We start from the raw sequence: 57,671 nt of genomic DNA, 5'->3' as shown, positions 1-57,671 counted from the left end.
CCACCGGGTACAGAACATACGGGAGTTATAAACCGTGTGCTGATCGGTCATGAGTTTTCCGGCATTGGTCAGGAGTCCATTTTTATCAGTCAAACCAAAGGAAACATAATCGGATGGCTCAAAGCGGAGACCGGTCCGTTCCAGATAGGTTGCTTCCAGAAGTGTAAAGCTGTAATCCTTTTTTACCGCGTCTGTTGTTAGGGTATCAAAGGACTGATTGGTTCCCTTTAAGATCAGTTCATTCACAATGTAATCAGGGGCAATTACGCTTTCATTTCCAACACGGATATATGCTTCCATCACGCCGTCTGCCTTGTAATAATATGGGGTGCTGCGGCCAGGAGAAACATCCAGAGCCAACAGATTTTTACCATCTTCCTGCAATGGCTTTAAGATAAACTGTGGTAATGGTGTGATACGTTCTTTGATTAAGCGGCTGATCGCTTCGGCATCCTTTTGAACATCGGACAAGCCGATAGGCTCCCGGTCATCAGAGACTCCGAAAAACAGAGTGCCGCCGATTCCATTGGAAAAGGCACTGACACTTTTTAACCAGCTTTTTGGCTTTTTTGTTTCGAGAGCAACTTTGAAATCACATTCTGTTGCTTCAGCAATGAGCTGTTCTATCATAGAAATCCCTCCTTTGAGGTTGTAGAATGTTCTTTTTTATTATACCCAGCGGAGAAAGTTATTGCAACGATAGAAGCAGAGAGTTCAGCTAAAACAAAAATATTTATGAGAGGAGGGCCTTCTATTATGGCAACTACAAGAATCATGCCGCTTCATGTTGGCAAGGGGCGCACAGAAAGTCGGGCAATCAGTGACATCATCGACTATGTAGCAAATCCACAGAAAACAGATAACGGCAAACTTATTACCGGTTATGCGTGTGACAGCCGGACTGCGGATGCGGAGTTCCTTCTGGCAAAGCGGCAGTACATTGCCGCTACCGGACGGGTGCGCGGCGCAGATGATGTGATCGCCTATCATGTGCGCCAGTCCTTCCGCCCTGGTGAGATTACCCCGGAAGAAGCAAACCGGCTGGGCGTAGAATTTGCAAAGCGTTTTACTAAAGGCAATCATGCCTTTGTGGTCTGCACTCACATAGACAAGTCGCACATTCATAATCACATTATCTGGTCATCGGTCAGCTTAGAATATGACCGGAAATTCCGAAACTTTTGGGGCAGCACCAAGGCGGTTCGCCGGTTAAGTGATACAATCTGCATTGAAAACGGACTGTCCATTGTAGAGAATCCGAAACCTCACGGAAAAAGCTATAACAAGTGGCTGGGAGATCAGGCAAAGCCCTCTCATCGAGAGCTGCTGCGTGTGGCGATTGACAACGCATTATCACAAAGTCCTGCTGACTTTGAAGAACTGCTGAAGCTGTTGCAAGAGTATGGTTGTGAAGTCTCAAAGTGCGGAAAATCGTATCGACTGAAACTCTCTGGTTGGGAGAAAGCCGCCCGCATGGACAGTCTGGGCGAAGGATATGGATTGGAAGATTTGCGGGCAGTTCTCTTAGGGAAGAAAGCACATACCCCGCGAAAGAAAACAGTCACACAGGCAGAGCCGCCGAAGGTCAATCTGCTGGTGGACATTCAGGCAAAATTGCAGGCTGGAAAAGGCGCTGGCTATGCTCGATGGGCTAAGGTGTTCAACCTCAAGCAGATGGCGCAGACCATGAATTACCTGTCAGAGCACAACCTGCTGGAGTATGCGGTTTTGGAAGAAAAGGCTGCGGCTGCCACGGCACATCACAATGAGCTTTCGGCGCAGATCAAAGCGGCTGAAAAGCGCATGGCAGAGATCGCTGTTCTGCGTACTCACATCGTAAATTATGCCAAGACCCGTGAGGTCTATGTGGCATACCGCAAGGCGGGTTACTCTAAGAAATTCAGGGAAGAACATGAGAAAGAAATTCTGCTCCACCAGGCTGCTAAGAATGCCTTTGATGAGATGGGCGTCAAGAAGCTGCCCAAGGTCAAAGAGTTGCAGACAGAGTATGCGAAATTGCTGGAAGAAAAGAAAAAGACCTATGCCGAGTACCGGCGTTCCCGTGAAGAAATGCGAGAGCTTTTAACGGCAAAGGCCAATGTGGATCGGGTCCTGAAAATGGAGGTAGAACAGGATGTTGAAAAAGAAAAAGACCACGGCCAGCGGTAAGCTGGTCCTGGTCAAAAGCGTTCGCAGAACGCGTAGCCACAGAATGAAATTCTGTGTTCAAAGGGGCTTGGGGGCGCTGCCCTCAACAAGCAAGCGGAGAGGAAAATCACGGAGGGATTTTCTTCTCTGCGGGCCTGTGTGTATTAACACAGGCATTGCTTGCCTCTTTTCTCCGAAAATGAAAAGAACCAGTGAGAGAATCGTTAAATTTCACTCACTGGCTCAATTCGTTTCAAATTTCTCGGACAACTCTGTCAGTTCTTTCACCGTTTCCTGTGTGTGATGTAACAGGGTGTCACGCATTTCTGGCGGACAGCTGGAATAAAGCATTTTCATCTGATTGACACCCTCATCCTCCAGAGAAACATCTGGATTTATAAGCGTATCTAAAGAGATGTGCAGGACCTTTGCCAATGCTCTCAAAATCAAATAGGACGGGTTCATTTTCCCTTTTTCGATATTGGCAATTTGCTTTACAGAAACATGGCTTAGATCGGAAAGTTCCTGTTGTGTCAGTTCTTTATTCTTTCGGGCTTCCCGCATTTTTTGCCCTAAAGCAGTTAAATCATCAATCGGCATAATCGTTCACCTCAAATATATTTTATCGTTCCGATTTGCACAAAGGAATAACCTTATTGTGCTTGAGAACAGGACTGATTATGCTGATTCTTTTTTGATAACATGGTTGCTCCATGATTATGGCGTTTCCGGCTACTAATTGAACTATGAGGATGAATTGCAGATTTCAGCTTTTAGTTCGTTGCCAAACGAGAATGATATTGAATGCGGTAAGAGGACAATAATCCTGTGTGTCCAAATGCGTAAGAATCGAGAATCAACACGCATACTTCAAAATTCAAAAAATATCTATGGACTGCGGCCATGAAAAGATGCTATACTAACCGTGGTTTGCCTATGCTAACCCCAGGAGGAAATACAAATGAGCGAACAGCAATTTACAGACTTTTTTGACCCGGAAATTCAAAAAATTGTCAGCGAAGATGGCTGCTCCATTTACAGAATGAAAAATGTAACTGGAGAGGGTGTTATCACTCGCTATGAAATTCTTCCGGGTATTGAATTATTCTATAATGATTTTCACATGAGCGATGGACAGAATCAAAACAAGCTTCCGCACTCTGATGTACTTGAAATCAATCATTGCCGGGAGGGACGTTTTGAATGCGAATTTGCTAATGGAGATTATCAGTATGTCGGTGCTGGCGATCTTGCAATTAACCGCCTGACAAACGAAACTACATCAACTTACTTTCCGTTGTCGCATTATCACGGCATTTCTATTACCATTGATCTGCCTACGGCAGATCAAACTATGAAGCGGATAGAAAGTGTGATTGGAGGTCTGAATATAGATGTCTTTTCGATTGCAGATAAGTTTTGCAAGAATGATACCTGCATTGTATTAAGAACTCAAAGCGAAATTGAACATATTTTTTCGGAACTTTATCGGGTGGAGCCTCGGATGATCGCTTACTATTTAAAAGTGAAAGTGTTGGAATTGCTGATGTTTCTGAATCAGGTTTCGCTTCAGGATTACCAGGAAGAACGAAGATATTTTGCAAGAAATCAAGTACAAACAATAAAGAAAATGCAGGAATATATGACAGCTGATCTTCGCAACCATTATACTTTGCAGGAGTTATCAGAAAAATTTGAAATTCCTCTTACCTCAATGAAGGTTTGCTTCAAGGGCGTTTATGGGTGTTCTATTTATGCTTATATGAAATCCTATCGTATGCAGGCTGCCACGATCTTGCTTCGGGATACTTCTGACAGCATAACAGAAATTGCGGCTAAAATGGGATACGATAATCCAAGTAAATTTTCCGAAGTATTCAAAAAGGAATTTGGAGAACTGCCTTCCGAGTTCCGAAAAAAGTTGTCCAAATAGAGGATGTTTGGTCTTTTTAGAGTGGCGGCAAAATACCAGATACAATATACTATCATCTGTACTAGCAGATGATTTAAGAGCGTCGTGCAGACGCTCTTTTTTTTGAATAGAGGTTAGACTGTTCTAACCCGCGAAGGAGTCGGTATTATGAAACGGGATATGAGAAAATATATCCTACGGAAACTGGTTGAGCTGATATTTACTTTATTGTTTGTAACTCTACTGTCTTTCTTGCTGATGAGACTGTCATCCGTTGATCCAGCCACAGCTTATGCAAAGAGGATGATCGGAAACCCCACAGCGGAACAGATTGAAAAGATTCGGATTCAGTTGGGGTTTGATAAACCATTGCTTGTCCAGTATGGCCGTTGGGTATGGGACTTACTGCATTTTGATTTAGGCGTTTCTTTGGCAAATGGACATGATGTTTGGACGGATATTGCCACAGCCTTTCCGAAAACGCTTGGAATTGTAGCTCTGGCATCTATCTTTCAGGTTGTTTTCATTGTAATCGTTAGTTGTATTGCCTTTTTACTTCCCTGGAAACTTCCGAAAAAGGCAGTCAGGCTTTTGTGCATTTTGGGTGTGTCCATACCCTCTTTCTATTTGGCAACCGTTTATCTGGATTATTTTGCTGTTCAAAAGTCCTTAATTTCTGTGGCAGGAAATACAACCCTACTCAGCTACATATCTCCGGCAATCTGCATTGGCGTATTCGGGGCTTCTTTCTATACGCCGCTTCTGATGGATGCTCTGGAGCATGAAAGCAACGAGGATTACGCATTTTATGCCCGTTGCCGTGGGCTTTCGGAAAAAAGGCTTTTGCTGTGCCATTTTTTTCCGCGGGCAGCGATGGGTTTAGTTCCAAACTTTTTACAAAGCATTGGTTTGGCACTGGCTAACGCAACGGTGATTGAATCCATTTTTTCAATTCCGGGATTTGGTTATCTGATTGTAAACCATGTGCTTGATCGCGATACTCCCATGATACACGCCGAGGTGTTTTTTCTGGCGCTGGCGATTGCTCTTTGCAACATTGCCGCTGACTTGGTGCAGTGGGCAATCGGGCGTAAAAAGGGGGTGGCGTAAATGAAAACGAAGCGTTTTCGGAAATGGTGTGCGATTTTCATTCCAACCCTTGTGATTATTTTCTTTTTTGCCGGATTTTTATTTGCACCCAACGATCCAATGAAATCAAACTTGTTGGAGAGATATGCTGATCCCAGCGCAGAATATCCGTTTGGTACGGATGCTTTAGGGCGCTGCATTCTGTCACGGATTCTTTATGGTGGCTGGACAACGCTGGGGATTGTATTAGGAGGCTCTCTTATTGTTTTTCTGCTTGGCACTGTTATCGGAATGGTGACAAGCCGGGCCGTTATGAAAGAAAATGCACTTATTGATGGCCTGATTAACGCTGTTACAGCCATCCCCCCGATTGCGTATTTAATTGTGTTTATTGGAGCCTGGGGCAGCGGAGCGAAAACTACTCTTGTCGCGCTCACTGTGTCTTACATTTTGAGATACATAAAACTGGTTCGTACCCGTACCGACATGGAAATGGGAAAAGCCTATGTCATGTGTGCAATCGCTTCCGGCGCTTCAAAGCTCAGAATCATGCTGATTCATATTTTCCCGAATTTGATTGCCGAAATGATTCGCTTTCTGTGCCTTTCCTGTGCGGATATGATTCTGGCTATTACCGGATTTTCCTTTATTGGATTAGGGCTTGGTGATAATGTAGTAGATTGGGGAAGTATGATTTTAGACGCAAGGGGTGCTTTGGTTCTTCACCCGACCATGATTCTCTATCCAATAGGGGCGGTAATTTTATCGACACTCTGCTTTAACGTCATTGGCAGGCAGTTGACAACGAAGGAGGCAGAGTGATGTTAAAAATTGAACAGTTAGATGTCAAGGAACGGTCAGGCCGCTACCTTCTGAAAGACATATCTATGGAAATTCCTGCAGGCCATGTGATTGGACTTACAGGTAAAAGCGGCTCTGGAAAAACAACTTTGCTGCGGAGCATTTTGGGGATGCTTCACACAAGCTGTCATATTGATGCCGGGAAAATTTTGTTGGACGATATAGATTTATCACATCTTTCCCGCAAGTCACATCGTGAGCTTTGTGGGAAGAAGCTTGGATTTATCCCCCAGAACCCCATGACGGCTTTTGACAGCCGATTAAAAATCGGTTATCAGATGCGGGAAACCTTTGTCAATCGTTTGCATTTGAATACAAGTGAAGCAACTGACCTGGCGAAAGAGAAACTGGTTTCCGTAAATCTAAAAGACACGGATCGGATTTTGGGTGCGTATCCGTCTGAACTATCAGGCGGAATGCTACAACGAGTAGCTGCGGCAATCTTATTGGGAATGTCGCCGGATTATGTTTTAGCCGATGAACCAACCGCTGCATTGGATGAAGAAAACAGGGATTTATTGCTTCTCATCATGCAGGAGCAAATGAAGGACAAAGGCATATTATTTGTATCCCATGATGTGGCCGCACTTAAAAACTTATGTCAGAACGTTTATGTTCTGGGAGCCGGAAAAATTATTGAGCATGGAACGATGGATAAACTCTTGTCAAGTCCGCAGACAGACTGGATGAAACAATTTTCCGCGTTGAGCCATAGGGAAAGTCGGGGTGAATGGAAATGGGAGAAATTGTAATCCAGAATGTAAATCAGGTATATCATAATGTGAACCAGGGAGATTTTAATGCGCTTTCGGACATCAACCTCCACCTTTGTAAAGGTGAAAGTCTTGCTATTGAGGGAGAAAGCGGATCGGGAAAAAGCACGCTGGCAAGACTTCTGATCGGCATTGAGAAACCAACTTCTGGCAAAATATTACTGGATGGTGAAGATATAACCTGTTGGAATTATCGAACATGGAAACGGCACCGTAAAAAAATACAGGCTGTTTTTCAGGATTCTTCCGGCACTTTAAATCCTGCCAGGTCTGCATACGCAAATGTAGAAGAAGCACTGGTGAACTTAACTGATAAGAAAAGAGCCGAAAGAAAAAAACATATTTTAGATTTGATGGATGCCGTACACATGGATTATGGGCTTTTGGAAACGCCTGTCCGTCAGCTTTCGGGCGGCGAACAGAGGCGGCTCTCTTTGCTTCGGGCGATTGCCGTGGAACCTGATTACTTAATCATGGATGAAGTAACCAGCGGGCTTGACCTGATTTCGGCAGACGCCGTACTTACTTTAGTAGAGAACTTTGTGAAGCTATCCGACAGCTCCTGCATTTTCATTACGCATAGCAGAAAGGATGCAATGCGTATTGCGAATCGGATTATCATCATGCAGGAGGGACGGATCGCCGAGCAAGGTTATCTAATAGATCAATTATCAAACCAGAAAGGACAAGGATAACATGAAACAGATTTACAAGAAACTTCTCGCCGCTGCATTGGGCGTGAGTATGCTTCTGTCCATGGTTGGCTGCGGTCAGAGCGATACCTCCGAGCAGACGCAAGCGGCTAATGAAAACGAAGCGAAGGTGCTGACAATCGTCACAGCAAAGGAACTGGACAGCCTTACGACACTGACCATGAACAAGGAGAATAATATCGCCTGCGGCCTGGTCTATGAGACTTTGGTTGCCTACGAGGACGGGGAAATTGTTCCCAAACTGGCCGAGGAATGGGGATGGGATGAGACAAATACTGTCCTTACCTTTAAGCTCCGTCAGGATGTTGCTTTTACAGATGGAGCCGCTTTTAATGCGGAAAGCGTAAAGGAAATTCTGGACTTTGACCGTTCCAACCCTAATTTTAGCGGTATCAAGGGCATTTACAACATTGAAAGCGTAGAGGTTGTTGACGAATACACGGTGGCCGTTCATTATGCTGCCCCTTGCTTCTCTTATATCAATGACTTCTGCTTCCAGAATGTTGCTGGTATGATGTCCCCGAATGTGTTTGAAGCTGAAAACTTCCAGACATTCACAGATGTTGTCGGCACTGGTCCATACATCCGCGAAGAAATGATTTCCGGTGACTGCACCCGTTTTGTCAGAAATGAAAACTATTGGGGCGAAGCTCCTTACTATGATGAAGTTGTCATAAAGTATATCCCGGAGGCATCTTCCAGACTTCAGGCATTACAGACTGGTGAGGTTGACCTGATTTACGGTGCTGACCTTCTCAGCTATGATGACTATAATCAGGCTCTTTCTCTGGATGGGATCGAGGGCGCAATCAATGATGGAAATACCCTGACCCGGAACCTGGTTCTGAATGCGTCCAGCGAAATTTTGAGCGATCTTAAGGTTCGCCAGGCGATTGCATACGCTGTCAATAAGGAAGAAATCACCAAGGGCCTGACCTATGGATACGAAACTCCGGCCACCAGCCTGTTTGCACCCGGAGCGCCCTACACAGACATTACTTATAACAGCACATGGAGCTATGATCTGGATAAAGCAAATGCACTTCTGGATGAAGCTGGATGGGTGATGAATGAAAGCACTGGTATCCGTGAAAAAGATGGACAGCAGCTTTCCCTGAATTACACCTATTGGACTGATCTTTCTCTTGCACAGGACATGGCTCTTGCAATTAAGACCCAGCTTGCAGAGGTTGGTATTGACGTAACCACTACCGGCCAGGATCAGATGACCTGGTGGACCGAAGGCGTTGCAGGAAATTATGACATTACAACATGGAATACAGAAGGGTCTTATACTGAACCGCACAAGTTCCTGCAGGAATCCCTCGGTGCTGATCCTCATGCTATTTCCTTGCAGGCACTTGAGGATTTCCAGAGCTATTCGGATGCGGTAAATGCGTTCTCCACCTCTGCTGATCCCGAAGTGGTTCAGAGTGCGATTGCTACTGCACTGAATGTTTCCAACGACAATGTGATTGACCTTCCGATCTCCTATTCTAAGGATCTGGTTGTATATAATTCCTCCAAAATCGCCGGATATACTTTCTCCAGCGTGCCACAGTTCTTTGAGATCGATAACGTACAGCCTGCGGAATAAATATAATCCAATGTCTAAATGGAGGGTTTAACGCCCTATCAGAGTGGCAGAAAATAGCCGAATAGATATAATAGAGGTTGGTTAGAAGTGTTTAACCAACCTCTATTTTTATGAAAAGGAGCGTATGTGAAATGGACAAGAAAGATAATCCCATGTCCAGACTGATGGAACTTGCCGCTCCATATAAGGGTGAATATGTTCTTTCAGTGATTTTGGCAATCCTGGGTGTTGCCGCCGGATTGCTGCCGTTTTTTGCAGTTTCAAAAATTGTGATTCTCTTGATGGATGGAGAGACATCTGTGTCCGTCTATATGGAGTGGTGTCTGATTGCGGGAATTGGTTTCCTTGGGAAAGTATGCTTTGCAAATTTCTCTACTTTAGTTTCCCATACGGCCACTTTCGCAACTCTGGCGGAGATCCGCCTGAAACTAGCAGATAAACTTACCAGGGTTCCGATGGGCTATATGATTAACACCCCATCGGGAGAATTAAAAAATGTCTTGGTAGATCGTGTGGAGGGAATGGAAACGACCCTTGCGCATTTAGTACCGGAGCTGACAGCGAATCTCTGTATTCCGATTTGTATTCTGATTTACCTACTGTTTTTGGATTGGAGAATGGCGCTGGCTGCATTGATTACCCTGCCGATTGGTATGTTGTGCTATAAGGGAATGGCAAATGGATATGAAGAAAAATTCCAGGGTCTTATTATGCGCGTGCGTAAAATGACCAGCACTGTGGTTGAGTATATCGGCGGAATAGAAGTCATTAAGGCGTTTAATCAGTCTGCTAATTCTTACCAGAAATATTCAGATGCCGTTGAAGATAATGCGGCCTATGCTGTGAACTGGATGAAAAGCGTGCAGCTTTACAAATCCATGCTTGTTACAATCTGGCCCAGTGTGTTAGTGTGTGTTCTTCCTATTGGCTGTGTCCTGTACCGGAACGGGAGCCTGAGCGTTCCGGCATTTGTTACCTGTATCGTGCTGTCATTGGGTATTATCACACCAATTTTAAATGCCATGAACTTTACGGACAGCATTTCTCAAATGAAATCAGTAGTCGGGGAATTGTGCGCCGTATTGGATGAAAAAGAACTGGATCGCCCGGAAATGCCGGTGTCTATTCATTCTTCCAATATTGTGTTAGAAAACGTCAGCTTTTCGTATGAAAGCGAAAAGCCGTTGCTAAAAAATATCAACCTTTCTATTCCAGAAAACAGCATTACCGCTTTTGTCGGTCCCAGTGGCGGCGGCAAGTCTACCATTACGAAGCTGATTGCGGGATTTTGGGATGTAACAAACGGAACTGTCAAGTTAGACGGAACAGATATTCGCAAAATTCCGTTGTCACAGCTTATGGATAACATCGCTTATATTTCACAGGACAACTATCTTTTTGACGAAACTGTTTTAGAAAATATCCGTATGGGAAAACCATCCGCAACGGATGAAGAAGTATATCAGGCTGCCAGAGATTGTGGCTGCTATGATTTCATTCTGAATCTGGAAAATGGATTCCATACAGTTGTCGGAGGTGCAGGAGGTCACTTGTCGGGCGGTGAGCGCCAGAGAATTGCGATTGCCCGCGCTGTACTGAAAAATGCGCCGATTGTTATTCTTGACGAGGCAACCGCTTACATTGACGCCGAGAATGAAGCCTTAATTCAAGAGGCAATGGCAAAAGTGATTGCCGGGAAAACCGTTCTGATGATTGCGCACCGTCTTTCTACGATTACCGATGCAGATAAAATTGTTGTCATAAAAGATGGGCAGATTATTGACGAAGGAACACATGAAAACTTATTGACTTCCTGTACGCTCTATCAGGAAATGTGGAAAGCGCACATGGACACAAAAGATGTGGCGTAGGAGGTGCGAAGATGATAAAGACATTAAGCAAGATTTATCAGTTTTCAGGGAAAATGCAGGGGACAATGAAAAAAGCTATCCTTTTTTCTGTCCTGCACTCCCTTTTTGATATGATGTCCTTTGGAGCATTAGCCATGGTTTTTTCGGGTTTAACAGACGGTTTTACTACGTCTATGATCTGGATGATATTTGGAATCACCCTGGCAAGTATGCTGCTTAAAATTTATTGCAGCTACATTTCAGATTTCGGCAAGGTGCAAATTGGATATTTTATGTGCGCGGAGAAACGGATTCATATTGGAGATCGCATGAAATATATGCCGATGGGGTATTTCAACGATCACAATTTGGGGAATTTGACTTCTGTCGTCACTACGACTATGGGCGATATTGAAAATAATGCGTCCATGGTGCTAACCAACATATTAGGCGGCTATATCCATGCAGCGATTATTACTATTGTTATGCTCTGTATCGACTGGCGGATCGGACTGACGATTTTGTGCGGGATTCTGCTTTTTACATGGTGCATCGGCCGGTTACAGAAAAAATCGGAAACGGTTTCGCCACAAAGACAGCAGGCCCAGGAGGCCCTCGTTTCTAATGTGCTGGAATACGTTCAAGGGATGCTGATTGTAAAATCCTTTAATCTCGGTCAAAATTCCAATAGCAAAATGAGACAGGCAATTCTGGACAGCAAGGATAAAAATCTGAAATTAGAGCGTACATTCGTCCCTTACAATATGCTGCAACAAATCATTCTCTACGGAACAAGTATTCTTGTTATAGCGGAGGGACTGTACTTTTACCTGAATGGAACAATGGCGCTTTCCATTTGTCTGCTGATGACAGTAGCATCCTTTATGCTCTTTGGTCAGCTTCAGTCAGCCGGAAATACTTCCGCACTCCTGCGGTTACTGGATGTTTCGATTGACAAAGTAAACGAAATTGACAAAACTCCCGTCATGGACGAACATGGTAAACCCGTAAAGCCTGAAAATTACAATATTGTTTTTGATGATGTTTCTTTTTCTTATGGCGAACACCAGGTTCTGGATCATGTGAGCCTGACTATACCCGAAAGAACCGTAACGGCTATCGTCGGTCCGTCCGGTGCCGGAAAAAGTACGCTTTGTAACCTGATCGCCCGGTTTTGGGATGTTGACGGAGGAAAAATTACAATCGGCGGTGTAGATGTGCGGGATTACACACTGGACAGTCTGCTTACCAATATTAGCGAAGTATTCCAAAAGGTATATCTTTTCGCTGATACCATAGAAAATAATATCAAATTCGGCAATCCAGCGGCTTCCCATGAAGAAGTTGTAAAAGCAGCTCAAAAGGCTTGCTGCCATGAGTTTATTATGAGCCTGCCAGATGGTTATGGCACCGTAATTGGAGAGGGAGGCGCTACATTGTCCGGCGGTGAAAAGCAACGGATTTCGATTGCCAGAGCAATCCTGAAAGACGCTCCTATCATCATTTTAGACGAAGCTACATCAAGCGTCGATCCAGAAAATGAAAATCTTCTGATGGGTGCTATTGCAGAACTGACAAAGAATAAAACGGTTATTATGATAGCTCATCGGCTAAAAACAGTCAGAAACGCAGATCAAATTTTCGTGTTGTCTGGTGGTCACATTGTTCAGACAGGCAAACATGAGGATTTGATAAGGCAGCCTGGTATTTATGCAGATTTCATTGGTATTCGCAAGAAAGCGATTGGATGGAAACTAAAATAGCCGTGGGAAGGAGGAGGCAATGAAACTATATGCGTCAGGCGAGGATTACTTAGAGGCCGTGTTGGTTCTTCAAAGGAAACAGGGCATGGTTCGCTCCGTTGACCTTGCCCGGCACATGGGCTTTAGCAAACCGAGTATCAGCCATGCGGTAGGCGTTTTGAAAAATGGAGGTTTTCTGACCGTGGATGATGATGGGTTCCTTCATCTGACCGTCATAGGTCGGGAGATTGCCGAGAAAATCTATGAACGCCATTTGTTTTTTATGGAGCAGTTTATCGCTGCTGGCGTCGATCAGGAAACAGCGGAACAAGACGCCTGCCGGATTGAACACGCCATCAGTGATACATCTTTCCGAAAGCTGAAGGAGAAAGTACAAGGAACCGATTAGCGCACATCGGCTCCGCTCTGCTCTGCATAATAAGTTATCTGCCCCGTCCGGGGAAAGAAAAAAACCGTTGACTGGGGCAGATAATTTCGTGCGCTATTTTAAGGTTTGAACTCAATCGGCGGTTTTGAAGGACAATTTCAGAGCCGCCGTTTCTTTGCGTTTACACAAACTAATGACGACTTGCAGGGACACGGTAGCCACTTGGAGGTTAATTTGCCGTGTCTCTTTTGCTTTTTCAAAGCTCCCATGATCTACATCAATTAAAAAAAGCATTGCCCCTCCTCCGGGCAAGTATAGCATTGCATCGGCATTATCGTTCCATGTGATTCAGCATAATAATGACTGTTCTTGGTGCGCCAGTTTCCCATTGCGGGAATCTGGCGTTTTTTGTTGCCTTTTTTTCGGAGATAATCCGGCTGTATACCGGTGTCGTTCCCCACCTCCATTCGATTCACTCGTCAATCACCCGTGAATCGAAATGGAGGTACATAATGAAGAAAATTAACCTTCGGGAACTTTATCCTGATGTTTATACAACAGACTTTTTTGTAGATGTGACAGAGGAAGTAATGGAGACTATTCGAGCAGCTGAACGTGCGGAGGCTGCGTATGAGCGAAAGATGTATCGTTATAAAGCACAGTATTCTCTGGATTGCGAGAATGGCATTGTAAATGCGGTGCTGTTGAAGCCGAAAACACCGGAGATGCTTCTGGAGGAAAAGCAGCTTCAGGAGCAGGTCTATTCTGCTGTGATGAATTTACCGGAAAAACAGGCAAAGAGGATTTATGCCCGATATTACCTGGGAATGACGGTAAATGAAATTGCCGGGGTAGAAGGTGTAGATCCAAGCCGTGTTCGAGACAGTATCCGCCGTGGCTTAAAGCAGCTCGGAAAATATTTTTGATAAAGTTTCATTTGATGCGCCTGTTTTTTGCCTTTTTTGTCAGTGTTAATAAGAAGGACAAGTTTTCCTCCTTCATCTGCACATTGACAATCGAATAGACAGCACAACAGGTACATAAACCCATGTATGAGCGAATATGAAACGCCGCGAGGATGGAGCAGTCAGGGAGGTGATGAAAGCACTGCTTCGGAGCGATCTACGATTTCATAAAAGAATGGTGGCAGATTTGGCGCGATGACTACATGGGGGCTTAAAGATACTTCCTCACGGCCCGCCAAAGACTTGGGGGGAACCCTGCGGCACACGTTACGAACGATGCTGCGGAGTTATGACATCCGCGCCAGCGGAGACCTATTGTGTTCCCATCGTCAGGGGGCGTGGCAAATGTGACGAAAGCTGAGAAATATAAATAGGAAGCGTTTGCCGCTTTCTGTTCAAAATCAGATACCATGCGCTGGTGGTTTCGGCTGCCAGCGTATTCATGTGATTTTGAACAAACACGATGACAAACTTGACGGATTGGAGGAAATATGCTTTATGGAAAAACTTATTACGCGAAAAGAAGCAGCAGAAATTTTGGGTATCAGCATTGCAACGCTGGACGCGGCCCGTAACAATGGCCTTATTTCTTATGTGCAATATGTGCAGAATGGCTGTGTGTACTTTACCTCGGCGGGCCTTCAGGAGTATATCGCAAAATGCACCCACAGAGCAAAGCCAGCAGAAAAGAACGCAACATATCGTAAACCTCGCAGAGCTGGAGTGTGAGCCGGTCCGTATCCTTGTCGAAATCATAATGGTCTGATAAAACATAGATACAGCACTGGAGTATATTCTTAGGAGGTGGAGGAATTGGCAAATAGGAAAATAATGCTTCCTCAATATGGCACAGTTATGAAAAGAGGTGTCCTATATTATAGGACCAGAATCAAAGACACGAATGGTAAGCTCGTAGCTATCTACGCAAAAACACCTGAAGAACTATACAACAAAGAAACGCTTGCGTTGGAACAGATTGAGAATGCCACTTTTCATCGGAAAACGCCCACAGTTGCAGAGTATTGTGAAAAGTGGCTGCTGATGCAGTCGGTTCATGTACGAGCTACTACTTTGACGGATTACACCTCAAAGGTCAGGCGGCATATTATAGCGGAATTGGGAGATAAACGGATGGGTGAGGTTAGCCTGGATGATATTCAGCTTGCCCTTGTTCCGGTTTCCAAGAAATCTGCATCGGTTTATAAATCTGTGGTAATCCTTTACAAATCTATCTTTCGCGCAGCAATGGAAAGCAGGATCATTGACCATAACCCGACGATTTATCTCACGACAAAAGGTGGCGGTGTTCCACAAGAGGATCGTCAGGCTTTGACAGATGAACAGGCAGCACGCCTTTTGGATGCTATCCGAGATTTGCCGCCTTATGTCTTTGTCATGATTGGTTTATATGCAGGGCTGCGCCGGGAAGAAATTCTTGCTCTGCAATGGGATTCAGTATATCTGGATACGGATACTCCATATCTGACGGTAAGGCGGGCATGGCACACAGAACACAACAGACCGGTAATCTCAGACGAATTGAAAACCAAGGCTGCGGAGAGAAATATCCCTCTTCCTGTTTGCTTGGCTGAGTGTTTGAAAGCAGCAAAGGAAACATCGACTTCGGAGTATGTGGTTTCAAACCGGGACGGCGAACCGCTGTCCTACACGCAGTTTAAGCGACTTTGGCAATATATTGTTACGAGGACGGTCAAGGAGCGGAGCTATTATCGGTATGAAGATGGAAAAAGAGTAAAGCATACTGTCACACCTGTCTTGGGAGAAAAGGCTGCTCATAACGGAAAAGTGGTTTACAGTCTGGACTTTGAAGTAACACCCCATCAGCTGCGGCATACTTACATTACCAATCTCATTCATGCATCGGTAGATCCCAAAACGGTTCAATACCTGGCAGGCCATGAAAGCAGCAAGATTACCATGGACATTTATGCAAAGGTTAAGTACAACAGACCAGATGAGCTGGTCAGATCAATGAGTTGCGCGTTTGCAAGCTGGGACGCAGCACAGTAATAATAAAATAGGAAGTAAAGCAGGAGCGAGGCAAGGATGTCTCGCTCTTTGTTTTACATCAGCCGTATCTTTGATTAAATCGAGGCTTTCTGATAAAAAGAGAGTGTAGATACGGAGACTACACATTATCAAGAAAGGACGATCAAAGATGGCAAAAAAGAAAACACAGATCCCGAAGTATGGGACCATTACATTGAAAGGAATCCAGTATTACAGAACCAGGATTACGGATGCAGATGGCAAAGAGTTGAGTTTGTATGCCGCTACTTGTGAAGAATTGTATGAGAAGCAGTTAGAGGCCCGGAAGCAGGTGGAAGAAATTATCTTTCACCGGCAGCACCCGACAGTAGCTGAGTATGGAGAGAAGTGGCTGCTGATGCAGTCGGCAAAGGTGTCTGCGTCTACACTCAGAGGTTATACGAGGGATATGACAAACTATATCATCAAACCTCTGGGAGAGATGTATATGGAAGAAGTGACTGCTGACGATATTCGGCTGGCTCTTGTTCCATTGTCAAAGAAATCGGAAGGCTTATACAATAAGGTCAATATGCTGCTCAAGTGCATTTTTTATGCGGCAGAGAGAAACCAAATTCTTGAACACAATCCCTGTGCGGGAATATCCGGTAAAGGCGGAAAACCGACAAAAAAGAAGGAGGCATTGACAGATCAGCAGGTAGCCGTGCTTCTGGATACAGTCAAGGGGCTTCCTCCATATTTGTTTATTATGCTCGGTTTGTATTCCGGTCTGCGTCGGGAAGAAATTCTTGCACTGCAATGGGATTGTGTGTTTCTGGACGAGGATACACCTTATCTATCGGTGAGGCGGGCATGGCGTACAGAGCATAACAGACCCGTGGTTTCTACGGTGCTAAAGACTCCGGCGGCAAAAAGGGATATTCCGATACCGAAGTGTTTGGTGGACTGTCTGAGAGAAACGAAAGAAAATTCCATATCAGATTATGTGATCGCTGACAGCAAAGGAGAGCCACTGGCTGCCTCGCAGTTCCAAAGAGTGTGGCAGTATGTCGTTGTCCGCTCCACTAAGCCCCGGAACTATTATAAGTATGTAAATGGGGAGAGTATCAAATATACGGTTACTCCAACGCTGGGTATGACCAAGAAGAATCAACCCAAAATCAGATATACGCTGGACTTTGATGTGACACCTCATCAGCTGCGGCACACTTACATCACCAATCTTCTCTATGCGGGCGTTGATCCAAAGACAGTACAATACCTTGCCGGACACGAAAACAGCAAAACAACTATGGACATCTATGCAAAAGTGAAGTATAATAAACCAGAGGAGTTGTTTGGGGTAGTAAATGGTGCGTTTCATCAGGCTATCGCTGAATGAAAAAAGGCCGTTTTTTATGGTCCGCACACCGGATAACTGAGAAGCAGAAAGCCGGAAAAGCCCGGAATATCAAGGGAAAACAGCTCAAAAACTCGCGCAATACGGTCTCAAAGCAGCTCGTCGCGCTCCGCAGTTCAGCAAGCGCTAATCTCACTTACCCAAGAGATAATCATCCGCAAGGATTTTTCTCGAGGGACGCAAAAGCGAATCTTTCAAACATTTCCCCGCAGACAAAGCATACGCTCGTATGCCTCGCCTGCGGGTTTTTGTTTTAAAACAAGCATCACCCCCGCTTCGCACAAAACGGAACGGGGGTGATGCTATTTATAATTCTATTTTACTCTGCAATTTCTGCACTCAGCAGGTCTAAAATCGCGTCTTCCGCGTTCCAGAAGTACGCGGTTTCACCGAGAAGCACCGTGATGCCCGTGCGGTCAAAATAGGTGCGCACGCCGTCTGCCATGCCGCAGCAGGCGACCGTTTTGCCTTGCTTCTGCAGGTTTTCACACAGCTCCAAAACGGCCTGCGCGCCGGAAACGTCCATGTTCGGCATGCCGCGCAGGGAGAAGATTACATGGTCGTAGGCAGGCATTTCCGCCATGCGGCGGTTGAATTCATCCACCGCGCCGAAGAACAGCGAGCCTGTCACGTACACAACGCCGGTCGTCTCCAGCACCGGCGGCTTGCCTTCCACCGTGCGCAGCTTATTCGCGTCAATGTTGGAGAAGCTTACGCCAATCTGGCTGGATTTTGCAATGTACAAAATCGCAGAGTACGCAACACCGAGCAAAATCGCGACCGTCAGGTCAAAGATCACCGTTGCGAGCATCGTGATGAGGAACTGGCTGATGCCGGACTTTAGCTTATGGCTGAAAATGTAGCGGATGCCGCTCCAGTCGTTCATGCGCCACGCCGTTACCATCAAAACGCCGGCAAGTGCCGCAAGCGGCAGGCGCGCCATCACGCCGCCGAGCAGAAACATGGAGGCGAGCAGGAAAACGGAGTGGAACACGCTCGCAAGGCGCGTCTGCTGGCCGGATTTCACCGCTACGCTCGTGCGCGCAATGGCCGCCGTAGCCGGCACACCGCCGAAAAGCGGCAGCAGCATGTTGCCTACGCCCTGCGCGATGAGCTCTTGATCGGCATTGAACGGCTCGTTTTTCATGCGGGAAGCCGAAGCACCGCACAAAAGGCTTTCAATCATGCCGAGCGCTGCAATCGTCACAATGGGCGAGATGAGGTTCTTCAGCATGTCAAGGTTCAGGCTGCCGAGGTCAAGGCGGTCAGCGAGCATCAGCGTGCGCGGAATGTCGCCCACCGTCGCAATGGAATCCATACGGAACAGGGCGGAAACGACCGTTGCCAAAATGATGCCCACAAGCGAGCCCGGCACGCGTGCGCCCAACTTTTTCGGCCAGACAATCATCACGACAACGACAAGCAAACCAATCAGCACCGCCTGGGGATTCGGGTGGAAGCCGAGGCGCGCGTAAGACGCGATTTTCGCTAAATTCGAGCTGCCCTCGGACGCAGTGCCGAAGAAATTGTCGATCTGCCCCATCGCGATAATAATCGCAATGCCGGACGTAAAGCCCATGATGACGGGCATTGGGATGAAGCTGATGAGCCGCCCAAGCTTAAAAATACCGGCTAAAAGCAGCAGTGCGCCCGCCGCAAAGCACGCGAAAAACACGCCCTGCAAGCCGTAAGACGCCACAATGCCCACCAAAACGGCGCTCATCGCGCCTGTGGGGCCGGAAATCTGGAACGAAGCGCCGCCGAGTACTGCAATGACAACGCCCGCAATAATCGCCGTAACAAGACCCGCAGCTGCCGTAGCGCCGGAAGATACGCCGAACGCCAGCGCAAGGGGCAGCGCCACCGCGCAAACAGTCAGGCCCGCCATGATGTCTTTCGTCAGCTTGGCGGTGTTGTAGCCCGAAAACTCCTGTTTCAGGCTCGTTAAATAGTTTTTTATCATGTTTCCCTCCAATAAATTGATTTTCCCGCATAATTTGCCGCTTTTTTGCCGCAGCCTATTAACTATACCATTAGGAGCCGCTTTAACGCAAGGAAAAAAATACGCCGTTTTCTCGTGCTTTTCTGTGCATACAGCCCGTATGACACATCTTATAAAAATCTTTACTTCTTATAGGAAATGCGCTATACTTTGTACAAAAGCAAATGCGGAAATTCCTTGTTTTAATCCAAACAAAGAGGTGTATGTAATGAACGTGAAAAAAACGGAAAGAGACGGCATTGTCCGCGCCTATCCCGAAAACGGCAAGCCGCTCGCGTGGTCTGCGTCGTCCGGCGTAGAGCTCATCGAAAAAGACGGCCTGTATTTTAAAGACTTGGAGAAGACCGGCGAGCTTCTCCCGTATGAAGATTGGCGTTTGCCCGTTGAGGAGCGCGCCGCAGACCTTGCTTCCCGCCTGACAACAGAGGAGATTGCGGGTCTCATGCTCTATTCGCCGCACCAGGCGGTGCCGCCCATGGCGTTTGGCCCGTTCGGCGGTACATACGGCGGAAAACAGTACGCAGAAGCAAATGTTCCTGCGTATACGCTTACCGACCAGCAGAAGGAATTCATGAGCAAAGAGCACATTCGCCACGTCCTCATGATTACGGTAGAAGACGCGAAGACTGCCGCAAAGTGGAACAATGAGCTGCAAAAGCTTGCCGAAAGCATGCCGCACGGCATCCCAGTGAACATTTCCTCCGACCCGCGCAACGGTGCGCGCGGCAGCGGCAGCGTAGAGTTTAAAACCGCCGGCAGCGACGTCAGCAAGTGGCCGGAGGGTGTCGGTTTTGCTGCGTGCTTTGACCCCGAGGTCGTCCGCCGGTTCGCGGAGGATGCGTCGAAAGAATACCGTGCGCTCGGCATCACCACGGCGCTCGGCCCGCAGATTGACCTTTGCACCGAGCCGCGCTGGATGCGCTTTGTCGATACGCTCGGTGAAAATCTTGAAATGACAAAGAAAATGGTCAAGGCGTACTGTGACGGTATGCAGACCACAAAGGGCTCCGAGAACGGCTGGGGATATGACAGCGTAAACACCATGGTCAAGCACTGGCCGGGCGGCGGCACGGGCGAGGCCGGCCGCGATGCACACTATGCCTACGGCAAATACGCGGTTTACCCGGGCAATAATTCCGAAGAACACAGGAAACCGTTTACGGAAGCGGCGTTTAAATTAGACGGCCCCACCGAAAGCGCCTCTGCCGTCATGCCGTACTACACGGTTTCTTGGGGCCTCGATACCAAAAACGGCAAAAACGTCGGCAACTCGTACAGCGAGTATCTCATCAAAGATCTCCTGCGCGAAAAATACGGCTTTCAGGGTGTCGTTTGCACAGACTGGGGCATCACGCAGGATCCCGCACCCATTATGGATACGTTTGCAAGCCGCTGCTTTAATATGGAAAACATGACCGAGGGCGAGCGCTGCTTCGTCGCCATCATGAACGGCGTAGACCAGTTCGGCGGCAACGCAGAGATTGCGCCCATCATGGAAGCGTATCAAATCGGCTGCGAAAAGGTCGGCGAAGAAGCCATGCGCGCCAGAATGGAGCGCTCCGCCGCGCGTCTGCTCAAAAATATTTTCCGGTGCGGCCTGTTCGAGAACCCGTATCTCGACCCCGAAGAGTCCGCCAAGATTGTCGGCAACGCGGAATTCTGCGCCCACGGCTATGACGCACAACGCAAATCTGTCGTCTTATTAAAGAATCGCAATCACTGTCTGCCGCTCAAAAAAGGGCTCAAAATCTATGTGCCGCAGCGCGAGCTCCGCACCATGAAGGGTTTCATGCGCAACGATATTCCCGCACACACGGAAGACCCCGTGACGGACGAGGTAATCTCGAAATACGGCGTGCGCGTCCATACGCCCGAGGAAGCGGACGTGGCGCTTGTCTTTGTGGAAAGCCCCGCGTGCAACGCGTATTCTACGGAAGATGTCGCAAACGGCGGCAACGGTTACCTGCCCATCACACTCCAGTACCGCCCCTATACGGCGGTGAACGCGCGCGAAGTGAGTATTGCGGGCGGCGATTTCCGCGAGAATTTCACGAACCGCAGCTACCGCGGCAAAACGAATATTGCCTATAATGAATGCGACCTGGATAACATTCTAAACTGTCGCGAGGCGATGGGAGACAAGCCCGTCATTGTCTGCGCAGCGATCAACAACCCAATGGTCATGCACGAGTTTGAGCGTGAAGCGGACGGCATCGTCGTCGAGTTCGGTGTTTCCCGTGCCGCGGTGCTCGACGTCGTCTTCGGTGATTACAATCCCACCGGCCGTCTGCCCGTGCAGATGCCGAAGGACATGGACACCGTGGAAAAGCACTGCGAAGACGTCCCGTTCGACCTCGAGGTACACGTAGACGAATTCGGTCATGCGTATGATTACGGCTTCGGCATGAATTATGAAGGCGTCATCGAGAAATAAGGGGTGACATCTAATGAATACAGTAGAAAAATGGGGGATTTTTGAAGTTTCCCTCAAGGGCCCGTCTGCGGGCAACCCGTTTACGGAGCAGTCCGTTTCCGCCACGTTCCGCAGCAAAAACGAGATCGTCACGGTAGACGGCTTCTATGATGGCGACGGCGTTTATAAAGTGCGCTTCATGCCCTCTTTTACGGGCGATTACGTCTATGAAACGGTCGGCAGCTTCCCGGAAGCGGAGTCTGCCGGCGATTTCACCGTAACGGAGCCGACCGGCAATAACCACGGCCCGGTGCGTATTGCGAACACGTACCATTTCGCCTATGAAGACACCACGCCGTACTATTCCGTCGGCACCACGTGCTACGCGTGGGCGCACCAGCCGGAAGAAGTGCACAAGCAAACGCTCGAGGAGCTCGATAAGGGCTACTTCAACAAAATGCGTTTTTGCGTCTTTCCGAAGCACTACATCCACAATTTCCGCGACCCGGAGACCTTCCCGTATGAGGGAACTCCGGTCGATAATTCAAACCTCACCGAAGAAAACTTCTCGTATTTCGTCGATTTTTCCGGCAACAACTGGGATTTTACGCGTTTTAACCCCGAGCATTTTCGCCGCATGGAGCGCTGTATCGTAGAATTGCAGGAGCGCGGCATCGAGGCCGACATCATCGTTATGCACCCCTACGACCGCTGGGGCTTCTCCGCCATGAACCGCGAGCAAGACGACCTCTACTGGAACTACGTCATCGCGCGCTTCTCCGCCTACCGCAACGTGTGGTGGAGTCTTGCAAACGAATACGACCTCATGCACGCCAAGAAGCTTGAGGACTGGGAGCACTACGCAGACCTGCTCTGCAAAAAAGATCCGTACAACCACATGCGTTCCATCCACAACTGCGTGCCGTTCTACGACCACACCCGTCCGTGGATTACGCATTGCAGCTTACAGCGTCAGGATCTCTACCGTCACGTGGAATACACCACCGATTACCGCACGCGCTACCAAAAGCCCATCGTGTGGGATGAGATTGCCTACGAAGGCAATATCGATATGGGCTGGGGCAATATCTCCGGGCAGGAGCTCACCCGCCGCTTCTGGGAAGCTTCCATGCGCGGCGGCTACGCAGGCCACGGCGAGACCTTCATGAACCCCGAAGACATCCTATGGTGGAGCCACGGCGGCAAGCTGCACGGCGAAAGCCCCGTGCGCATCCGTTTCCTGCATGAAATTCTCACGCAGACGCCCGGTCTCGGCTTGAAGCAAGGCCCCGGCGCATTTGATGAGACCGTCGCCGTGCCGGACGAGATGATCCCCGTCACCGGCTACGAGATTCACTACTACGGCTTCGGCCGCCCGAGCTTCCGCGATTTCGTAAAGCCCGCGGGCGAAAACTGGCGCGTGGAGGTCATCGATACGTGGAACATGACCATCACCGATGCCGGCGTGCACAGCGGCAAGTTCCGCATTGCGCTGCCGGGCCACGAGTACATGGCCGTGCGCCTCACGCGCGTGTAAACATTCATAAAGCGTATAAATTTAAATAAACCGTAAAAGAGGGCACCCGCAGCGCTGCGCGGTGTCCTCTTTACTTGACAGAATCTTTCCCGCGCCGTACAATAAACCCAAGATAACAAAGAAATATTCCGAAAGGATGACTATATTTTGGCAAACAAAAGAAAACGCCCCGCTGCTATGCGCGAGGAAGAGCGGCAGGCACAGCGCGCAGCCGCCCGTGCGGAGCGACGCACAAGGCGAGCCGCAGAGCAGGCCGCACAGAATGTCCCGCAGAAGACGGAAGCCCCGAAAGCGCCGCGAAAAGCAGGCGTGTCTCATAAAAAGAAGAAGATCAACAAGTTCCGCGTGGCGGTTGTCTGCACCGCCGCTGTGCTCGTGGCGCTCGTTGCCCTCGGCGTGGCCAGTGCTGCCGGTGTGCGCACACCCATCAGCAGTATCGCCGCAGACGGCGAGCCGGAGTTCTTCTCCACCGTAAAACCGCAGGCCAGCGCTGCACCGGCAGAAAACACCGCTTCCGCCGCGCCTACGCCGTCTTCCGCTTTCGACGGCGCGCTTTTCATCGGCGACAGCATGACGACGTGCCTGAAAAACTACGTCACGGACGGCGCAGGCAGCACCACCGCTTTGAGCGACGCGGAATTCATGACCCGCAGTGATTATTCGTGGGGCGAAGCGCAGAACGAACTAAACGGCGGGGAGGGCGGCCTGTGGCTCGACGATGACACCGCTCTCACCGTCACGGAAGCCATCGACCGTTTCTCCGCGACGAAGCTTTACATTCAACTCGGCAAGGAAGACCTCACGTATAACGACGTCTCCGACGTCACGTCCACTGCGCAGGCAGTTATTTCCGCGCTGCAAACGAAGTACCCGAACCTTGAAATTACCGTGCAGGCCGTTACGCCCATGCTGGAGTGGATTGACTATCAGGGGCTCAGCAGCGGCACCATCGCGCAGTATAACGAAGCGATGCAGACCTATTGCACGGGCAAAAAGAACCTGAAGTTTTTAAACATCGCCGCATTCTGTACAGAGGGCTACCTCCCCGCGGAGTATTGCGCCGACCCCGAGGGCCTGTGTATCCACTTAAACGATGAGGGCTGCGCCATTTGGGCAGATTATCTCCTCGGCAACAAAACGCCGGAGCCGTCGCCCACCCCCACGCCGACCCCCGATCCGAACGGCGACAGCACCGATAACACCGATACAACGGACACCGCCGGCGACACCTACACGGACGATTCCGGCGATTATACGGACAACACAGGGGATTACACCGATGATACGGGCGACTATACGGATGACACCGGTGATTACACAGAAGAATAACCTACAAAATATGGTATGCAAAATGTTTGGTGTACCATATTTTGCTTTTTTTAAAATTTATTGAAGTTTTTTTAAAAAAAGGCTTGCAATTTAGAAAGAGATGTGGTATTATAACAAAGCCGTCAGATGAAACGGCAAACAGAATAGTTGGTGTTGATTACAACGAGGGTCCACCTGTTCCCATACCGAACACAGAAGTTAAGCTCGTTTGTGCTGAAAATACTCGGCTGGCAACGGCCCGGGACGATAGGTTGGCGCCAACACTTAGAAGAATCACAGAAATGTGGTTCTTTTTTATTTTTCAAAAACTATAAGCTCCCTCTGTCAGAGGGATTTTTTCATTTACGCTTGCTTTTAGCTGTCCGCGCAGAAAGCTTGAGCAAAACTTTATTCCTTCAACAGGTTTTACTTCACGACTTACCATATTCAGCAAAACAACGGGAAAAAACGCCTTTTTCCCTAAAACATGGCGTCAAAAAACATTGACATATCCGTGAAATTGTTGTAAACTTTTTTGGAATTCTGCTTTTTTCGTCTGCGTGCTCCGGCGGCAGGCGGACAAAGAAAAAAGATATACAAACGGAGGGGCGGAGGTTTGCGTTTTCCTGTGCGGCCGCACGCGTACCTCGAAGAAAGGTAAGTGTTCAAAAAGTGGAAAAAACCCTGATTTGTCTGGCCATCGCTCTGGTCGTCGGTCTGCTGATGTCCCGCTTGGCAAAGCTCGTACATCTGCCTGCGGTCACGGCGTACCTCGTCGGCGGTCTGCTCATCGGTCCGTTCTGTCTCGGCGCGCTGAACATTCCGTACATCGGCTTCAATTCTCTGGAGCAGGTGGAGGGCCTCAGCGTCATCACGCAGACGGCGCTCGGCTTCATCGCGTTCGCCATCGGCAACGAGTTCCGCGTCTCGCAGCTCAAAACGATGGGTAAGCAGGCCATCACCGTCGGCATTCTGCAGGCGGTCATCACGACTATTGTGGTCGATATCGCCCTCATTGTCCTGCATCTCATCAATCCCACCCTCCTTTCGCTGCCCTCTGCCATCACCCTCGGTGCCATCGCCGCGGCTACGGCCCCGGCGGCTACGCTCATGGTCGTGCGCCAGTATAAGGCAGACGGCCCGCTCACAAAGCTCCTGCTCATGGTCGTCGCCATCGATGACGCTGTGGGCCTCGTGCTGTTCTCCGTGTCCTTCGGCATCGCCGGCGCGCTCGAAATGGGCAGCATCAGTGTTGTCAGCGTCATTTTAGAGCCCATCATCGAGATCGTGATTTCCCTCGTGCTCGGCGCACTTTCCGGCCTTGCGCTCAACTGGTTAGAGACCTATTTCCACTCCCGCAGTAAGCGTTTGTCCCTCACGGTCGCCTTCGTGCTTCTCATGGTTGGTATCTCCTCCATGGAATTTGAGCTCGGCGGCGTGAAGATCGGTTTCTCTCTGCTGCTCGTCTGCATGATGACCGGTACGGTCTTCTGCAATGTGTGCAGCGCTTCCGAAGAGCTGATGAGCCGTCTGGATCGCTGGACAGGCCCCATCAACATTTTGTTCTTCGTGCTTTCCGGCGCGGAGCTCGATTTGAATATTTTAAGCAACCCGCTCGTGCTGCTCATCGGCATCATTTACATCGTCTTCCGTTCGCTCGGTAAGATCTCCGGCTCTTACATCAGCTGCGCCATGACAAAGTGCAGTGACCACATCAAAAAGCATCTCGGCATCACGCTTCTGCCGCAGGCCGGCGTGGCGCTCGGCATGGCGCTCACCGCTACGTCCCTTACAGACGGCAGCATCGTGCGCAACGTCGTGCTGTTCTCCGTGCTGGTGTATGAGCTCATCGGCCCGTCTCTCACAAAGCGTTCCCTGCTTGCCGCAGGCGAAATCAAGCCCGAGGGCAAGACCAGCGCCCGCGAGGAGAACAAACCTGTAAAGCCCATTACCCTCAAGTAATTTCATAGAATACAAAACGCAGGAAGGCAAAGCGCTTTCCTGCGTTTTTTCGAAAAAAGGGAGTAAAGTTGACGAATGTCAACTTTACTCCCTTTTTAAACGTCTGATGAAGTGAATTTGCTTAATTTAAGCGTATGTAGAAAGAACAACAGTTAACTTAACATTTCCGTTCTTTCCAGCGTTTGAACTGGCATAAATTTCAAATGATCCCGAAACGTTTTTCAAAACAAACGAAGCGGCACCACCCAAACTTATTGTGCGCGGACCAATTTTGTTGCCAGCACTATCAAGGGCGTATACAGATATTGAGGTTGGCCCTTCAGAAGAAGTAAAACGAACAATGACAAGTTCCTCGCCAAACCAATTGCCGTCACTCATAACTTGGCGCGTTGAAGAAGTTAGATATGTTGTGTATTCTCGAGTAAAAGATTGAGGCTGAACTTCCGAGTTTGGAGAAGGAATGTCAACCGTTTGTGCAGAAATGGAAATCGGCAGTGCAATAACAAAGATGATCGCTAAGAACAGGGATGTCATTTTAATTTTAAAATTCTTCTTCATAACTTTACCTCCAAATGAGATTTTGTGATATTCGATGTACGATTCATGTGGTGAGATGGATTGTGCATTGAAATCACTCCTATCTTAGAAAAGACAAAATTAAATTTTAATTATGCAGGTGTTGAGTATATAGAGCAATAACAAGTGTGCCGGGTAGGCGATATAATGAAACCATTGGCAGTAAGCTTTTCCTTTTTTTTCGTTGTAACTTATGAGCAACAGAATACCAATTAGTGCACATGCACATTCAAGGAAGAAAGATGAGGTGTCATAGCGAGGATTTAGCCATTGGAACGGAGCGTCTAAAGAACCTGTAAATTGTTTGATAAAAGCATAGTATATAACAATAAGGATACCTAAAGAAATAACGGAAGCCGTTTTGTTGTGACGCCGGTAAAGAACATAAGGGATGATAATGCAAATAACAGCAAAACCTCCACCCTCAACGTTTAGAATTTCTGCTAAAAATACAAGGAGTAGAACGGGAATCCAAGCTGCCCATGAAAAAATTTGCTTTTTAATAAAATCATAGAGTAAGCAACAGACAGCACCGAGTAATAGAGTAAAAAGAATATTGTTGAAGGCGAATTTTACAAAACCATATCGCAATGTGAGATTATAAGGAACTTCGGCAATGATAGCAAATACTAAAAGGCGGAGACAATAAAAAAGTGCATTATCCGTATGTATACAGCCTTGCGCTATACCGAAAGCATAAATAGGAAAAGCAATACTACCGATACATTGCAGCGCAGTGACAACGGGGTAAGAAACATCAGGTTCTATTTTGAAATAAGTCAAGAGTATAGTTTGAACAGGTACAGCCGCGTAAATATGCCCTAAAATCATTGAAAATAAAGCAGTCCATTTCAATTTACTCCAAGTCACGAAAAAGCCTCCTTTTGCAAAATTAGGAATTTATTTATTCTGTGTATTTTATACCATAAAAGAAAACTTTTGTCAATGATTTTAAATAAAGTAAAAAACTTTTATTTAAATATTCCAAAAATCAATATAAACAAAATTGATTGAAGCTAAAAATTTGCCTTGAAAGCAGGGAACAAACGTGCTATTATGATGAAAAGAAATTCTTAGGGGGCGTTTTGAGTGCGCGTTGTGATTGCGATGGATTCGTTTAAAGGCAGTTTGTCTTCCATAGAGGCAGGCAAGGCCGTGGCAGAGGGCGTACGCCGTGCAGACGGCGCAATCGAGTGCGTGGTGTGCCCTGTGGCGGACGGCGGCGAAGGCACGTCTGCAGCGCTCACAGAGGGCCTGCACGGCGAAACGGTGCGCGTGCGGGTCACGGGTCCGCTCGGCGAGAAGGTCACGGCGGAATACGGCGTCAAAGGCGACCTTGCCATATTGGAAATGGCACAGGCAGCGGGCCTGCCGCTCGTACCCCAAGATAAGCGGAACCCCATGAAAACCACCACCTACGGCGTGGGCGAAATGCTGCGCGATGCAATAAATCGCGGCTGTAAGCGGTTTATCCTCGGCATCGGCGGCAGCGCAACGAATGACGGCGGCGCAGGCATGCTGCAAGCCCTCGGGTTCGATCTTTTGGATAAAGACGACAACCCCGTCCCGTTCGGCGCAGAGGGGCTGCGCGTGCTCGCGAAAATCGAGAACAAAAATGCCCTGCCCGCACTCAAAAACTGCGTCATCCGCGCGGCGTGCGACGTCACAAACCCGCTGTGCGGCGAAAACGGGTGCAGTGCCGTCTTTGGTCCGCAAAAGGGTGCTACGCCCGAAATGATTCGCGAAATGGACGGCTATATGCGAAATTACGCCGCATTGACGAAAGAACTGTATCCCGAAAGTGACCTTGATACCCCCGGCGCAGGCGCGGCGGGCGGCCTCGGCTTCGCACTCGGCGTGTTCCTGCACGCAGAGCTCATGCCCGGCATTGAGATCGTCATGGAGGAAACGCGCTTAGAGGAAAAAATCAAAAATGCCGATTTCGTCGTGACGGGTGAAGGCAGACTGGACGCCCAAACCGCCATGGGCAAAGCGCCCGTAGGCGTGGCGAAGCTTGCTAAGAAGTATCACAAGCCCGTCATCGCGTTTGCGGGCGGTATTGAAAAGGGCGCGGAAGCGTGCAACAAAGCCGGCATCACGGCGTTTTTCCCCGCTGTGCGCGGCGTGACGACATTAGACGAAGCCATGCGCCCCGAAACCGCGGCGGAAAACCTCGCCGAAAGCGCAGAGCAGGTCTTTCGGCTTCTTACCCTGTGATAAGGAGGTACGGTATGCACGATATTTGGAACCCGTGGCACGGGTGCGTGAAGTGCAGCGAGGGCTGCGCACACTGCTATATGTATTTTCTCGACAGTCAGCGCGGGCATAACGGCGCGGAAATTTACCGCACAAAAACGGGCTTTCACTATCCCTTGAGCCGCGACCGCGCAGGCAACTACAAAGTAAAAAGCGGCGAGCAGCTGCGCGTGTGCATGACGTCCGATTTCTTTTTGGAGCAGGCCGATCCGTGGCGGCGTGAAGCGTGGGAGATCATGGATCAGCGGCGGGACATTTCGTTTTTTCTGCTCACAAAACGCCCGGAGCGCGTAGAAAAATGTTTGCCGTATAACTGGGGCGACGGTTGGGAGCACATCTTTTTCAACGTCACATGCGAAAATCAGCGCCGCGCGGACGAGCGCATCCCCATTCTGCACAGCCTGCCGTTTAAGCACAAGGGCATCATGACAGCGCCCTTGCTCGGCCCCATAGAGATTGAAAAATACCTCGCGATGGGGCAGATTGAGCAGGTTATCTGCGGCGGCGAAAACTACGACGGCGCGCGTCCGTGCGATTATGACTGGGTGCGCTCGCTGCACAGGCAGTGCGCAAACCAAAACGTCACGTTCTGCTTTATCGAGACGGGCACAAACTTCATCAAGGACGGTCGGCGGTATTTCCTGCCGAATAAGCGCGTGCAAAGCGAAATGGCGTATAAATCCGGCATATCGTATCAGGGCAAGCCGATGAAATTCAAGCTCGAAGACGATTACGGCCTGTTCGACGCCGGGCGAAAATACGAAAAATACTTCGGCCCCCAGTGCGAAAAATGCGGCAGCCGCATGATCTGCAACGGCTGCGCAAGGTGCGGTAAATGCACTGTGCTGGAGGGGACATGAAAATAGACCGCTGTATGTGCGTAATGCAAATCATACAGCGGCCTTTTAATTTTCTAAAAAGCTATCGCTTTTTCGGCCCCCCCCCTTAATAGGGTTCCCCGATTTCAAATGTCCACCGGACATTTGAAACTCCTCTCCTGATTTTTGGTAGGCAAAAGAGTTTCGTCGTCTGCGGACGACGACCAAAGGTTTCACTTTTGGAAACGGACAAGCTTTTGAAAAAGTTTGAGCAAAACTTTTAACCCACGTTGACGGTCACTTTGTTCTTTCCGTCTTCTTCCGTCCCGTAAAAATCGAAACGCCGAAGATGACGAAAAGCAGCAGCACCGCAAAGCACATCCAGCTCACAAACACCGCCGTGCTCTTGCCGCTGAACATATCGTAGTAGCCTTTCAGGTAAATGATGACCACAATCAGAGGCAGAATGTACTGCATGTAAAGGCGGATCCAGTGCGGGAACCTAATGCCCTCGCCTTTGTTCGCTTCCTTGAGGAAATTCTCAAAGCCCCAACCGTTTTTGCGCACGCAGAACAGTACGAACACAAGGCTGCCCAGCGGCAGCAGATTGGAAGAAACAAGGAAGTCCTCCATATCCATAATGTTGCTGCCCTCACCCAGAGGCTGAATGCCGGAAAGCACATTAAAGCCGAGAATCGCCGGCAGGGAAAGCACCGTGATCAGCACAAAGTTCACGCCCACAGCCTTTTTGCGGCTCCAACCGCAGATATCCATGAAGAATGCGAGAATCTCCTCGAACACCGCAATGATGGTCGAAAGCGCCGCAAACGACATGAAGATAAAGAACAGCGTGCCCCAAATTCTGCCGCCTGCCATATTGTTGAAGAGCGTCGGCAGCGTGATGAACAGCAGCGACGGACCCGAGCCCGGCTCCACCCCGTAGGCAAAGCACACCGGGATAATGATGAAACCCGCCATCAGCGCAACAAACGTGTCCAGCAGCACAATGTTCACCGCTTCGCCCGTAATGCGCTTTTTGCGGTCCAGATAGCTGCCGAAGATCTCCATGGAGCCGATGCCGATGGAAAGCGTGAAGAACGCCTGCGACATCGCCGCAAATACCGCGTTGCCGAAGCCTTTCTTTGCCACTTCACCGAAGTCCGGCACAAGGTAGAACTTGATGCCTGCCGCGGCATTCGGCAAAAATGCGGAGTTCACAGCCAGCGCAATCATCAAAAGCAGCAGGGCAATCATCATGACTTTCGTCACTTTCTCAATGCCCTTTTCCAGGCCAAAGCCGCACGCACCGAACGAAATAACAATGGCGACAATCGCCCAGAACGTCAGCGTGCCCGGATTTGTCAGCATATCGCCGAACACGCCCTCTACCGCCTTGCCGTCCAAGCCGACAAACGTACCGGTTGCCTCCATAAATGCGTATTTCAGCATCCAGCCGCCCACCATGGTGTAGAACATCATCAGCAAAAAGCTGCCGAAAATGCTGATCCACTTCATGCGATGCCATTTCGTGCCCTTCGGTTCCAGTGTATCGAGCGCCTTGCCCATGCCCATGCGGCTGCCGCGGCCCACGGTGAATTCGCACACCATAATGGGCAGACCCAGCGCCACAAGAAACACAAGATACATCAGGATGAATGCCGCGCCGCCGTATATGCCGGTAATGTATGGGAATTTCCACACATTACCGATACCGATGGCGCACCCGGCCGAAACTAAAATAAATCCCAACCGAGAACCGAATTTTTCTCTTTCTTTCATACGTTTTCCTCCCAAAATTTTTTCCCCTGTATATTTTAAAGAACGCATATTTGCGTTCTAATCGGGCGAGGTTATGTGCGGAAAGCGTTCCTTTGCCGCACAACTTCATAGAACATCACGGTCGCCGCACAGGCGACGTTAAAGGAGCTTGCGCTACCGTTCGGATCCATCGGAATCGTGGCGAGCACATCGCTCTTTTCTTTATAGATACGGCGCAGACCTTCGGTCTCGTTGCCGATCATGACCATGGTCGGCAGGGTGAAGTCCACGTCCGCCAACGTCTTTTCGTGGTGCGCCGTGGTACCCACAAGCTGAAAGCCCGGGTACTGCGCGCGCAATTTCTCAATGAACGCGAAAACGGAGTCGTTGTCCGCCATGCGCACGGTCGGTACGCAGAAGAACGAGCCCATCGTAGAGGAGACCACGTTCGGGTCATATAAATCCACCGCGTGACCCGTCAAGATCAGTCCGTCCACGCCAAGCGCATCGCAGGAGCGCAGGATTGTGCCGAGGTTGCCGTGGTTCGAGGGGCGGTCAAACAGCGCCAGAAACGGCACCTTGGAAAGCGGCAGGCTACTTACGTCGTCCTCGCGCATTTTGATGATTGCAAGTAGCTCCGAGGTATCCTCTTTGCCGCTCAGCTCGGCGATGAGCGCCGGTGTCAGCGCGTAATTCACCTTTGTATGTACCGTGCCGAGCTTTTCCTTTGCCCAGCTCGAAAGCTCGCGCGTCTCATTATAAAGAAAAGAAATGATCTCCCAGCCGTTTAAAACGGCGTTGTTGATGTTGCGTACGCCCTCCACAAAAAATTCGCCGTGCTTATAGCGCTTGTTGCGGTTTGTTTTTAAAACTTCAAATTTCTGAAAAGTCGCGTTTTTAGATGCGATATGTTCGGTTTTCATTTGTTTTACGCTCCTCACTGCATGTTTTTCAGCATGGCGACCGCATCCCGCACGTATTCCGAGAGCGTCTTGTCCTGTACGCCCACTACGCTTACGGAGCAGCGGTTGACGGGAATCAGGATTTTCTTAGCGACGCATTCGGAAACGGCCGCCGCCATTTTCGGCGTGATCTCGCCCCAAAGCGCGTTTGCTAAAATAATGCCGATGGGGCCCACGATGACGTCTGCCCACGTGCAGTTTACCACAACGGGGTTTTCGCCCGTGGCGGCAGCGTCCGCACCGGCGCGCAGCATGGCGCTTGTGGCAAGGCTGTTCGTGCCCACGGCAACGACTTCCGCGTCCGGCATGTTCTTTTTAATCTGGTCGGTCAGTGCCGCACCCATTTTGCCGCCCTGACCGTCAATCACGAGTATTTTCATCAAAATCAACCCTCCGTAGGTTCGTTTGTGTCGCCGTCCAAAACGGCGGAAACGGGAAGTTCGCCGTACATCAGCGATGTGCAGTTGATCTGCATATCGCCCACGGTGACGGGCTTGCCGTCCGAATATACCTCAAGATTAGAAAGCGTCATGCCCGCAGCTTCATAAAATGCACGGAACGTCTTTGCAATGGCTTCCAGAGAAGACGTGGAGCTGGCGGAGTCTAAATATTCCTGCAAAGCGCCGGAAAACTGCAAACGCACCTCCGGCATTTCGCCGCTCTTCATCGTGGAGACAACCTCGCCGTCTTTAATGTAGTCGAGCGCGTCCAGCGTCACATCCTCCGGAAATGCGCCCTTTTCTGCCATTTTCTGCACGAGCACCGCACCGTCTGCGGGCAGGCTCTTGTAGCTGTACTGGTCAAGGCCGCTGTCGCTCGGCACAAAAATCGAAAGCGACATGTTCACGGCTTCGCGCGTGTCTTCGGAAGCGGTCGGCTCCGGAGTCAGCGTCACGTGGCTCACTTCGCTCTCTGCGGCGGACGAGACCGGCGTGTCGCTCTCTAAAATCACGTCCGGCGTGCGCACGTATTTCGTGCCGAACCACCCCGCGCGTACGGCGACAACGCACAATAAACAGATTACGATGACGCCTACGGCCGCAAACGGCACGGCGCGGTCTACATTGCGCTTCAGACGCTTTGCGCGGCTGTTCGCGGTAAAATGCGGGTCTTTCGATTCATTCAAAACAGAATAATACACGCGGTGCAGAAGATCGTCCGGCGTTTCCAGGGTTTCTACCCATTCGCGCAGGTCGTCCTCGCTCATGTTCTCGTCCTCGCTCATGTTCGCGGCTTTTTTGGCTTTTTCCAGCTGATTTTGCACGGCAGAAGCGGATTTTCCGGTCACGCGGCCGATAAAGCGCGTGTTGTCACCTGCACCGTAGTGCAGCGCCACCGCCGTCAGCAGCGTGTAATGCAGGCGTAAAATGTCGCAGAGCTCTTTCGGCGTTTCAAACGGCATGTCTTTTGAGCGCTGTGCAATCTGCTCGTCCGTCAGCTTTTTTCGAATTTTCTGTGCATAATAGTCCATGCAGGTCTTGTGCGCTGTGCGCAGCACCCAAAGGCGCTCCTCGCTTTCGCTTTTAAAGGTTTGCGTGTCTAAAAAGTACTGCATAAATACATCGGAAAGCAGCGTAAGCGTCTCTTTGCCGCTTTTTGTGTGCATATAACAGATGCGGAACGCGTCATCGCCAAAGCGCATCACGGCGCTTTGCAGGGCGGTTTCACTTCTTGTCTGCGGTTTTGCCATTTGCATCGTTTCCTTTCTCTGAGATGAGTTTGCGGCGGCGACGTTCTGTTTTCAGGTCGGAAACATCGCGGTTGATGCCGCTGTGCTGCAGCCACATGGCGATCTCGCCGCCGATGAGCAAAATAAACATGCAGGCGTACAGCCATACCATTAAAATGACCAAAGCGGCAAGGCTGCCGTAGATGGTGGCGTAGTTTGCGAAGTTCTCCACGAAAACGGAGAAGAAAAACGAGAATAAGACCCACCCGGCAGAAGCCAGCGCCGCGCCGAAAAACGCGTTGCGCAGGGATACCTGCTTGCGCGGAATGGCAATGAACATCAACCAGAAGAAGAACAGCAGCAGGACATAGGACATGATGGGCTTAAAGCGGTTGATGAGCGTCGGGAACGCCGGCGGCATCACCGTGATGAGCCATTCATACAGCATGTCGCCGAAGACCATCAGGCCCATGCTGACAAGCAGCGTCATGACGAACACGACCGTGTATAAAATGGCTAAAATACGCATAAAAATATAGTTGTGGTTTTTGGAAACGTCAAAAACAGAGTAAAGCCCCTTGATCAGCGCTACCATAGCCGTGGAAGCGGACCAAACGCAGGTGATAGCCGTCATGGAAATGAGCGTCTGCGGCGCGTGCACCTCTTGAAATAAGTAACTGACAACTTCTTCCACCGGCGGCGGAAGCATTTGAACGAATGCCACGAGAAGCGAGGTGTCTTCAAATCGAATGACCTGCAAAAGGGCCAAAATCAGCATGAGGAACGGAATGAACGAAATGAGGATCCAGAACGAAACCTGCGCCGCGTAGGAGTCGATGGCGTCGTTATTTAGTTTTTCATAAAACCAGCCGAAGTGCTTTTTCAGCAGAATTTTCACGGCGTTTTCTCCCTTCTCACGCTTTTCTTACGTCTTATCGCGCAATTTGAGAACAGTATAACACAGAAATATAGAATTTTCCAGTGAAAAAGCACTTGACAAAAGAAAAAATGTGTATTATAATAAACTACGCTACATTATAGAGCAGATATGGCGGCATAGCTCAGTTGGCTAGAGCATTCGGTTCATACCCGAAGTGTCGATGGTTCGAATCCATTTGCCGCTACCATCTGGCCCGGTGGTCAAGCGGTTAAGACACCGCCCTTTCACGGCGGTAACACGAGTTCGATTCTCGTCCGGGTCACCAGAAAAAAGAGCCTTGTCAAAAAGACAAGGCTCTTTTTTCAACGAAATAAATCCCTTCGGAATTTGTGAAATTGCCCTTCGGGCAGTGAAATGTTGCTGCGCAACGTGAAATACCTGTGGGTGTGAGAGGATTTATTTCACTTAAAAATGTCGAATCTTGTCAAATAAAACACGCCGTCTGCAAACCGAAAGCGGTTCGCGGACGGCGCTTTAAAATTTATTTATAAATTACACAAATAATCATTCAAAGTCGTGGGTGTAAATTTCGCTGCCGTCGCCGTTCAAGTAGACGAGGCGGACGTGCACGCCGGAGAGACCTACTTCGCTTTCGAGTGTATCGGCGATATCCTCAAAGGTGGAAGCATTTTCTTCGCAGCCTTCTTTTAAAGCATCGAGCACGGACTGCTTTATGTCTTCGTCGGAGAGGTCGTATTCATCTGTGAACTGATATTCATAGACGAGCGCATTGCCGTCTGCGTAGACCTTGATCGTCATGCTGTCATCGGTCTGATTTTCAATTTCGGCATCGATGGACGCTTTTACGTCCGGATCGGCGAGATAATCAGCGAGGGAGGCAAACATGGCTTCCCCAGTGGAGGCCGAAGATTCGGATTCGGAGGATGCAGTGCTGTTTTCGGAGGCGGCTTCGGAGGAAGAGGAGGGCTCGGCGGAGGTGCTGCTTGTGTTCCCCCCTACGATGGTTTTGGCGGAGGTGCAGCCTGCAAGTGCAGAGAGCGTGAGCAGACCGGCGAGTGCCAATGCGCAGAGTTTTCTGAGTTTCATTTGGTTTTACCCCTTTGTGCTCTATAAAAATAGAGAAAATTTTGGCGGATTTTGTTGCCGCCATGCACTCAATATAGCACATGGGTTTACAAAAATCAAGAAGCGTACGGCGAATTAAAAATTTGGAGAGGAAAGGAAAAAAGCGGGACAAGGATTCCGGACGGCAAGGCGGTAAAATTCATATTTCTTGGAACAGGCATGACCGAAAGCGTGCCTGTTCCGCTTTTATCGGCTCATCTTTTTTGACCATCGACCGTTTTGTAAGCTTATTATGCCGTTCGGGCATAAAGGCTGTGTTAAGCAAGAGGACTTTGGGGCGATTGAAACAGCAAAAGACTGGCTTTTACAACGCGGTTGACAAAATGGATCATTTCCTCTTTGCTATACTTGTCATAGCCCTCCACAACGACATGCATCAAACCGTTTGACAGATGGGTATACATCATCTCAAGCTCTGTTTCGTCGGCATGGGGCAGCTCTTTCCGCCAGTAAGCAATGCTTTCCTCCTTGGCCAAAGCAATCATCCGCATGAGGACCGTTGCGCCTGTATTCCCCAGAATCAAAACCCGGCAGGCGTCCTGATTCTGATCGACCATATCGTAAAGGGCTTCGATCAGTGCCGTCACATCAAACAAATTGACATAGCGAAGGGATTTCTCAAAGGCATCGATGAGTTCATTCTCAATGCTCGCCATCAGGGCAAAACAATCGCTGTAATGGGCATAGAAGGTGGCGCGGTTAAGCTGCGCCAGCGCACAAACCTCCTTCACCGTAATTCTGTTTACGGGTTTTTCCTTCAGCAGTTTCAGAAAAGACTGCTTGAGCACCATTTGCGTATAGCGTTTCCTTGCGTCCATTTTCTCCATATAAAGCCCCTCCCCAAAAAAGTTTACAAAGAAAAGCAACACTTCAACAGACAATGTTGCTTTTCTTTCAGTCGTATGGCAAGTGCTGATTGTTTCTGCCTTTCCTCTCAAGTATACTGTACTTGTGAAAGATAATCAACACTTGTATGCTTATTTGAGAGGAGGCTTTTTGCATGTTTGATCAATATCTTGTTACAGGCGCTACCGGCTTCCTCGGTAGGGCTGTTGCGGAGGAGCTGGTACGCCGCAGAGCGCAAGTGCATGCGCTTGTGCTGCGTGATGACCCCTATATCCATTTGCTCCCCAAAGAAGTCCATACCGTCATCGGTGATGTGTGCGTGGAAAGCTCGTTGGCAGACTTCTTCGCGGATGCCGACAGCCGTACCTGTGTGATTCACTGCGCCGGTATCGTCTCTGTCGCGTCCAGACCCGGTTCGAAGCTCTATCAGGTCAATGTAGGCGGGACATGGAGGGTTCTCCGGCAATGTATGAAGCATAATGTGGGCAAAATGGTCTATGTCAGCTCCGTCCATGCCATACCGGAAAAGTCAAAGGATTGCATCATTACGGAAGATTGCGAATTCTCTCCGGGGCTTGTGGACGGAGATTACGCCAAAAGCAAGGCAACTGCAACAGAGCTGGTTTTCGATGCGGCGGAGCGCGGGCTGAATGCCAGCATTGTCTTTCCCTCCGGCATCATCGGGCCGGGAGACATACAGGGAGGGAGCTTCACCTCAATGGCGAAATCTTTTCTTCGCGGAAAGCTGCCCTTTGCCGTTCGCGGCGGATATGACTTCGTGGATGTACGGGATGTGGCAAAAGGCATTCTCGACTGTTCCGAGAACGGAGAACCCGGTAAGGGATACATTTTGTCCGGCCACTATGTTACCATTCGCAAGATGCTTCAGCTTGTGGGAAAGACCGCAAAGCGGAAGTATCGCCCCATCTGCCTGCCACTGGGACTTGCAAAGCTGGCGGCTCCATACTATGAACATCGAAGCCTGAAGAAGCGAAAGCCGCTGTTTTTCACACCTTATTCCGTTGCCGTCCTTGCCTCAAACGGACAATTCAGCCATGCCGCAGCATCGGAATGCTTTGCATATCATCCGCGCCCGGTGAAGGATACTTTGCGGGACATGACAGCCTGGCTTTTGGAGCAGAGGAGAAAGGACGAAGTGTGACCTCACCTAAAAGCACCTTGGGCAGGCTGCGCATGCTATTGGCATGATCTGCGGTTCCGGTTGCTATCCGTACGTATCCTGTGATATAATTTAAGAGAGAGAACGAGGAAAAGCCGTCCGACCCGCGCTTTCAGGAACGGCACCGAAATTCCGGCAGGGCAAGCGCCTGGCGGATACCCCTCTGCATTTGGAGCACCCGCAAAAAGGAAGTGAACGCTATGACCTGCGACGAGACTTTTTACCACCGATATTTGAACGGCGACGATGCGGGGCTGGAGGCCCTGATGAAAAAATACGGCAATCCGCTAACCCTGTATATCGACGGGTATCTGCACGATGTCCACGAAGCAGAGGATTTGATGCTGGATGTTTTCGCCTATCTGTTCACGAAAAAGCCTCGCATCCGGGACGGTGGCTTCAAGGCATATCTGTATAAGACGGCGCGGAATATGGCGCTGCGCCATAAGAGCAAGCGGAAGTGTCTGTTTCGTTTGGACGAGCTGACCGATGAATCGGACGGGCAGCTGCTTGTGGAGGAGGTTATCCGAACGGAAGAACGAAACCGCATTCTGCACTTCTGCATGGGTGAAATGAACCCGGATTACCGAGAGGTTCTGTATCTGACCTATTTTGAAGGTATGAGTTACGCACAGGCGGCGGAGGTTACGGGAAAAACGGTAAAGCAGATTACCAACATGGTGTATCGCGGAAAGGAAAGCCTGCGAAGGCTTCTGGAACGGGAGGGGATTACAAATGCGGAGTCATGAAGAGCGCGTCGCGGAGGCAAAGCGGCGCATCGCCAAGATGGAGCGGGAGAAACGGCTGCGGCGCAATACGATTACCGCGGCTTCCGCTGTGGCGGCATGCCTTGCGCTGATTGTGGGTGTGTCTTTCGTCCTGCCTGATATTGCCGTAAAAATTCAAACCGGTGGCTATGCGGGCTTTGAAACGGCGGCAAGCATCTTTCACGGCGGCGCGGCCTTGGGATACATCGTCATCGGGCTTCTGGCGTTTCTTCTGGGCGTGTGCGTGACTGTTTTGTGCTTCCGGCTGCGACAAATGAATCAGGACGACACACAGGATAAGGAAAGCGAGGAACGGCATGGAGCTGATTGAGAACCTGCTGCAGCTGCTGGTCACGTTTGTCGGCGCGCTGCTTTCGGGCATATCCTACCGGAAAAGCCGCAGGCAGGCGTATTTTCTGCTGCTGTGCTTCTACGGCTGCTTTGCTCTCGGCGCGCTCTACTGGACGCTGTATCTGCTGCTGTTCGATACCACGCCGAAGGTGTTTTATGTGTCGGAGTTCGGCTGGGTGGCCAGTGTGATTTTTCTGCGAATATTGCAGGCCACGCTGGCGGGCGCAGATGAGCACAGCTTCCGCTGTCGCAGGGCGTGGCTTGCGCCTGCGTTCGGCGTGCCGCTGCTGGCGTTCTACTGCACCTTCGGGGACATTCTCTCCAACCTGATCTGGTGCGGCATGATGATATGGCTTTCCTACTGCGCCATTCGAGGGCTTGCCTATGCAGAGACCCGGACGGGCGCGGCGCGGAATATGCGGTGTTTCCACGTTGGGGTACTGTGTTTTGTGTTTGCGGAGTACCTGCTCTGGACGGCGGGCTGCTTCTGGCCGGATACTTCCCCGGCAAGCCCCGTCTTCTGGTGCGATATACTGCTGACGCTGACCATATTGGGGCTGCTGCCCGCTGTGAGAAAGGCGGTGGACGCATGACCTATATTGAAAACATATTTCTGTGCATGGTGTCCCCGCTGCTGGTGGCTGCTTTGTGCATGGGCAGGCGGCATCTCCGCTTTTTTCTGTTCTGCATCGTCGGAATGGGTGTGTGCCTGCTTTCGGCCTACATCAATACTTTCCTCGCGTCGGTGTGTCAGGCGGACGCCCTTGCCGCCACGGTGGAGATTGCGCCGGTGGTGGAGGAGATGATGAAGCTGCTGCCGCTGGTGTTCTATCTTCTGGTGTTTGAGCCGGAAGGGGACAAAATCAAGACTGCCGCAATAACAGTTGCCCTTGCCTTTGCCACCTTTGAAAACGTGTGCTATCTCATTCAGAACGGAGCAGACCGCTTCTCCTTCATCTTCTTCCGTGGCTTCGGCACGGGAGCCATGCACGTTCTCTGCGGTCTGATCGTGGGCGGCGGGCTTGCCTATGCGTGGCAGCGGACATGGCTGAAAATTGCAGGCACCTGGGGGCTGCTGGGCGCGGCCATAACCCTTCACGCCGTTTACAATCTGCTCATCGCCTACGGCGGTGCGGCGCAGTATGCGGCCTACGCCCTGCCGGTGCTGCTGGTAGCGGCGGGAAGGCTGTCTACGTTCCGTTTATCGCGGATGAAATAACCGAACATTCACACTTTGAGAGCTGCTTTTTTGGCGGCTCTCAAATTTTTTTGGAAAATTTTGCGTTTTGGGTGAGAGTTTTTCCGATTTTATGTACCTATATAAGTGAAAGGGTTTTTAGGCCACAGTTTCAGACAAACCGGAGAGGAGGGTCAAACTGTATGTACGATACCGCAAGACGGGTCGCACTCGTCCGGCAGCGGGTACGGAAAAACACCCGCCGAAGGCAGCAGCATGGTATATACGGACTGAGTGCCGCGTGTATGCTGCTGTTCGCGGTGCTGATGCAGGCGATAAGCACGGTCGTCAGGCCGGGACAGACCGCCGCATGGGGCGTGTTCGGCGCGATGCTGCTGCGCGAGGATGCGGGCGGCTATGTGCTGGTGGCTGTTGTATCCTTTGCCGCTGCGGCGGCAATCACCGCGCTGTGCATGCGGTTCAGGATCAGAGAAAACCGGAAAAAGGGCGGGACAGGCAAGCCGGACCCGCAGGAACAGGAGGGAAAAACGACATGAAGAAACGAATACTCAGCATTCTGCTTCTATGCTGTATGGTGCTGACTATGATGCCCGCGACTGTCTTCGCGACGGATGGAGAGGTTGCCGCACGCGCATCGGAAACGGGCGGTTTGTTCGAACACCACCCGGAGCATGACGAGACCTGCGGCGCAGACCCGGCAGGGGCATCCGATACTATGATGCTAAAAACGAGGAGCGGGGCAGTCCGTCCCGCTGCCACCCAATACACCTATACGCTGCATTACGATGCCAACGGCGGCAGCGGCGCGCCGCCAAGTCAGAGCGTGATTAGCTCGGAATTTCATGTATGGGTCCCCATATCGGACAAAATTCCGACCCGTGACGGATATACCTTCATGGGTTGGGCGAATTCTCGGACTGGTAAGCCGATATATGGCGGAAACGGCGGTTATACCGAGTGCCTGGTAGTACATGGGTATGATATGAGCACAACCATCTATGCCATATGGGAGGCGCACAATCATAGCTGGGGCGAATGGACCTCCAACGGCAAAGGAACTCATAAGCGCACCTGCGCCACGGACAGCAGCCATACCGAAACGGGCAACTGCTCCGGCGGCAAGGCTACATCCACGGAGAAGGCTGTTTGCGAAACCTGTAATACGGCTTACGGAGAGCTTTTGCAGCCTGCCAAAACGGTCATCACCACCCCGCCCACGCTGCGCCTTCCGGCCTATGTCGGCAATGAGTACACCGACAAGGCGCTCATGGGCGGCGAAGCGAAGGCCGAGGGGACGGACACCGTTGTTCCCGGCACGTTCGGCTTCAAGTATTATGAAGGCGGCAGAGTACACCCGGGCGAAAACCGCATGGTGATCCTCTTTACCCCCAAAGATACGGAGGCATACACCACGGCGGAATGTATCCTTACCGTGGTGGGGACAAAGCGCACGATCACAAGAGTCCCGGACGACGTGATCATCACGGACAAGCCCATTGGCACGGCGTTTGAGGATCTGGGGCTTCCCCTTTCCCCTTTCGGCGTCAAGGTTGAGACCAACACCGGCGCGAGTTACAGTCCCGTGCCCGTGACATGGGACGGCTCCACCTATGACCCGAACAAATATGGCGAGCAGATCATTACCGGCGAGCTGCATGTTGAAAAGAGCGGCTTCACGGATGGGCTGGAGCCGACAAACACGGTCAAGGCAACCGCCAGAATAACGCTTATTGACGACCGCGTCTTTACGCCCACGCTGGAGCCGCCCACCTATTCCAAGCAGCTCTACGGCGGAGACCTGTGCTTCCTTGTGTTTGCCGATAAATATCTCTCCGGCGGAACGGCCACGGTGAACGGCGAAACGGTTTCCGGCAAATTCACGCTGGACAAAGATCAGAAAATATACGGACATTCCTTGACGGCGAGCACGCTATTGCAGGCGGGGCAGCTGCAACTGAAGATCATCTTCACGCCCGACAACCTGAAGCGGTATAACAAGGCGAAATGCACCGTTGATGTGAACGTCGTTCCCCGCACATTCAAGGAGACCAGGGCCGGACACATTACCAATGAAAAATTCGGAACGCCATTTGAGGAGCTGAATCTCTCGGATTCATTCAGCTTTTATGCGGTGGGCGATGAAAAAGATCCCGAGGGAACAGGGATGGACTTCGGTATGAATGTCGTCACCTCATGGGACAGCTCGACCTACGACCCCAATTCGTTTGAGGAGCAGACCATCTACGGCGAAGTCAACCGCGCCGAATTGGAGAAGTATTTCACCATACCCGATGGCACCGACCTCCGAGCCGTGAGAAAGGTTCAGCTGCAGCCTGACCCGGCCGAGACGGAGATCACGCAGCTGCCCGTATTCCGATGGAAGAACGGCGATTTTACGTTGCCCGACAACACCATATTCACATGGCGAAAGCTTCAGGTGGGAACCTACAACGGTGAAGTCGGCACGCTCGTCGGCGGCGTGGCGAAGGTCAAGGGTACGGATACCGTCGCCCCCGGCACGTTCTCCTTCAAGAATACCCCGCCGTTCTACCTCCAGACTCCGGGTGAACACGATGTGACGGTGGTATTCACGCCGGACGACCTGCGTCTCCACAAGCCGACGGAGATTACCATCAAAATCAACGCCATCAAAAACACCATCGGGAATATCGATGAACCGGATCCCATTACCGATAAGCCGTTCGGCACGCCCTTTGCAGAGCTCGGCTTGCCGGAAAATGTGTGCATCAATGCCGTTGACGGCGCATGGCGCTGGGTCGACGTGGCATGGGATGAATCGTCCTATGATGCGGAGTCCGTGGATTGGCAGACCATCACCGGCACGCCGGTGCTTAGCGAAGATGACGGAGACATCTTTCAGCAGCCGGAGCCTGCGGTAACAGCCGCGATTCGGGTGAAGCTTATCGATAACCGACCCCCTATGCCGCCGACAATCGTCGCGGAAAGCCTGCCCGACGGCATGGAAGGCGAGGCTTACAGCAGCCGCTTGACCGCCAAGGGTACCGCGCCCATCACATGGAGCATTGTGAGCGGCGTCCTGCCCGAGGGACTTAGCCTAAACGAGGACACAGGAGAGATAAGCGGCACGCCCGCCGGGGAAGGGACCGAGGTCTTTACCGTCATGGCGGTAAACGATTTGGGTGAAGATATTAAGGAGTTTTCCATCACGATAGTCAAGGCTCCCGAGACGGAATACGCCGTCACCGTCAGGGACGACGGTCACGGCACGGGCAGCGCGGATCCCGCCTCGGCGACGGCCGGAACGGAAATCACCCTGACCGCTGCGCCAAACGCGGGCTACCATTTTAAGGAGTGGCAGGTTATGAGCGGCGACGTGACGGTAAGGGACGACAAGTTCACTATGCCCGGCAGCGATGTGGAGGTCAAGGCTATCTTCGAGGAAGATGCGCCGCCTACGCCCACGGAGTACACCGTCACCGTGATCAGCGGCGGCAACGGCACGGCTTCCGCCTCTCATGCAAAAGCCGTGGCCGGAACGGAAATCACCCTGACCGCTGCGCCAAATGCGGGCTACCATTTTAAGGAGTGGCAGGTTATGAGCGGCGACGTGACGGTAAGGGACGACAAGTTCACTATGCCCGGCAGCGATGTGGAGGTCAAGGCCATCTTCGAGGAGGATGCGCCGCCTGCGCCCACGGAGTACACCGTCACCTTTGACGGCAACGACGGTACGCCCTCTGTCGGCAGCATGACCACCACCAATCAGAAGCTGACCTCTCTGCCCGATGCTTCCCGCACCAAGCACAGCTTCGACGGCTGGTACACCGAAAAGAGCGGCGGCACAAAGATTACGACGGATACCGTGTTCTCTGCAAATACCACTGTCTACGCCCACTGGACGCATACCGGCGACAACAATCCGCCCGTCAACTACTACACGCTGCGCTTTGAAACAGGCGGCGGCAGTGCTATTCCCGGCGTGCGGGAAATGTACAATACCCGCATTGATTTGACCAAGTATGTTCCCACTCGGCACGGGTATACCTTTGTCGGCTGGTACAGCGAACAGAGCCTTGTGAACAAGGTCTCAGACATTTATCTGACCGGGGATACGACTGTGTATGCCGGCTGGCGCGCGGTTACAATCCCGCAGACCGGTGACAGCAGTCAAATGGGTTTGTGGAGCACCGCGCTATGTGTATCTTTTGCCGGATGCGTTGCACTGATTGTATGGAAAATCAGGCGGCGGGAGAAAAAATCACTGTAAATCCTCAAAAAGTAAAAGTCTTATCTTCAGGGGCGCGGGCAAATAACCTGCGCTCCATACTATTTCCCAAAAGCAGTAAGGTGGCTGCCCTTTAAAAGGACAGCCACCTTTCTCTGTGCTGGTGGATGATGATTTCTATATCACTTATTTTCCGAAGGATTCAACACACCGTTCTGCAAAAGAATGGCTTGCAGGTCCGCAACGTTCACATGACGGGGCTCAATGCCTTCCTTAGCACACATTGCTGCGGCTGTACCGGCGGCCTGTCCCATGTTTGCGCAAATTGGCATTACGCGATAGTTGGAGTGTGCCATGTGCGTACCGGAAATGTTTCGCCCTGCCAGCAGTAGCCCATCAAGTTTTTCAGGAACTAGACAGCCATACGGAATCGTATAGAAAGTCGGTTTGAATGCGTCTTGCGCGCCGGTGGCATTCAGTCCGCTGCCGCTCATATTATGGACATCAAAGTTGAAGCTGGCGTAGGTGACAGCCCAGTCCGGGAATGCTCTTGCCTGACGAATATCATCTTCCGTAATGGTTGCTAAACCCTTGAAGTGCCGCGTTTCACGAACGCCAATCAGTGCGGCAGAAGAAAGAAGATAGCAATTTTCATAGCCAGGTACATACTCATGCAGGAAGTTCAAAATCGGCTGCAGCTGTTGGCGGCAGACCAGTGTTGCGCGTGCAAGCTCGGCAGCATTCGTGCCATCTACTTCGATGCAGTTGGTCATATTGCAGGTGACAACCCCCGGCAGTGAAGTGCGGTACAGTAAAACGTGGCCTGCAGGGAACGGAAGATGTTCCTTTCCAAGCGTCTGCACTTCACCGGCAGGAATCTGAATGGTATCCTCAAAATGCGACGGGAAAATGGCTCGTTCATAATCCACGCCGCCAACTTTAAACATCAACGAAACTGGTTGCATAGCGCCATCGGTTTCACGACCTTTGATGAAATCGGCCCCTGCGCGGGCGGCAATATCACCGTCACCACTGGCATCAATGACAACTTTTGCCAGTACGGCTTGGCGGCCAGATTTGTTTTCAATGACAACGCCTTTCAACTTGCCGTCCTCAACGATTGGATCTGTAGCGATGGTATAAAGCAAATAGCGGGCATGCGATTCTTCCAGCATTTCCAGCAGAACGGTTTTCAAGCGCTCCGGGTTAATAATCTGGCGCAGGTAGGTATCGCCAGCCATGGCATCGGGGTCGGGATAATCAGCGGAACGTTTCAGAATTTCCTCATAGATACCACCTTTGGTATTTCCAGTCCAGTGGCTCATCATGCCCTCTGTGGCAATGCCGCCCACTTCACCCATTTGCTCAATCAACAGGGTGTCTGCACCCTGACGGGCGGCAGAAATTGCTGCGGCTACACCTGCAGGACCGCCGCCCAAAACGACTACATCTACAGAATAACTGACTGGGATTTCACGAGCTTTTTCATTGTACATCATGTTAAATCCTCCTTGCACGGAATTGTAGAGAAAAAAGACAGAATTGTGAAGAAACACAGCCTTGCGGTCTGATTTACTTCTGTCTGTAGTCATGATACAACAGCTTGTCGAAAAAGTCCAGTGGAAGCTGGGCTTTTTCGACAAGCTGCAGTAAGGTGGCTGCCCTTTAAAAGGACAGCCACCTTACTTTTCTGCTTGATGTGTATGCACCTGAAATCATTTCTCAAACAGGTACAGGAGGTACCCGTAGCCCTCGGCCTCCATTTTTTCATAGGGGACAAAGCGCAGGGCCGCACTGTTAATGCAGTAGCGCACGCCATTGGGGGACTCCGGATCGCCGGTGAACACATGACCGAGGTGGGAGTCTCCGGCGCGGCTTCTGACCTCCGTGCGGCGCATCCCGTGGCTCAGATCCTCTTTTTCTACCACGGCGGGGCCCTCGATGGGCTTTGTAAAGGCGGGCCAGCCGCAGCTGCTCTCGTACTTATCCGTGGAGGAAAAGAGCGGCTCACCGGTCACGACATCCACATAAATGCCCTTTTCAAACTTGTCCCAAAACTCGCCCGTGAAGGCGCGCTCCGTGTCGTTCTCCTGCGTGACGCGGTACTGCTCCGCCGTCAGCTTGTCCCGGATGGACTCTGCCGCGGGCTTCTGATAGTCGCCCGGGTCGATGCGCAGTTTGGAGAAGAGTTCCATCTCCGCGCGCGGGATGTGGCAGTAGCCGTTCGGATTCTTTTCGAGGTAGTTCTGGTGGTATTCCTCGGCGGGATAGTAGTTCTTGAGCGGGCCGATCTCCACGAAGAACTTCTCGCTGCGGCCGCGCTCGATCTCCGCGATGCGCTCCACCGTCTCCTTCGCACTTTCGTTGGTGTAGTAGACGCCGGTCTGATACTGGCTGCCCATGTCGTTGCCCTGCTGGTTTTGTACCGTAGGGTCGATCACATAGAAGTAGGCCAACAGCAGCGCATCGAGGCTCACCTGCTCGGGGTCGTATTCCACCCGCACGGTCTCCCGAAAGCCGGTCTCGCCCTTGCAAACGGTCTTGTAATCGGCGTCCGCCTCGCAGGTGCCGTTGGCGTAGCCACTCTCGGCATCGATGACACCGGGGATGGACTGCATCAGCTGTTCCATGCCCCAGAAGCAGCCGCCCGCCAGATAGATGACATTTTCTGTGGTATCCATATAAGTGATCTCATCGTCGGACCGGTCAAAGGCCGATCCGTCCATGGTTGCTTCCTGTCCGCTTTTTTCCTTCGGCACAGTCTGCTGCCCGGCGGCGCAGCCGCCCAGCAGCAGAACCGAAGCGAAAAGCAGGGCCAATACGCTTCGATACATCGCTTTTCCTCCTTTCAGGGGAATCAGGGCTTACTCCGCCCCTTCGCCCGCCAAGGGCAATGCAATGGCGCGCAGCAGGCACTTTTTAAATCTCGGGTCAGCCTGCGTCGGCGGCGAGCGCCTTGTCAATCTGGGCTTGCAGCGCCTCCGCTTGATTTTTTTCCGTGATGGCGCCTACGATGGGGTCGCCCACGATGTTGCCGTTGCGGTCAACCACATAAGTGGTAGGATAGGCAAAGATGTTGGTGGTAAACTTTCCCGCCTCACCATCGGAGTTGAAATACACATTCTGATAGGTAGCGCCCTTCTTGGCCAGTACATCCTTTGCTTCGGAAATTGCCGCTTCGTCGCCGTCCAGCGTGAAGGTGTTGACGCCGATGAGGGAGCCGCCCTTCTCCGCAAGCTCCTTGTTCAGTGCGTCCAGCTCGGAAAGCTCGCCCACGCAGGGATTGCAGGTTGTGAACCAGAAATTCACCACGGTGACGGCGTTGGCAGAGAACAGCTCGTCACTTTTCACCGTATTTCCATCCAGGTCCTTGCCCTCAAAGGTGGGGAATTTCTGCATGCTGCCGTCATCGGATTTCTGCATACTGCCGTCATCGGGCGGCGTGGTCATGTCGTTGCCTGCGGGCACGCTCATAGCGCCATCCGTAGATTCCTGTGCTGCCTCAGGGTACTTTTCCTCAATCATGGTCAGCTGGGTTTCAATGTCGCGGATCTTCTCCGCCCCCTCCTTGAGCAGCTTCAGCTCATCCTCCGTAAACTGATCCTTGGCGGATTCGATTGTACTGAGCAGGAAATCACCGTAGTTTTTGCCGTCCTCCTGCATGGTCATGCCCTTGTCGGCTGCCATGAATACCTTTTCCCAAAGGGCTTTGTTCTCTGAGAGAATGGTGTTTTCCTGCGCCATCAGATCTTTGTGCATGGCAACCGCTTCCTCGGCATTCTTCGGTTCGCTGCTCATTCCGTCCGTTTTGTCTCCGTTCTTTGTGCCGCAGGCTGTCAAAGACAGCATCATCAGGGCGAGAAGCAGCAGTGCCAGCAATCGGCCGGCCGTATTCGTTCTATTCGTTTTCATCTGTTTTTTTCTCCTTGTTATTATTGTTTATTATTTTCTGCGGCTTTTTTTGCCGCCTTTGTTTTATCTTTACCGTCTCCGAAGCCGTAACGGAAGCGCACGGCGCCCGTCGGACAGGTGCGTATGCACATTCCGCAGCGGATGCACTCGGTATGGTTGGGCGCTTTCGTTACGTCCACATCCATCTTGCAGGCTTTGGCGCATTTTCCGCAGGATACGCACTTGTTTTTGTCCACCTTTATCTGAAAGAGAGATACCCGGTTGAACAGTGCGTAAAACGCCCCCAGCGGACAGAGCCACTTGCAGAAGGGGCGGTAGAATACCACGCTCAGTACGATTACTGTAAGCAGGACGCCGAATTTCCATGTAAACAGGCTTCCCAACGCCGACCGGATACCGGAATTGGCAAGGGACAGCGGGATGGCTCCCTCCAGCACGCCTTGTGGGCAGAGGTATTTACAGAAGAACGGGTTGCCCATGCCTACATCGTTTACAAGGAACGCCGGCAGCAGGAGAACCATCACCAGCAGTACAGCGTACTTGAGGTATCGCAGGGGCTTGAGTTTCTTTGTGGAGAACTTCTTTGTGGGAATTTTATGCAGCAGTTCCTGAAACCAGCCGAAGGGGCACAGAAAGCCGCAGATAAAGCGTCCCAGCAGGACGCCGAGCAAAATGAGAAAGCCTGTGATATAATAGGAAAAACTAAACTTGGAAGAACCCACTACCGCCTGAAACGCCCCGATGGGACAAGCGCCGGAGGCTGCCGGGCAGGAATAGCAATTCAGCCCGGGCACACAGACGGTTTTCCCTGCGCCTTGGTACAGTTTGCCCTTGAGAAAGTTCGGCAGGTGCAGGTTGGTCAATAAAGCTGCCCCTGCCTGTATCCAGCCGCGAAAGCGGGACATAATCTGTGACGCGCCCGAAAACTTCTTACCCAATGCCTACACACTCCAAACATAATTTAATCGCTTTGCTCAGTACCGTCGCGGCCTCGCCGCGCCATGCGCCGAAGCACAGCATGGCGATACCCACAACCAGCAACATGGCCTGCGCCGCTGCTTTTTTTGCACAGCTCAATTTTATCACCCTTTCGCTTTTTCTGCCATCATCATAGCACAGGGAAGATAAAATCCCTGTTAAGAACGAAAATTTAATGCAAATCTTATCTGCTTTTGCTATAATAAAGAAAAAGGAAATGAAAAGGGGGACTCTTATGCACCTTTTGGTAATTGAAGATGAACGTGCCCTATGCGAGACGATTGTCCGCAGTTTGCGGCGCTTGGCATACAGCGTGGACTACTGCTACGACGGGGAAAAGGCGCTGGAACTTCTGGGTGTGGAGCGCTACGATTTGGTACTTCTTGATCTGAACCTGCCGGGAAAGGACGGCATGACCGTGCTGCGCACCTTGCGGCAGACAGACCGCGAGACGCGGGTGCTGATTCTCTCCGCGCGCGGCGAGGTGGAAGACAAGGTTGAGGGGTTGGATGCCGGGGCCAACGACTATCTTGCAAAACCCTTTCACTTGGCTGAACTGGAGGCCCGCATCCGCAGCCTGACCTTGCGGCAGTTCACCCAGCAAGCCGTGTTGCTGACCTGCGGGGAGCTGACGTTCGACACACGCTCCCGCACCGCTGCCGTCAACGGGCAGCCCCTGACACTCACACGTAAGGAGACAGGCATTCTGGAATATCTGATGGTGCATCAGGGACGGCCTGTGAGTCAGGAAGAGCTGATGGAGCACGTCTGGGATAACAGCGTGGACAGCTTCAGCAATTCTATCCGGGTTCATATCTCCGCCCTGCGCAAGAAGCTTCGCGCCGCGTTGGGGTTTGACCCCATCCGTAATCGCATCGGCGAAGGCTATTTGATGGGAGGAGAGGAAACATGAAGCGACTTTCCTTGCAGTGGCGCATTACCCTGATGACTGTTCTGCTCATCGGTGTCACCTGTGTTGCCATGAATCTACTGCTCTGTTCCTCCGGTGTGTACTATATGGACACAATCGCGGACACCTTACAGGGAGGCGACACGGTTATTATGAACAGTGAAGGCGCAGAGAGCTTTAATCCGCAGCTCGTAACGCCCGATGAGGATCTGACCATCGTTGTCAACGGAGCGCAGGGGCGCTTTCGCATGACCAACTGGTATATTACGGCTGTGGTGACACTGCTTAGCGGCGTTCTGGCCTATTTTGTCAGCGGACGCGCCCTCAAGCCGCTGCGCAGCTTTGTGTCTCAGGTGGAGAAGGTGCAGCTGAACAACCTGGCGGATATGCGGATTAACGAGAATGTTCTGCCGGAGTTTCGGCAGCTGAGTTACTCTTTCAATCAGATGCTGGAGCGGTTGGACAACGCCTTTGCCGCCCAGCGGCAGTTCACCGGCAACGCTGCCCACGAACTGCGCACGCCGCTGGCGCTGATGCAGGCGCAGTTGGAGCTGTTCTCCGCGGAGCATCCCGATATGCTGCCGGAAACGGCGAAGTTTCTCGCACTTTTGCGGGAACAGACGGAGCGACTAACACAGATGACCAAAACGCTGCTTGAAATGAGCAATTTGCAGCAGGTGGCGCGAAATGAGCAGATTCAGCTTGCCCCGATGGTCGAGGAGGTCTTCACAGATCTCGCGCTTTTGGCAGAAAAGCGCAATATTACGCTGGAGATGGAGGGAGACGGCTTCCTCATCGGCAGTGATGCACTGATTTACCGACTGCTTTTTAACCTGACGGAAAATGCAGTCAAGTACAACCGTTCGGGCGGCTCGGTGAAGGTTTCTGTTACGCAGGAGCCGGAAAAGCTTCTAATCCGCGTTTCCGACACCGGCTGCGGCGTCCCGGAGGAATACCAACAGAGCATCTTTCAGCCCTTCTTCCGGGTGGATAAGTCCCGCAGCCGGGAGTACGGCGGCGTTGGGCTGGGGCTTTCTTTGGTGTGGGAGATCGCCAATCTCCACGGTGGTTGCGTCCGGGTGGAGGAGAGCTCGAAGAAGGGCACCACGATTGCGGTGGAGCTGCCGGTACAGGGATAAGGCACTCGAAATCTCCGGTGAGCCATTCGCGGAATACGAGCAAATTTAGAAAAAGCAGCGGTTTTGCGATGAACAGAAGGGAAAGTGATGAACACATGAGAATCTTATATGAGCTGTCTTGGTTATGAGAAATGCTGGGCATTGCGCTTGCTGCTGCGGCTGTCTGCGTGACTTGCGCCGCACTGATTTGCAAAGCAACGAAGAAGCGACCCAACAAAAAAATGCTGGCAGTCGTAGGGACGGCGGCATTTGCCGGTGCAATTCTGGCAGTCCTTCTGATTGCGCGGACACCGATGCCGCTTTGAAGATATTTAATTCTTCGGCAGCTTGGTCGACAACACGAAGAAGCCTGCCGACACAATTTGTAATCGGAGAATATATAGGCTGTCAAAAAAACTCATGCTTTCAAGCGGTGAAAGCATGAGTTTTTTAGTGTGCCGGTATGGACAGCCGCTGATGTGGTCGGCTTTTTACCTGCGATTCCATTAAATGTGTCGTTTTTTAAGGAGCAGGGCGAGCGCCGCGAGGCTGCCTGCGCAGAGCGTCAGCCAAAGTGCGGGGGCAAAATCATCGCCCGTTTTGGGGTGGTTCGTCGGGCTTGGGGTTGCGGTCGGCACGGCAGTCGGTACGGCTGTGGGAGCTGCCGTAGGTGCCGCCGTTGGTTCCGCTGTGGGCGTGGCCGTCGGTTCTGCGGTTGGGGTTCCGTGGGCTCCGCTGTCGGCGTGGCCGTCGGTTCCGCCGTGGGCGTTGCGGTGGGCTCTGCCGTTGGCGTAGCTGTTGGTTCCGCAGTAGGCGTTGCTGTGGGTTCAACGGTAGGCGTTGCTGTGGGTTCAACGGTAGGTGTTGCTGTGGGTTCAACGGTAGGTGTTGCAGTCGGCTCCGGGGTCGGGGTCAGCTCGGGCGCGGCGATGGTGAAGGTGGTATTCAGCCCGTCTCCGTCGCGTGCCAGAGACAAGTCCTTGACGGATGTACCGGAAGACGAAGGGTACTTTACGGAGCCTGTTACGGCTGTTACTTTATAATTTCCCGGCTCTAACGTGTAGGGAATCAAAATGCTTACCCGTGTAGAAGCTGGCAATATGTCATCATCCTTGTCAAAATTTACATATGTGAATGTCGGATCCGAATCTATCACCGCACCTTTCAGTACGGTTGTATCGCCGGTATCTGTATTTGTAACGGTGAAGGACGTATCATCCGCAAGCGACAGATCGTTGATGGTTATATTCCGTGACGGTTGAGTACTGGCTCCTTTGGATACGAGCAGTGTAAACCCAATGCGCAGCTGCCCGCTGGTGGGTCCCGGCTGTCCCGATGCTGCGCCTACGATCACCACATCATCATATTGACAGCCTGCCACTGAGAGCAGAGCGAACAGCAGAATGAACACGACTCCGATTTTTATACCCTTGTTTTTCACGGCGTTACCTCCTTATAAATTTGAACGGTGTTTGTTGTGCTCATTATACCATGACATAGCGTGAACGTCAATTAGAATATGCTTAGAATTTATTCATTTTTATTTTACAGCGGGCAAAATTTTCCGTTGCAGCGGGCAAAACGGTTTTTCTTGCAAATGGGTGTTGCTATCTGCCGTGGGGTATGGTAAAATCAAGCTGTATAACCCGTTCTATAATAAGAAGAACGAGGAAAAAGAGAGGATTGGTTCAAATCATGAAAAATATAAAAAAGCTGCTGGCTGTTCTGCTGGCCGCGCTGCTGTGCGTATCTGTGACGGCCTGTGCAAACAACAGCTCTTCAAGCACGGCGGTCGCAACGCTGGAGACGTCTTCTACGGCGAGCGAAGGCGAGACCGCGGAGAGTACCGACAAAGACCCTGCGGGCTATGATGATGATATTCAGGGCCTTTGCAAGTATCTTGAAGACTGCAAGGTGGCAGCGGGCGAAAAGGTGCAGATGTCTTACGACGTCATCGGCGCCGAAAACGGCTATAAATATGTATACCGCTACGCAGATTCCGCTGTGCAGCTTGAAGTGTATGAGTTCCCGGCGGAGCTTTCCGAGACCGCTAAGGCGCTTCAGGACGCTGTGCGCGCAGACGGCACGTTTAAGGTGCTGGATAACACCGTTCCGGGTTATCTTTCCAACGACGGCCGCTTCCTTTTGATCTACACCGACGCGAAGTCGGAAAAGGAAGACGCGAACAAAACACACAAGGAGCACGTTCTGGAGTGCTTCAATACGTTTGCGGACGCAAAGGCAAAATAAAAATTATAGGGGGCGGAAAGGCATGTGCTTTTCCGTCCTTAGTGCTTTCTTATTTTAAAAAATCGGCGGCGGTTAGGCATAAATGGGCATGAAACGCGCCGAGAGGGGAGTTGTACACCATGAACACACAAGATACCGTGCACCGCAAAAGCGCCGCAGAGCTGCGTATACGGCGCGTGATGGACGCACTGGAGAAAAACAACATGCAGGCGTATTATGCGCCCACGTGTGCGGACGCCGTAAAAATCGCAAAAGAGCTGCTGCAGCCGGGCGATGTGATTTCCTGCGGCGGCAGCGTGACGCTGGATGAGACCGGCGTGATGGATTTAATGCGCTGCGGGGACTATGAATTTTTGGACAGAACAGCCGCGAAAACGCCCGAGGAACGCGAGAAGCTGTACCGCGAGGTATTTTTCGCTGATGTGTTTTTGACGGGCACAAACGCCGTTACGGAGCACGGAGAGCTTTATAATGTAGACGGCAACGGCAACCGCGTGGCGGCGATGCTGTTCGGCCCGAAAAAGGTGTTGGTTTTTGCGGGGTGTAACAAGATTGTGCGCGACATAGACGATGCTGCAAAGCGCGTGAAAAGCTGTGCAACGCCCGCAAACGCCATGCGGCTGAATTTGGACACGCCGTGCACGCACGGGGCATGTCCCGGCACGGACGGAGAGCTGTGCGCGGGTTGCCGCTCGGAAAATCGCATCTGCGCGATGTACACGGTTTTGGCACGCCAGCGCGTGAAGGGCAGAATTCATGTGATTTTGATCGGTGAGGAGGTCGGTTACTGATATGAAAGAAAAGATACAGGCTTTTATGGCAAAACGGCAGGCAAAAGGAAAGCGGTCCTACGAGATCGACATGTGTAACGGCCCGCTGCTGGGCAAAATTCTGCGCTTTGCGGTGCCGCTGATGCTTTCCAGCGTTTTGCAGCTGTTCTTTAACGCGGCGGATATTGTGGTGGTCGGCCGCTTTACCGGCCACACGGCACTGGCGGCGGTGGGCTCTACCGGCGCGCTTATCAATTTGCTCATCAACGTGTTCATCGGCCTTTCCATCGGCACAAACGTGCTTGTGGCGCGCTATTACGGCGCACAGGATGCAAAGCAGCTGAGCGAGACCGTACATACCTCTGTGCTGACAAGTCTTGTGAGCGGCGTTATATTGATTGCCGTGGGCGTTGCGTTTGCGGAGCCGCTGCTGACCCTGATGGGCACCCCGGAGGACGTTTTGGGTCAGGCGGCGCTTTACATGCGCATATACTTTGTGGGCATGCCGGCGATGATGCTGTACAACTTCGGCGCGGCGATTTTGCGCTCTGTGGGCGACACAAAGCGCCCGCTGTACTTTTTGACCATTGCGGGCGTTGTAAACGTCATTTTGAATCTGTTCCTCGTCATTGTGTTCCATCTCGGCGTGGCGGGTGTTGCCATTGCGACGGTCATTTCGCAGGTGATTTCTGCGGGACTTGTGACCATCTGCCTGATGAAAACGAACGCTTCTTACCGTTTGGAGCTGCATAAGCTGCATATCTATAAAGATAAGTTTTTCGGCATGATGCGTGTCGGCCTGCCGGCGGGCATGCAGGGCGCGGTGTTCTCCATTTCGAACGTGCTCATTCAGTCCTCTATCAACTCGTTCGGCTCCACCGTTATGGCGGGCAGCACGGCTGCGGCCAACATTGAGGGCTTTGTGTACGTTGCGATGAACGCGTTTTATCAGACGGCACTGTCCTTTACCGGGCAGAACATGGGCGCGAAGAAATACGACCGCGTGGCGAAAATTCTGCGCATCTGCATTTTGTGCGTGACCGTGACGGGCGTTGTGCTCGGCTGCGGCGCGTATTTGCTGGGCACACCTTTACTTTCTATATATACGTCTGACCCGGAGGTTATCCAGTACGGTTTGGAGCGTATGCTCATTGTGTGCGTACCGTACTTCCTTTGCGGCATTATGGACACGCACGTGGGTGTTTTGCGCGGCATGGGGTATTCGATTATGCCGATGATTGTATCGCTTACAGGTGCGTGTGCGCTGCGTGTGGTGTGGATCCTGACGGTCTTCCAGATGCACCGCACGCTGTTTATGCTGTTCCTCTCGTATCCGGTGACGTGGATCGTGACGGCGGCCGCGCATTTTGTGTGCTATCTTATCGTGCACCGTAAGATGATGGAAAAGGCGAAAGCGGAGCAGGCCGAGGCGGCAAAAGCATAAAGTATACTTATATATAAGAAGAAACGCGTTGTGGGATGACCGCAGCGCGTTTTTCATCTTCAACTTCACGGCGATTTTACGTGTTTTAAAAACCTTTTTCGGATAAAATCAGAAAGATTATGAGGAGATTCAGAAGTGAAAGGACACTGATGCGCCAGATATATAAGAAGATGTGCTTGAAGCTTTGGGGTACAGAGAGGGGCTTTTGCAACTTTAAGACCACCTTTTCAAAAACTTTTTCTTGATTTTTTCAAAAAAATTTCGTAAAATAGTTTGCGTAAGCCATGTATATGGGCATGTAAATGCAAAAATGCCCATTCGAAGATACACTATATATTGTACTTAAATCAAAGCACAACATATAGATGTAGTTTTTCGAAAAAAACTTAAAAAAACTTTCAAAAAAGTGTTGACAAAAGGGGTTGTACGTGGTATTATAGTCTAGCGCTCGAGAGAGACGGCAAAAAACTGAAAGCGAAAAGCTTGAAAGGAAAGCCGCTTGAAAGAGAGCACAGGACCTTGAAAATTAAACAACGAGAGAAAGAATGGAACCTGTAATTTCTTTGAGAGACTCAAAGAAACTTACGAGAAACAGAACTCAACAAATCTGTGACGAACGTCAGAACGACGTTATGAGCGAATTAAAGCTCTGAAAAAGGTTTGAACGCGAAAGCGTTTAGATACAATTTTTTAGAGAGTTTGATCCTGGCTCAGGACGAACGCTGGCGGCGTGCCTAACACATGCAAGTCGAACGGAGTTGAAAAGAGCTTGCTTTTTTCAACTCAGTGGCGGACGGGTGAGTAACGCGTGAGTAACCTGCCTTTCAGAGGGGGATAACGTTCTGAAAAGAACGCTAATACCGCATAAGATTGTAGTTTCGCATGGGACAGCAATCAAAGGAGCAATCCGCTGAAAGATGGACTCGCGTCCGATTAGATAGTTGGCGGGGTAACGGCCCACCAAGTCGACGATCGGTAGCCGGACTGAGAGGTTGATCGGCCACAT

General features: G+C 50.9%; 51 protein-coding genes, 2 tRNA genes and 2 rRNA genes (1 of these 55 running past the window's edge). 37 read left to right on the top strand and 18 right to left on the bottom strand.

The annotated features are described in order from the left end of the window. Positions 1 to 630, bottom strand: the beginning of a protein-coding gene (locus R2K26_RS13685; protein WP_247213076.1) for an ATP-binding protein. The gene continues 789 nt to the left of window position 1, outside the view; only the first 630 of its 1,419 coding nucleotides appear in the window; its start codon is at positions 628 to 630; its stop codon lies beyond the left edge, outside the window. Between the two features lie 126 nt (positions 631 to 756). Between R2K26_RS13685 and R2K26_RS13680 the strand changes: the two genes are divergently transcribed. Next, positions 757 to 2,169, top strand: coding sequence for a relaxase/mobilization nuclease domain-containing protein (locus R2K26_RS13680; RefSeq protein ID WP_316522749.1), 1,413 nt, complete (start codon positions 757 to 759; stop codon positions 2,167 to 2,169). Between the two features lie 222 nt (positions 2,170 to 2,391). Here the strand turns inward: R2K26_RS13680 and R2K26_RS13675 are convergent, their stop codons facing one another. Next, the gene (locus tag R2K26_RS13675; protein WP_005337966.1) at positions 2,392 to 2,748 is read right to left on the bottom strand and encodes a helix-turn-helix domain-containing protein; all 357 of its coding nucleotides are present in this window, start codon (positions 2,746 to 2,748) and stop codon (positions 2,392 to 2,394) included. A gap of 361 nt (positions 2,749 to 3,109) precedes the next feature. Here R2K26_RS13675 and R2K26_RS13670 point away from each other — a divergent pair, with 361 nt between their 5' ends. From R2K26_RS13670 to R2K26_RS13630, 9 genes are all read left to right on the top strand, one after another. Further along, entirely contained in the window at positions 3,110 to 4,081 is a 972-nt protein-coding gene (locus tag R2K26_RS13670) for an AraC family transcriptional regulator (protein ID WP_044921512.1), read from the top strand. Between the two features lie 147 nt (positions 4,082 to 4,228). Then, complete coding sequence (locus R2K26_RS13665; RefSeq protein WP_005344243.1) at positions 4,229 to 5,170, top strand: ABC transporter permease; 942 nt, start codon at positions 4,229 to 4,231, stop codon at positions 5,168 to 5,170. Further along, positions 5,171 to 5,971: an ABC transporter permease gene (locus tag R2K26_RS13660; RefSeq protein ID WP_097772885.1), complete on the top strand. Its 801-nt coding sequence runs from the start codon at positions 5,171 to 5,173 to the stop codon at positions 5,969 to 5,971. Beyond that, positions 5,971 to 6,762, top strand: coding sequence for an ATP-binding cassette domain-containing protein (locus R2K26_RS13655; RefSeq protein WP_005344247.1), 792 nt, complete (start codon positions 5,971 to 5,973; stop codon positions 6,760 to 6,762). Before R2K26_RS13660 ends, R2K26_RS13655 begins: the two co-directional genes overlap by 1 nt. Continuing rightward, on the top strand, positions 6,741 to 7,478 hold the full coding sequence (locus R2K26_RS13650; protein ID WP_118760974.1) for an ATP-binding cassette domain-containing protein: 738 nt from the start codon (positions 6,741 to 6,743) through the stop codon (positions 7,476 to 7,478). Before R2K26_RS13655 ends, R2K26_RS13650 begins: the two co-directional genes overlap by 22 nt. 1 nt (position 7,479) lies before the next feature. Further along, positions 7,480 to 9,093 carry a nickel ABC transporter substrate-binding protein gene (locus tag R2K26_RS13645; protein ID WP_202183511.1) on the top strand — a complete coding sequence of 538 codons (1,614 nt, stop codon included), beginning with the start codon at positions 7,480 to 7,482 and terminating at the stop codon, positions 9,091 to 9,093. Between the two features lie 131 nt (positions 9,094 to 9,224). Next, the gene (locus R2K26_RS13640; RefSeq protein WP_118760975.1) at positions 9,225 to 10,964 is read left to right on the top strand and encodes an ABC transporter ATP-binding protein; all 1,740 of its coding nucleotides are present in this window, start codon (positions 9,225 to 9,227) and stop codon (positions 10,962 to 10,964) included. An 11-nt stretch (positions 10,965 to 10,975) separates the two neighbouring features. Continuing rightward, entirely contained in the window at positions 10,976 to 12,706 is a 1,731-nt protein-coding gene (locus R2K26_RS13635; RefSeq protein ID WP_316522698.1) for an ABC transporter ATP-binding protein, read from the top strand. A gap of 19 nt (positions 12,707 to 12,725) precedes the next feature. Continuing rightward, complete coding sequence (locus tag R2K26_RS13630) at positions 12,726 to 13,094, top strand: metal-dependent transcriptional regulator (RefSeq protein WP_316522694.1); 369 nt, start codon at positions 12,726 to 12,728, stop codon at positions 13,092 to 13,094. Between the two features lie 111 nt (positions 13,095 to 13,205). Here R2K26_RS13630 and R2K26_RS13625 read toward each other — a convergent pair whose 3' ends face one another. Then, the gene (locus R2K26_RS13625; protein WP_316522691.1) at positions 13,206 to 13,367 is read right to left on the bottom strand and encodes a hypothetical protein; all 162 of its coding nucleotides are present in this window, start codon (positions 13,365 to 13,367) and stop codon (positions 13,206 to 13,208) included. Positions 13,368 to 13,585: 218 nt separating this feature from the next. On the opposite strand from R2K26_RS13625, the gene R2K26_RS13615 reads away from it, so the two are divergent. The 4 genes from R2K26_RS13615 to R2K26_RS13600 all read left to right on the top strand — a co-directional run bounded on the left by R2K26_RS13615 (position 13,586) and on the right by R2K26_RS13600 (position 17,429). Next, complete coding sequence (locus R2K26_RS13615; protein WP_148447488.1) at positions 13,586 to 13,999, top strand: sigma-70 family RNA polymerase sigma factor; 414 nt, start codon at positions 13,586 to 13,588, stop codon at positions 13,997 to 13,999. A 537-nt stretch (positions 14,000 to 14,536) separates the two neighbouring features. After that, entirely contained in the window at positions 14,537 to 14,767 is a 231-nt protein-coding gene (locus R2K26_RS13610; protein ID WP_008728422.1) for a helix-turn-helix domain-containing protein, read from the top strand. A gap of 84 nt (positions 14,768 to 14,851) precedes the next feature. Next, positions 14,852 to 16,069 carry a site-specific integrase gene (locus tag R2K26_RS13605; RefSeq protein ID WP_055224659.1) on the top strand — a complete coding sequence of 406 codons (1,218 nt, stop codon included), beginning with the start codon at positions 14,852 to 14,854 and terminating at the stop codon, positions 16,067 to 16,069. A gap of 148 nt (positions 16,070 to 16,217) precedes the next feature. Further along, positions 16,218 to 17,429 carry a site-specific integrase gene (locus tag R2K26_RS13600; protein ID WP_316522662.1) on the top strand — a complete coding sequence of 404 codons (1,212 nt, stop codon included), beginning with the start codon at positions 16,218 to 16,220 and terminating at the stop codon, positions 17,427 to 17,429. 337 nt (positions 17,430 to 17,766) lie between these two features. Here R2K26_RS13600 and R2K26_RS13595 read toward each other — a convergent pair whose 3' ends face one another. Continuing rightward, complete coding sequence (locus R2K26_RS13595) at positions 17,767 to 19,410, bottom strand: SulP family inorganic anion transporter (protein WP_316522659.1); 1,644 nt, start codon at positions 19,408 to 19,410, stop codon at positions 17,767 to 17,769. A 247-nt stretch (positions 19,411 to 19,657) separates the two neighbouring features. Here R2K26_RS13595 and R2K26_RS13590 point away from each other — a divergent pair, with 247 nt between their 5' ends. The 5 genes from R2K26_RS13590 to R2K26_RS13570 all read left to right on the top strand — a co-directional run bounded on the left by R2K26_RS13590 (position 19,658) and on the right by R2K26_RS13570 (position 26,669). Next, positions 19,658 to 21,883, top strand: a complete 2,226-nt coding sequence (locus tag R2K26_RS13590) for a glycoside hydrolase family 3 N-terminal domain-containing protein (protein WP_316522656.1) — start codon at positions 19,658 to 19,660, stop codon at positions 21,881 to 21,883. Positions 21,884 to 21,896: 13 nt separating this feature from the next. Then, complete coding sequence (locus tag R2K26_RS13585) at positions 21,897 to 23,399, top strand: DUF5605 domain-containing protein (RefSeq protein WP_316522654.1); 1,503 nt, start codon at positions 21,897 to 21,899, stop codon at positions 23,397 to 23,399. Between the two features lie 147 nt (positions 23,400 to 23,546). Continuing rightward, positions 23,547 to 24,728 carry a GDSL-type esterase/lipase family protein gene (locus R2K26_RS13580; protein WP_316522650.1) on the top strand — a complete coding sequence of 394 codons (1,182 nt, stop codon included), beginning with the start codon at positions 23,547 to 23,549 and terminating at the stop codon, positions 24,726 to 24,728. Positions 24,729 to 24,874: 146 nt separating this feature from the next. Beyond that, positions 24,875 to 24,991 (top strand): 5S ribosomal RNA (rrf, locus tag R2K26_RS13575). A gap of 388 nt (positions 24,992 to 25,379) precedes the next feature. After that, on the top strand, positions 25,380 to 26,669 hold the full coding sequence (locus R2K26_RS13570; RefSeq protein ID WP_316522648.1) for a cation:proton antiporter: 1,290 nt from the start codon (positions 25,380 to 25,382) through the stop codon (positions 26,667 to 26,669). Positions 26,670 to 26,795: 126 nt separating this feature from the next. Here the strand turns inward: R2K26_RS13570 and R2K26_RS13565 are convergent, their stop codons facing one another. Further along, positions 26,796 to 27,227: a hypothetical protein gene (locus R2K26_RS13565; RefSeq protein WP_316522646.1), complete on the bottom strand. Its 432-nt coding sequence runs from the start codon at positions 27,225 to 27,227 to the stop codon at positions 26,796 to 26,798. Between the two features lie 99 nt (positions 27,228 to 27,326). Further along, complete coding sequence (locus R2K26_RS13560) at positions 27,327 to 28,115, bottom strand: TraX family protein (RefSeq protein ID WP_316522642.1); 789 nt, start codon at positions 28,113 to 28,115, stop codon at positions 27,327 to 27,329. Between the two features lie 219 nt (positions 28,116 to 28,334). Here R2K26_RS13560 and R2K26_RS13555 point away from each other — a divergent pair, with 219 nt between their 5' ends. Further along, on the top strand, positions 28,335 to 29,462 hold the full coding sequence (locus R2K26_RS13555; protein WP_316522639.1) for a glycerate kinase: 1,128 nt from the start codon (positions 28,335 to 28,337) through the stop codon (positions 29,460 to 29,462). A 14-nt stretch (positions 29,463 to 29,476) separates the two neighbouring features. After that, the gene (locus tag R2K26_RS13550; protein WP_316522634.1) at positions 29,477 to 30,361 is read left to right on the top strand and encodes a DUF5131 family protein; all 885 of its coding nucleotides are present in this window, start codon (positions 29,477 to 29,479) and stop codon (positions 30,359 to 30,361) included. Positions 30,362 to 30,616: 255 nt separating this feature from the next. Here the strand turns inward: R2K26_RS13550 and R2K26_RS13545 are convergent, their stop codons facing one another. The 5 genes from R2K26_RS13545 to R2K26_RS13525 all read right to left on the bottom strand — a co-directional run bounded on the left by R2K26_RS13545 (position 30,617) and on the right by R2K26_RS13525 (position 35,606). Next, positions 30,617 to 32,098 carry a sodium-dependent transporter gene (locus tag R2K26_RS13545; RefSeq protein ID WP_316522631.1) on the bottom strand — a complete coding sequence of 494 codons (1,482 nt, stop codon included), beginning with the start codon at positions 32,096 to 32,098 and terminating at the stop codon, positions 30,617 to 30,619. A gap of 71 nt (positions 32,099 to 32,169) precedes the next feature. Beyond that, entirely contained in the window at positions 32,170 to 33,000 is an 831-nt protein-coding gene (locus tag R2K26_RS13540; RefSeq protein ID WP_316522628.1) for a TrmH family RNA methyltransferase, read from the bottom strand. A gap of 14 nt (positions 33,001 to 33,014) precedes the next feature. Next, a complete protein-coding gene (locus tag R2K26_RS13535; RefSeq protein WP_176821336.1) occupies positions 33,015 to 33,419 on the bottom strand; it encodes a DUF3842 family protein in 405 nt (134 codons plus the stop codon). 5 nt (positions 33,420 to 33,424) lie between these two features. After that, entirely contained in the window at positions 33,425 to 34,729 is a 1,305-nt protein-coding gene (locus R2K26_RS13530) for a sigma-70 family RNA polymerase sigma factor (RefSeq protein ID WP_316522621.1), read from the bottom strand. Then, the gene (locus R2K26_RS13525; protein WP_316522618.1) at positions 34,704 to 35,606 is read right to left on the bottom strand and encodes a YihY/virulence factor BrkB family protein; all 903 of its coding nucleotides are present in this window, start codon (positions 35,604 to 35,606) and stop codon (positions 34,704 to 34,706) included. The genes R2K26_RS13530 and R2K26_RS13525 overlap by 26 nt, the downstream gene beginning before the upstream one ends. Before the next feature lie 152 nt (positions 35,607 to 35,758). Here R2K26_RS13525 and R2K26_RS13520 point away from each other — a divergent pair. Both R2K26_RS13520 and R2K26_RS13515 read left to right on the top strand, forming a co-directional pair. Beyond that, positions 35,759 to 35,835 (top strand) — tRNA-Met (locus R2K26_RS13520). Between the two features lie 3 nt (positions 35,836 to 35,838). After that, positions 35,839 to 35,913: transfer RNA gene (locus R2K26_RS13515), tRNA-Glu, on the top strand. Positions 35,914 to 36,152: 239 nt separating this feature from the next. Here the strand turns inward: R2K26_RS13515 and R2K26_RS13510 are convergent. Both R2K26_RS13510 and R2K26_RS13505 read right to left on the bottom strand, forming a co-directional pair. Beyond that, positions 36,153 to 36,695: a DUF4854 domain-containing protein gene (locus R2K26_RS13510; protein ID WP_316522615.1), complete on the bottom strand. Its 543-nt coding sequence runs from the start codon at positions 36,693 to 36,695 to the stop codon at positions 36,153 to 36,155. A 296-nt stretch (positions 36,696 to 36,991) separates the two neighbouring features. Then, positions 36,992 to 37,561: a hypothetical protein gene (locus R2K26_RS13505; RefSeq protein ID WP_316522612.1), complete on the bottom strand. Its 570-nt coding sequence runs from the start codon at positions 37,559 to 37,561 to the stop codon at positions 36,992 to 36,994. Between the two features lie 173 nt (positions 37,562 to 37,734). On the opposite strand from R2K26_RS13505, the gene R2K26_RS13500 reads away from it, so the two are divergent. From R2K26_RS13500 to R2K26_RS13470, 7 genes are all read left to right on the top strand, one after another. Continuing rightward, the gene (locus R2K26_RS13500; protein ID WP_316522607.1) at positions 37,735 to 38,742 is read left to right on the top strand and encodes an NAD-dependent epimerase/dehydratase family protein; all 1,008 of its coding nucleotides are present in this window, start codon (positions 37,735 to 37,737) and stop codon (positions 38,740 to 38,742) included. A 218-nt stretch (positions 38,743 to 38,960) separates the two neighbouring features. Then, complete coding sequence (locus R2K26_RS13495; protein ID WP_316522605.1) at positions 38,961 to 39,509, top strand: sigma-70 family RNA polymerase sigma factor; 549 nt, start codon at positions 38,961 to 38,963, stop codon at positions 39,507 to 39,509. After that, a complete protein-coding gene (locus R2K26_RS13490) occupies positions 39,496 to 39,858 on the top strand; it encodes a DUF4179 domain-containing protein (protein WP_316522601.1) in 363 nt (120 codons plus the stop codon). Before R2K26_RS13495 ends, R2K26_RS13490 begins: the two co-directional genes overlap by 14 nt. Beyond that, the gene (locus tag R2K26_RS13485; RefSeq protein WP_316522597.1) at positions 39,845 to 40,471 is read left to right on the top strand and encodes a histidine kinase; all 627 of its coding nucleotides are present in this window, start codon (positions 39,845 to 39,847) and stop codon (positions 40,469 to 40,471) included. The genes R2K26_RS13490 and R2K26_RS13485 overlap by 14 nt, the downstream gene beginning before the upstream one ends. Continuing rightward, positions 40,468 to 41,097 (top strand): PrsW family glutamic-type intramembrane protease, encoded by a 630-nt coding sequence (locus tag R2K26_RS13480; protein ID WP_316522593.1) that lies wholly within the window; start codon positions 40,468 to 40,470, stop codon positions 41,095 to 41,097. Before R2K26_RS13485 ends, R2K26_RS13480 begins: the two co-directional genes overlap by 4 nt. Positions 41,098 to 41,258: 161 nt before the next feature. Next, entirely contained in the window at positions 41,259 to 41,612 is a 354-nt protein-coding gene (locus tag R2K26_RS13475; RefSeq protein WP_308449971.1) for a glycosyltransferase, read from the top strand. Then, positions 41,609 to 45,325, top strand: coding sequence for an InlB B-repeat-containing protein (locus tag R2K26_RS13470; protein ID WP_316522587.1), 3,717 nt, complete (start codon positions 41,609 to 41,611; stop codon positions 45,323 to 45,325). The genes R2K26_RS13475 and R2K26_RS13470 overlap by 4 nt, the downstream gene beginning before the upstream one ends. Before the next feature lie 140 nt (positions 45,326 to 45,465). On the opposite strand, the gene R2K26_RS13465 is transcribed toward R2K26_RS13470, so the two are convergent. The 5 genes from R2K26_RS13465 to R2K26_RS13445 all read right to left on the bottom strand — a co-directional run bounded on the left by R2K26_RS13465 (position 45,466) and on the right by R2K26_RS13445 (position 50,272). Next, the gene (locus tag R2K26_RS13465; protein WP_316522584.1) at positions 45,466 to 46,782 is read right to left on the bottom strand and encodes an FAD-dependent oxidoreductase; all 1,317 of its coding nucleotides are present in this window, start codon (positions 46,780 to 46,782) and stop codon (positions 45,466 to 45,468) included. Positions 46,783 to 46,998: 216 nt separating this feature from the next. Next, the gene (msrB, locus tag R2K26_RS13460) at positions 46,999 to 47,964 is read right to left on the bottom strand and encodes a peptide-methionine (R)-S-oxide reductase MsrB (RefSeq protein WP_396897257.1); all 966 of its coding nucleotides are present in this window, start codon (positions 47,962 to 47,964) and stop codon (positions 46,999 to 47,001) included. 250 nt (positions 47,965 to 48,214) lie between these two features. Further along, a complete protein-coding gene (locus R2K26_RS13455; RefSeq protein WP_316522574.1) occupies positions 48,215 to 49,195 on the bottom strand; it encodes a TlpA disulfide reductase family protein in 981 nt (326 codons plus the stop codon). A 20-nt stretch (positions 49,196 to 49,215) separates the two neighbouring features. Then, complete coding sequence (locus R2K26_RS13450; protein WP_316522986.1) at positions 49,216 to 50,100, bottom strand: 4Fe-4S binding protein; 885 nt, start codon at positions 50,098 to 50,100, stop codon at positions 49,216 to 49,218. Between the two features lie 25 nt (positions 50,101 to 50,125). After that, positions 50,126 to 50,272, bottom strand: coding sequence for a CD1871A family CXXC motif-containing protein (locus R2K26_RS13445; protein ID WP_316522571.1), 147 nt, complete (start codon positions 50,270 to 50,272; stop codon positions 50,126 to 50,128). A gap of 136 nt (positions 50,273 to 50,408) precedes the next feature. Here R2K26_RS13445 and R2K26_RS13440 point away from each other — a divergent pair, with 136 nt between their 5' ends. The 7 genes from R2K26_RS13440 to R2K26_RS13410 form a co-directional block, all read left to right on the top strand. Next, complete coding sequence (locus tag R2K26_RS13440) at positions 50,409 to 51,086, top strand: response regulator transcription factor (protein WP_308449966.1); 678 nt, start codon at positions 50,409 to 50,411, stop codon at positions 51,084 to 51,086. Next, positions 51,083 to 52,222: a HAMP domain-containing sensor histidine kinase gene (locus tag R2K26_RS13435; protein WP_316522566.1), complete on the top strand. Its 1,140-nt coding sequence runs from the start codon at positions 51,083 to 51,085 to the stop codon at positions 52,220 to 52,222. Before R2K26_RS13440 ends, R2K26_RS13435 begins: the two co-directional genes overlap by 4 nt. A 434-nt stretch (positions 52,223 to 52,656) precedes the next feature. Continuing rightward, positions 52,657 to 53,244 (top strand): hypothetical protein, encoded by a 588-nt coding sequence (locus R2K26_RS13430; protein WP_316522564.1) that lies wholly within the window; start codon positions 52,657 to 52,659, stop codon positions 53,242 to 53,244. Positions 53,245 to 53,896: 652 nt separating this feature from the next. Then, positions 53,897 to 54,451, top strand: coding sequence for a hypothetical protein (locus R2K26_RS13425; protein WP_176821187.1), 555 nt, complete (start codon positions 53,897 to 53,899; stop codon positions 54,449 to 54,451). 119 nt (positions 54,452 to 54,570) lie between these two features. Continuing rightward, on the top strand, positions 54,571 to 55,242 hold the full coding sequence (locus R2K26_RS13420) for a lactate utilization protein (RefSeq protein WP_316522560.1): 672 nt from the start codon (positions 54,571 to 54,573) through the stop codon (positions 55,240 to 55,242). Position 55,243: 1 nt separating this feature from the next. Next, positions 55,244 to 56,665 carry an MATE family efflux transporter gene (locus tag R2K26_RS13415; RefSeq protein WP_316522557.1) on the top strand — a complete coding sequence of 474 codons (1,422 nt, stop codon included), beginning with the start codon at positions 55,244 to 55,246 and terminating at the stop codon, positions 56,663 to 56,665. A gap of 687 nt (positions 56,666 to 57,352) precedes the next feature. Beyond that, a 16S ribosomal RNA gene (locus tag R2K26_RS13410) occupies positions 57,353 to 57,671 on the top strand; the annotation flags it as partial.

This window comes from Neglectibacter sp. CSJ-5, assembly GCF_032490475.1.
Lineage (GTDB): Bacteria > Bacillota > Clostridia > Oscillospirales > Acutalibacteraceae > Hominenteromicrobium > Hominenteromicrobium mulieris.
This window is presented reverse-complemented; position numbering and strand designations above follow the sequence as displayed.

Excerpts from the sequence above, each read along its gene's own strand:
- R2K26_RS13680 (WP_316522749.1), top strand. The coding sequence starts at position 757 with ATGGCAACTACAAGAATCATGCCGCTTCATGTTGGCAAGGGGCGCACA.
- R2K26_RS13675 (WP_005337966.1), bottom strand. The coding sequence starts at position 2,748 with ATGCCGATTGATGATTTAACTGCTTTAGGGCAAAAAATGCGGGAAGCC.
- R2K26_RS13670 (WP_044921512.1), top strand. The coding sequence starts at position 3,110 with ATGAGCGAACAGCAATTTACAGACTTTTTTGACCCGGAAATTCAAAAA.
- R2K26_RS13665 (WP_005344243.1), top strand. The coding sequence starts at position 4,229 with ATGAAACGGGATATGAGAAAATATATCCTACGGAAACTGGTTGAGCTG.
- R2K26_RS13660 (WP_097772885.1), top strand. The coding sequence starts at position 5,171 with ATGAAAACGAAGCGTTTTCGGAAATGGTGTGCGATTTTCATTCCAACC.
- R2K26_RS13655 (WP_005344247.1), top strand. The coding sequence starts at position 5,971 with ATGTTAAAAATTGAACAGTTAGATGTCAAGGAACGGTCAGGCCGCTAC.
- R2K26_RS13650 (WP_118760974.1), top strand. The coding sequence starts at position 6,741 with ATGGAAATGGGAGAAATTGTAATCCAGAATGTAAATCAGGTATATCAT.
- R2K26_RS13645 (WP_202183511.1), top strand. The coding sequence starts at position 7,480 with ATGAAACAGATTTACAAGAAACTTCTCGCCGCTGCATTGGGCGTGAGT.
- R2K26_RS13640 (WP_118760975.1), top strand. The coding sequence starts at position 9,225 with ATGGACAAGAAAGATAATCCCATGTCCAGACTGATGGAACTTGCCGCT.
- R2K26_RS13635 (WP_316522698.1), top strand. The coding sequence starts at position 10,976 with ATGATAAAGACATTAAGCAAGATTTATCAGTTTTCAGGGAAAATGCAG.
- R2K26_RS13630 (WP_316522694.1), top strand. The coding sequence starts at position 12,726 with ATGAAACTATATGCGTCAGGCGAGGATTACTTAGAGGCCGTGTTGGTT.
- R2K26_RS13625 (WP_316522691.1), bottom strand. The coding sequence starts at position 13,367 with ATGCTTTTTTTAATTGATGTAGATCATGGGAGCTTTGAAAAAGCAAAA.
- R2K26_RS13615 (WP_148447488.1), top strand. The coding sequence starts at position 13,586 with ATGAAGAAAATTAACCTTCGGGAACTTTATCCTGATGTTTATACAACA.
- R2K26_RS13610 (WP_008728422.1), top strand. The coding sequence starts at position 14,537 with ATGGAAAAACTTATTACGCGAAAAGAAGCAGCAGAAATTTTGGGTATC.
- R2K26_RS13600 (WP_316522662.1), top strand. The coding sequence starts at position 16,218 with ATGGCAAAAAAGAAAACACAGATCCCGAAGTATGGGACCATTACATTG.
- R2K26_RS13595 (WP_316522659.1), bottom strand. The coding sequence starts at position 19,410 with ATGATAAAAAACTATTTAACGAGCCTGAAACAGGAGTTTTCGGGCTAC.
- R2K26_RS13590 (WP_316522656.1), top strand. The coding sequence starts at position 19,658 with ATGAACGTGAAAAAAACGGAAAGAGACGGCATTGTCCGCGCCTATCCC.
- R2K26_RS13585 (WP_316522654.1), top strand. The coding sequence starts at position 21,897 with ATGAATACAGTAGAAAAATGGGGGATTTTTGAAGTTTCCCTCAAGGGC.
- R2K26_RS13565 (WP_316522646.1), bottom strand. The coding sequence starts at position 27,227 with ATGAAGAAGAATTTTAAAATTAAAATGACATCCCTGTTCTTAGCGATC.
- R2K26_RS13550 (WP_316522634.1), top strand. The coding sequence starts at position 29,477 with ATGCACGATATTTGGAACCCGTGGCACGGGTGCGTGAAGTGCAGCGAG.
- R2K26_RS13545 (WP_316522631.1), bottom strand. The coding sequence starts at position 32,098 with ATGAAAGAAAGAGAAAAATTCGGTTCTCGGTTGGGATTTATTTTAGTT.
- R2K26_RS13540 (WP_316522628.1), bottom strand. The coding sequence starts at position 33,000 with ATGAAAACCGAACATATCGCATCTAAAAACGCGACTTTTCAGAAATTT.
- R2K26_RS13535 (WP_176821336.1), bottom strand. The coding sequence starts at position 33,419 with ATGAAAATACTCGTGATTGACGGTCAGGGCGGCAAAATGGGTGCGGCA.
- R2K26_RS13530 (WP_316522621.1), bottom strand. The coding sequence starts at position 34,729 with ATGGCAAAACCGCAGACAAGAAGTGAAACCGCCCTGCAAAGCGCCGTG.
- R2K26_RS13510 (WP_316522615.1), bottom strand. The coding sequence starts at position 36,695 with ATGAAACTCAGAAAACTCTGCGCATTGGCACTCGCCGGTCTGCTCACG.
- R2K26_RS13505 (WP_316522612.1), bottom strand. The coding sequence starts at position 37,561 with ATGGAGAAAATGGACGCAAGGAAACGCTATACGCAAATGGTGCTCAAG.
- R2K26_RS13500 (WP_316522607.1), top strand. The coding sequence starts at position 37,735 with ATGTTTGATCAATATCTTGTTACAGGCGCTACCGGCTTCCTCGGTAGG.
- R2K26_RS13495 (WP_316522605.1), top strand. The coding sequence starts at position 38,961 with ATGACCTGCGACGAGACTTTTTACCACCGATATTTGAACGGCGACGAT.
- R2K26_RS13490 (WP_316522601.1), top strand. The coding sequence starts at position 39,496 with ATGCGGAGTCATGAAGAGCGCGTCGCGGAGGCAAAGCGGCGCATCGCC.
- R2K26_RS13485 (WP_316522597.1), top strand. The coding sequence starts at position 39,845 with ATGGAGCTGATTGAGAACCTGCTGCAGCTGCTGGTCACGTTTGTCGGC.
- R2K26_RS13480 (WP_316522593.1), top strand. The coding sequence starts at position 40,468 with ATGACCTATATTGAAAACATATTTCTGTGCATGGTGTCCCCGCTGCTG.
- R2K26_RS13475 (WP_308449971.1), top strand. The coding sequence starts at position 41,259 with ATGTACGATACCGCAAGACGGGTCGCACTCGTCCGGCAGCGGGTACGG.
- R2K26_RS13470 (WP_316522587.1), top strand. The coding sequence starts at position 41,609 with ATGAAGAAACGAATACTCAGCATTCTGCTTCTATGCTGTATGGTGCTG.
- R2K26_RS13465 (WP_316522584.1), bottom strand. The coding sequence starts at position 46,782 with ATGATGTACAATGAAAAAGCTCGTGAAATCCCAGTCAGTTATTCTGTA.
- msrB (WP_396897257.1), bottom strand. The coding sequence starts at position 47,964 with ATGGATACCACAGAAAATGTCATCTATCTGGCGGGCGGCTGCTTCTGG.
- R2K26_RS13455 (WP_316522574.1), bottom strand. The coding sequence starts at position 49,195 with ATGAAAACGAATAGAACGAATACGGCCGGCCGATTGCTGGCACTGCTG.
- R2K26_RS13450 (WP_316522986.1), bottom strand. The coding sequence starts at position 50,100 with ATGTCCCGCTTTCGCGGCTGGATACAGGCAGGGGCAGCTTTATTGACC.
- R2K26_RS13440 (WP_308449966.1), top strand. The coding sequence starts at position 50,409 with ATGCACCTTTTGGTAATTGAAGATGAACGTGCCCTATGCGAGACGATT.
- R2K26_RS13435 (WP_316522566.1), top strand. The coding sequence starts at position 51,083 with ATGAAGCGACTTTCCTTGCAGTGGCGCATTACCCTGATGACTGTTCTG.
- R2K26_RS13425 (WP_176821187.1), top strand. The coding sequence starts at position 53,897 with ATGAAAAATATAAAAAAGCTGCTGGCTGTTCTGCTGGCCGCGCTGCTG.
- R2K26_RS13420 (WP_316522560.1), top strand. The coding sequence starts at position 54,571 with ATGAACACACAAGATACCGTGCACCGCAAAAGCGCCGCAGAGCTGCGT.
- R2K26_RS13415 (WP_316522557.1), top strand. The coding sequence starts at position 55,244 with ATGAAAGAAAAGATACAGGCTTTTATGGCAAAACGGCAGGCAAAAGGA.